We start from the raw sequence: 49,447 nt of genomic DNA, 5'->3' as shown, positions 1-49,447 counted from the left end.
TAGCCATGTCGTTCTGTGAGCCAAGGAGTTGGTAGAATGTTTTGTCTTCCTAAGACCGCTTGGCCTCCGACTTGTGTATTCGAACTGGACGACCGCGAACACCGCATTGCCCTTTACGCCGCGTACGGTCGGATTGTCGAGCTTGAGCAGCGACGTGCCATCGGGACAATTCGAGAAGAACTGACGCTCGCTGCCGGGCTTCGAGCGGTCGATGATCGGCTGGTTGTTGATGTCGTAGTAGCCGCCGGCGATGATCGTACCGCCCAGCGTATTCGCAACTATGTCGCCAGTCGTGAAAAACGATTGATACGCGAGCTTGTAGTCGATGCTGCTGCCGTCGGCAAACCGCGCGGTCAGTGTCGAGCCGACGGTCGTCTGCGCCATTGCGGCAGGATTGTCAAGCGTCGGCGCCGGCATGCTATTGAACGAGGCCGACGAGAATGCGGCGCGGGTAACGGGTGCAGCCTCGCTTGCTGTCGGCGTATCGTCGCCACCGCAGGCGGCAAGTAGCGGCGACGCGGCAAGCGCGCCGCCGAGCGGCAATATCGGGGCGCCGGCGATCAGTTTGAGTGCCTTTCGGCGCGACGAATCGAAGTGCTGGTCCATATTCTCTTGGGGGGTCCGGGTTGAAGTAGTAGCGGGTACGCCGACAGGACCGAACAAGTCCATAGCCGCCTCGGGGAAACACGAGCATGCTATGAAATGAATATGAAACTATATTGACAGCTATGAGTAATACATTAGTTTGGAAACAGAAGGCGAGCCCGCGGCGATCGGCAAGGCCGAGGCCGCTTGCGGTGCAACCCGGACCTCAGGCACCCGCCGCGATATCCGAGTGGTATCCATAACTAAAGAATGGATCGCCGGATTTCCGGTCAAGCGACTTTGCGTCGCATCTCGCTAACGGTTAGCCAAACCGCGGAGATCAGGAAGTAAATGGCGCCCACCGCCGCGTAGCCGGCTATCTTGACGATCGCTTCCGGCACTTGCGCTTGAGCCTGCGCGATAAAGAAGCCGCCCGCCAAAGCCGATTGCGCGCCGCTCAGAATCATCGCCCACTGCGCTCCGAACTCCTTCCAGCGGCGCACTGCAGTGCCGAGCTGCAGCAGCCCGGAGAGAATCGCCCAAACGCCAAACACCTGGAGCACACCGGCCATACTCCCGCGCAGCGCCACAATCACCGCCACCGTTACCGCGAGACTCACGACGACGTTGATCGCTTGCACGCGGTTTTGCACTGCTCCGCCGCTACGCGACATGTCCAGGTAGTTGGAAAGCGCATCCCATGCAGGATAGACAACGAGCAAAGCGGCCGCGATGCCGGGCTCATGCTGACCGACAACAAAGGCGAGCGCCACCCAGACGATCGAAAACGCTGCCCTTAAAAAGTAATAATGCTTTAACCAGCGCTGCCCGGCGGCGTGCGAAATATCAACGTTACGATCCATGATCCATGTTCCTGTTCGAGTCCTAAGTTACGTATTCGATACAACTGTTCGCTTACCTTATCCATTGAGGTGCGTGAGGCAGCGTGCCGTTCTGCACGACGTCATGATTGACCCATAGCGTCGCGCCCTCCGACTCCAACAGTTCATCGACCTTGTTCATCGACGCGATCGACTGAAGCGCATTCGCGTTGAACGCGGGAACGCAACGGCAACCAAAATTGCGCCGGTTGTGAGCAACATCGCCGCTCAGCAGAATGCGCCCCGCGTCCGGCAGCGTGACCAGCAGCGAGCTATGACCGGGCGTGTGCCCCGGTGTGGAGATGATGCGGACCGCGCCATCGCCGAAGACATCGTGATCACCTTCGATCCGCTCGATCTCGTTGTCGCGCAGCGACTCGTACAACTCAGGCCTGAAGCCGTAAGCGTCCGGGTTTGCACCGAACATCGCCTCGTATTCGGCCTTCTGCGCAATCCATCTCGCGCTCCTGAACAGCCGGCAATTGCCAACGTGATCGTAATGCGCATGCGAGATCGCAAGCGTACCGATTTCGTCCGGATGAACGCTTATGGCGCGCAATTGCGACGCGATCGTTCGGCTTACCGTACCGCGAATGCCGTGGGCAATGACGCGCCCTTGCGGCTCATCGATCAGATCGTCTTGCGTACCGGTATCCCACAGCATCCATTCGCCGCGATGCCTGAGCAGATAGGCGTTGCAGCTTAACGTCATCGGCTTGCCGACGTCGACGCCCGGAGAATAGATCGATGCATCGTCGACCTGCGCAACGCCGCCGTCGAGAATATAGAGTCGTTCGATTGCCGCCTGATCTTGCGTCATGATTTCCTCGCTCTCGAGCACGTCTGCCGATTGCCCGCGCACATCTTCGGTTTGAGAAGTCTGTCCACCGCTTCAGGTGCGTTCGACTGAGGACAAGTTTCGCAGGCGAATCGCTTTTGCGGTATCGGTCATTTGACCGATACCGGCGCAGGTGATCCCCACCGCTAGTCCGCTTCGTACTGCTTTGGGAAAAGGATGCCCTCCGAGACACGGCTTCCCGGTTCAACGCCTGCGCCCCAAGACACATTCCAGCCCGGCTCCGCGGCAGCGCCAAGCAAAAGTCGCAACTCGCGCATCTTGCCCGGCATCACTGGAGCCAACAGATCGGACACGCTGTATAGCGCCTCGAGCAGCGTATAGAGCACCGTACTCAACCGATCGGATGTCTCGGAATTCCTCGCGAGCAGCCATGGCGCGCTGCTCGCGACGTAGCCGTTAAGCTGGCTCACGAACTCCATGATCTGTTCCGCCGCGCGGCCCACTTTCATCTCTTCCACCAAGGCCAGAACAATGCCCGGCAACTGTCCCGCCCTCTCGATGATGGCTGTTTCGGCCCCGTCATAGGTGCGAGGTGCCGGAACCATACCGTCGCGATACTTCGTCACCATGGCCAGGGTACGCGCTGCGAGGTTGCCGAGATTGTCGGCGAGGTCGCGGTTTAGCCGCTGCTCGATCACGGCATTGCTCACTATGCCGTCAAAGCCAAAACTGACTTCGCGGACCAGCGTGTAGCGCAGTGTATCGACGCCGTACCTGTGCGCCGCTTCCAGCGGATCGACTCCGTTGCCAAGCGACTTGCTCATCTTGCGGCCATCGGCGCCAAGCAGGTGTCCGGAAACGTGCAGACGCGCGTACGGCGCGATTCCCAATGCGTGTGTCATGCCAAGCCAGAAAAGCGTATGCGTGCGCAGTATGTCTTTTCCGATCATATGCCGCACCGATGGCCAATAGTCGGCAAACGCGCGCTGGTCGGGGTAGCCCAACGGCGAAACATAGCCAAGCAAAGCGTCGAACCAGACATAGGTAATGTGCCCCGCATCCCAGGGAACGGGAATTCCCCAATCGAGGCGATCCTTGGGGCGCGAGATGCTGAGGTCACCTATCGGCTCGTCGAGAAGCTTGAGCACCTCGTTGCGATATTGCGCGGGCTGGATCAGATCCGGCCTGTCGAGAAGCAACTGGCGCATCCATTCGCGGTGCGCCTCCATGCGGAAGAAATAGTTGGGTTCGCGGCGCAATACCGGCGGTTCCTTATCTTCCGGAAGCTTGCCGTCCACCAGTTCCTTGTCTGTGACAAACCGCTCCTGCCCGACCGAGTAAAGGCCCTCATAGTCGGCAAGGTAGATTTCGCCGGCCTCGTAAAGACGCGTGAGGCACTCGGACACGACCCGGGCATGCGCAGGCGCCGTGGTACGAACGAATAGATCGGGCGCGACCGCGAGGCGCCGCCACGCTTCTTCAAACGCTCTTGCGTGGCGTTCGGCGAAAGCATGCGGAGCTTCACCGGCCTGCAGCGCCGCTTTGGCAATCTTTTCGCCATGCTCGTCGGCGCCGGTGAGCAGCAGTACCTGATGGCCGGCCGCGCGCAGGTAGCGCGCCATGATGTCCGCATGGATGCTCGCATAGGCGTGACCGAGATGAGGCCGGTCATTCACGTAGTAAATTGGCGTCGTGATGTATCGATAGCTCATTACCGCTCCAGAAAACAAAAAAGGACGCCCGTGGCGTCCTTTTTTAAAAGCAAATAGCTTTTAGCGCCCGGGAGATGACGTTCCGTGCGGCATATGCATCGACTGAGCGAAGGCTTTGAACAATTGAATTTTCATTTGACCGAATACGATGGCGAACCGGAAGATCTTCCGTATGCGATGCATCGTGCCAGCTAATCTAACGCGTGTCCAGCAGTGCCGTCGACGCGCTTGCCCATGTAGACCCGGCGCAACCGTTTTACTCCACGCGATGGTTTCGGCATAGCCTATACGCGTATACAGCGCGATATTTTCAACCCTCGCTTCGTTCGTATAAAGCTTGACAGGGTGCTCGGCGTCAAGGTCCGCCGCAACGAATGGACGGTGCGTGGCTTGAAGCGGCAGTTGGCCGAGGAGCCGCAAAACAGTTCGCTCGAACAGTGGCTCCGAAACAACCTGTCGGACGCACCGCTCGGCTCTGGTTAACTCGCCGCCCAAAGGCTACGCGCTGCCGCGAGGCGTCGTTCACCTCAGCGTCGAATCGCATCGGACCGAACGCTCGCGGCAATACTTCGCTTGCAAAAGCCTTTCATAGCTCCGTCGATTGACGCGCGCGATGCGCGCAATCCAGCAAGAATTTCGCGCGTCTGCAACAATTGCGAAGTTCGCGCCGCGCTGCTGTTTCGCATCCCGATCCAACGCCGGCTCGCCGCCCCCGCCACTTCCTGCAGAGCCCGGTTTTGTCCGCACACGACCCCGCCCCCAATCCGATCCGCGTCGCGGATCAATCGATGTCCACTGGCCTGCGCTTCGCGCTCGTCGCCATCATGCTGTCGGTCTCGCTCGCGTCGATCGACACCGCGATTGCCAACACCGCGCTACCCGCTATCGGCGCCGATCTGCACGCGAAGCCAGCCGCATCGGTGTGGATCATCAACGCGTATCAGCTCGCGATGGTCTCGACGCTGCTGCCGCTCGCCGCGCTCGGCGACATCATCGGCCATCGGCGCGTATACATCAGCGGCATTGCGCTCTTCACGGCGGCGTCGCTGGGCTGCGCGCTGTCGCCGACCCTGCCGTTCCTGGCGGTCGCGCGCGTTGCGCAGGGCGTCGGCGCCGCGGCGATCATGGGCGTCAATTCGGCATTGATTCAATCGCTCTATCCGCCGCATCGGCTCGGGCGCGGGCTCGGCCTGAACGCGCTCGTCGTCGGCGTCTCGTTTGCCGCGGGGCCGACCGTCGCTTCATTGATCCTTTCGGTGGCTAACTGGCCGTGGCTTTTCGCGGTCAACGTGCCGCTCGGCATCCTCGCCATTTCGTTTGCGCTGCCAGGCTTGCCGAACACCGCGCGTGGCAAGCACCAGTTCGATCCCGTCGCGGCGGTGCTCAATGTCGTCATGTTTGCCGCGCTGATCTTCGCGCTCGCGGAAGCCACGCAGCGCGCGTCGGCGCATGTCGTGCTGATAGCGGCCGCGATTGCGCTCGTGTTCGGGGCCTTGATGGTGAAGCGCGAAGCAGGACACCCGGCGCCGATGCTGCCTGTCGATCTGTTCAAGCGGCCTGTGTTCGCGCTTTCAGCAGTGACGGCCGTCTGTTCGTTCGCCGCGCAAGGGCTCGCGTTCGTGTCGCTGCCGTTTTATTTCGAAACGGTTCTGCAGCGCAGCCAGGTTGAAACGGGGTTTCTGATGACGCCGTGGTCGGTAGTCGTGGCGCTCGCGGCGCCGTTCGCCGGCCGGATGTCCGACCGCTATCCGCCGGGCCTGCTCGGCGCGATCGGGCTTGCGGTGTTGAGCGCAGGAATGGTGTCGCTCGCGTTGCTGCCGCCGCACCCGTCGGTGCTCGACATCACGCTACGCATGTGTGTATGCGGTGCGGGCTTCGGCTTTTTCCAGTCGCCGAATCTGAAGGCGATCATGGCGAGCGCGCCGCGCGAGCGCAGCGGCGGCGCCAGCGGCATCATCGCAACCGCGCGTCTGCTCGGACAGACCACGGGCGCCGCGCTGGTCGCGTTGAGCTTCGGTATTGCCGGCCGTCACGGACCGACGCTGGCGCTCGCGACTGGCGCCGTGTTCGCGGGCGCCGCGAGCATCGTCAGCGGCTTGCGGCTCTTCGCGCCTTCACATCGCGCAAAGCAACGCGAAGGCGTTGCCGGGCCGCAGCCGCACGCACAAACTGCGGCGCCCGTAGAACCAGGCGGTCAGCGCGCAAAATAGCTCTTTACCGCGGCGATAAACGTATCGATATCGGCACGCGAAACATCCATGTGCGTGACGAAGCGCGACGCGTACAGCATCTGCGTGAGGATGCCGCGCTCTTTCAGGAACGCTTCGAGCGGCGCGCAATGCTCGTGCGGCATCTGCGCGAACACCATGTTCGTCGCCTGCGATTGAATTTTGATCGCGCCGATCTGCGCAAGGCCGGCGGCCAGATGCGCGGCATTGTCGTGATCTTCGGCGAGACGCTCGACGTTATGTTCGAGCGCATAGAGGCAAGCGGCCGCAAGTACGCCCGCTTGCCGCATGCCGCCGCCGAGCACCTTGCGCCAGCGATGCGCGCTCTCGAGCAGCGCCTTGCTGCCGACGAGCACCGAACCGACCGGCGCACCCAGCCCCTTCGAAAAACAGATCGACACCGAGTCGAACGGCGCGCATAGGGCCTCGATCGGCTTTTGCGACGCCACCGCGGCGTTGCACACGCGCGCGCCGTCCAGATGCGTCGCGAGGCCGCGATCGCGCGCGAACTGCGTCGCCTCGGCGACATATCCCGCGAGCAACACCTTGCCGCCGATCGTGTTTTCCAGCGCCAGCAATCGCGTGCGCGCAAAGTGATCGTCGATCGGCTTGATCGCCGCCGCGATCTTGTCGAGCGGCAACGAACCATCGAGCGCGTTTTCGATAGGCTGCGGCTGGATGCTGCCGAGCACAGCCGCACCGCCGCCTTCGTATTTGTACGTGTGCGCGGCCTGGCCCACGATATATTCGTCGCCGCGCGCGCAATGCGCCATCAACGCCGCGAGGTTGCTTTGCGTGCCGCTCGGAAAGAACAGTCCGGCCTCCTTGCCGGCGCGCTCGGCGACGGTTGCCTGCAGGCGCAGGACGGTCGGGTCGTCGCCCCAGACGTCGTCGCCGACCTCGGCGGACGCCATGGCGGCGAGCATGGCCTTGCCCGGCCGGGTAACGGTATCGCTGCGCAAATCGATCATGGACTTTTCCTGTAAGGATGGCGGAAGTCGCGGCGCGCACCGGGCGCCGCGAACATGACTTGAATGCGCGAGTGTATCAACTCTTAACGACGCGAACCGGACGCGAGACGATGCGGTTCGTGAAGAAACGGGTGCCGCCTAACGCGGCAACCATGCAAGCGGATCGGCGGGGCGGCCGTCCTGGCGCACTTCGAACTGGATCGATCCGACATTGTTGCTGTCCTGGCCGGCCTCGGCCACCGGCTGCCCTTGCGTGACGGCGTCGCCTTCCTGCACGAGCAGCTTGCTGTTCTGGCCGTAAGCGGTAATCAGCGAGTCGTTGTGCTTGATGATGACGAGCGGACCGTACGCGGGAATGCCGGTGCCCGCATAGACGACGCGACCCGCGGCGGCCGCTCTGACCGTTTCGCCGACGCGCGCGCCGATCACGATGCCGTTCGTCTTGCCGGGCACGAAGCGCTTCAGTATCGGACCGCGCAGCGGCCATGCAAGGATGCCCTGCTGCGCCGCCGCCGACGAAGGCGGCTGCGGCGCGCCGACCGGCGGCACCGCGGCCGCGCCCGGCGTGAGCGAAGGCGGCGACACGCGCAGCACTTGCCCCGGCGTGACCGACGTTTCCATGTTCATGCCGTTCCAGCTCGCGAGGTCTTGCGGACGCTGGCCGAACGCGCCGGCGATGCTTTGCAACGTATCGCCGGGATTCACGCGGTAGAACCCTGCCGGGACACCGGTCGACGCCGCACCGCCGGTCGCCGAGCGCGTGCCGATCGTGGTTGGCGGCGGATTGCTTTCCCACGGCGACGTGAACGAGGAGCACGCGCAGAGCAACGTCGCCAGGGAAAAAACGGAAGCTCGCAGAATCCAGACTTGCCTATGTGCGGTATGCCACTTGCCGGTCATTTTTATAATCCTCGACACGGTCGGAAACGAACGTTGAAAAGCCATTATGCCGTCGCTTGACGGCCATCGTCACGCGCGGCGGCGCACGAACTTCGTGAACTTTGGCGGTGTCGCTGTCAGGCGTTCCTGCATGCCTGCCGCGCATTCGCCGCGCGGCTCGCGCGATGCCCGCCCTGCATTCGCACTTTCCGTTCCCGCTCCGCGCTCGCATTTCCCGGGCGCGTCAAAAACGTCGAAAACGTCGCGGACATCGCGGACGCCGCGGACGTCGAACGACGATCGATCCGCTCGGCTAGCCTCGCTCATCCGGCCTTCTGCGCGGAAACTATCGTTTGCATTGCAGATCAATTACCCATCGCATCCGACCGCGAAGCGTCACATCGCTTTGCAGGCCGTTTTGCAGCGCTATACGCTGCCTTCCGATTCGACAACGAGAATACGCGCCTCGCCCACCGGGTGCGCGACATGTTCGGTGCCGGTCGACGCATGGAACACGTCCCCAGTCTCGAGCATGGTCGTCTGCTCGACACCGTTTTCGCGGTACCGCATCTCGACGCGGCCATCGAGCACGGCGAATACCTCTTCCCCGTCGTTGATATGCCACTTGTATGGTTGATCGGTCCAGTGCAAGCGCGTCGTGATGCCGTTCATGTTCGCGATATCGAGCGCACCCCACGGGCGTTCCGCGGTAAAGCCGCGGCTGCGGATAATCTTCATGGTAGCCACGCCTGACGATGATGTTGCGGGCCCGGACATTATAGGGCCGCAAAGGTCGGCGCCCGCGGCATCCGGATTCGTGCGACCATTGCTTCCACACGCCGCTCGCCTATACTGGATCAGGCTGCCGCAATGCACAGCGGGCGAGCAAGCCGCCGCAACGTCCTGTCCATGAGGAGTTCGAGCATGAACAAAGCCATGTTTCTGGCTGTGCAGCTCAGCGTCGACGAGGTTGCGTCGTCGCCCAGTCTCGTCGAACTGTTGAACACGCATCTCGTGTTCGCAGCGGATGTCGCCGAGGCGGCCGACGCGCTCGTGCAGCTTGCCAGCGTGTCGCGTCTCTCGAGCGGCGTCGAGGCGACCGTCGAAATTTCCGCAGTTGCGATCGAACGTCTGCGCGATGCGCTCGATACCTTGAGCGGCTACGACGAATCGTGGCTCTTCGCACTCGAACCGAGCCAGGCGCTATTCGACGAAATCACGCGCCCACAGCGCACATTGCACTGACACGCCGCCTCATCCGGCCCGTTTGAACCAGAAGTCTCCTTACGTTGCAGCATCGACCAATTAGTTAGCTATCCGCACGAATATGGAGGTGATGCCTTGAAGCTGCTTCTGAACCGTCGCCGCACCGTGCCCACCGATGGCATCGCGCATCTCGTGCGCATCGATCGAAGCGCGTCGATATCGGCCGACGCGATCGCCGACGCGCCTGTGCACGATGCGCGGTCCGCTTCGTCTACTTCGTCCGGCCATACGGCCGAACGGCCCGTGCGGCCGGTGGCGACCTTGCACCCGATGCCCGCAATGCCGTCGCAAGCGAACGGGCGCATCGCGCACTTCGCCGATCCGGGAGAGATCGAGTGGCTCGCCGAGGCCGGCGCGCTGACGCCGTTTCGCGTGTTTCGCGCGTTCGATTATTCGGCGAGTCTGCTGTTTCACGCGAAGGAGTTGAAGTACTACGTTGCGCTGTATCAGGACGGCACACCGTGGCGCGCATTGAGAGCGAACGACCTCGATGCGGCACAAGGCATCTTCTACCAGTTCGAGCAGCAGGCAATGCGTCTTGCCGACGGGCAGACGCGCCGCGCGCAACTCGAAGCGCAAAACGAGCAGTTGACGAAGCTGATCGCGCAATCGGAAGCGCAGGCCGAGCAGTTGCGCAAGGCGCTGCAGCGATCGGCAACCCAGGAGCAGGCGGTAACGAGCCGCCAGCATCAGGTGCGCCGCGAGGTCGCGCAACTCGAAGCGCAGCGTGTCGCGGCGCAAGCGCAATTGAACAAGGTGCACCGGCAGATCCATCAACTCGATCTGGCCGCGCACGATGGCGTGCCGCATCTGACGAATCGCTAGCGCGGCCGGCGCGCAAGCCGACGTACAGGCTTGCATGCGCACGTGCGAAAACACTCCAGCACAACACATGCGTACATGAAAAACGCCGGCCAGATTACGCCGGCCGGCGTTCGTTCTTCATTCTGCTTCAGCGGCGCGGCGGCATTTCGGTCGCCGCGCCGATCACTTCCGCGCTCGGGTTCAATGGCCCGCTTGCGACGTGCCGATTTCTTGCACACCGTAGCCGCTCGTATCGCCGCGCGCGACGGCGTGTTGCGCACGCTGCGCTTGCAGACGCGCTTCGGCTGCCTGAATGTTGCGCGGATAATCCTGGCGGTCGCTCAGCGGGTCATAGCCGACGTTCTCCAGCGCGATCAGTTCGCCACGCACTTGCGCGCGTGTCACCGGCTGGCTCGACTGCGCGGACTGCGCGAACGATGCAACAGGTGCGGCGAGAAGCGTAGCAACGAGCACCGCGGGAATGAGCTTTTTCATGACTTATAACCTCCGAGACTTCATTTTTAGGTGTGCCGGGAACGTGAAGTTCGGGGCGTTGAATAAAGTCTACGGAAGGGTGCGACTAGGGTAAATACCTAGTCTGTCGATACAGCATTCCTATTTACGCAATAATTGCGTCGTCAAACAATGTTTTTTGTTATCTCATAATTTGGAACGCAACAATGATCGCCTCAAAGTGGCCGCCAGGAAAAACAACGGGGCCACTCGTCAGTGGCCCCGCCGTCTTCGCGCTTGCGCGTCGAAGCAAACGCGAATGATCGAACCCGTCGCCCTCTACGCCCATTCGGCGTGGAAGCTGCCCGGCTTGTCGATGCGCTCGAACGTATGCGCACCGAAGAAGTCGCGCTGCGCCTGCACGAGATTGGCCGGCAGACGCTCGGAGCGATAGCCGTCGAAGTACGCAATCGCCGACGAGAACGCCGGCACCGGCACACCCGCTGCCACTGCCGCCGTCACGACATCGCGCAAAGCGCCCTGATAGTTCGCCGCGATATCGCGGAAGTACGGGTCGAGCAGCAGGTTCGCCAACGCCTTGTCCTTCGTATAAGCATCGGTGATCTTCTGCAGGAAGCGCGCGCGGATGATGCAGCCGGCCCGGAAAATCTTCGCGATCGTGCCGTAGTCGAGATCCCAGTCGTACTCTTCGGACGCCGCGCGCAGTTGCGCGAAGCCCTGCGCGTACGAAATCACCTTGCTGAAGTACAGGGCGCGCCGCACCGATTCGATAAACGCTTCGCGGTCGCCGGCGAACGGCTTCGTCTTCGGCCCCTCGAGCACCTTGCTCGCGGCCACTCGCTGGTCCTTCAGCGACGACAGCACGCGCGCAAACACGGCTTCGGTAATCAGCGGCAGCGGCGCGCCGAGGTCGAGCGCGTTCTGGCTCGTCCACTTGCCCGTGCCCTTTTGCGCGGCGCGGTCGAGAATGATGTCGACCAGATCCTTGCCCGTCGCGTCGTCTTTCTTGCTGAAGATCTTCGACGTGATTTCGATCAGATAGCTGTCGAGCTCGCCCTTGTTCCATTCGGTATAGACGCGGCCCAGCTCCTCGTTCGAGAGGCCCAGCACCTGCTTGAGCACCGCGTAGCTCTCTGCGATCAATTGCATATCGCCGTATTCGATGCCGTTGTGCACCATTTTCACGAAGTGGCCCGCACCGTCCGGCCCCATGTAGGCGACGCACGGCTCACCGTCGTCGGGCGCCTTCGCGGCGATTTCGGTGAGGATCGGCGCGACGAGGTCGTACGCGTCGCGCTGGCCGCCCGGCATGATCGACGGGCCTTTCAATGCGCCTTCCTCGCCGCCCGAGACGCCCGTGCCGATGAAATGCAGCCCCGCTTTCGCGAGATCCTGGTTGCGGCGAATCGTGTCGGTGAAGTGTGTGTTGCCGCCGTCGATCAGAATGTCGCCTTTCTCGAGCAGCGGCTGCAGCGCGGCGATCGTCGCGTCGGTCGGCGCGCCGGCCTTGACCATGAGCAGGATGCGGCGCGGCTTTTCGAGCGACGCGACGAATTCTTCCATCGTGAAAGTCGGCACGAGTTTGCGGTCGGGAAACTCGGCGATCAGCTCGTCGGTTTTCTCGCGCGTCCGGTTGAATACGGAAACCGCGTGACCGCGGCTTTCGATGTTGAGCGCCAGATTGCGGCCCATGACCGCTAGCCCCACTACGCCGATTGCCTGTTTGCCCATGTGAGTTCTCCAGATTTCCGGGTGACGTCAAGCCGCGCGGACCTGCGTTGCGTGCAAGGCGCGCGCGGCGTCAAGGATGAAAGGATAAAAGAAATGCTCAAGCTGCGTTCAGATTGCCGCATCCGGCACGGCGCACGCGCCTCGGCCGCTGCGTGAGACTTGCGCCATGCATCAGCGTTTCCGGAACACGAGACTGAAGTTGTTCGCAGGCATCGCGATCGGCTCGTCGCACGCGAACCCGGCCGCATCGGCAAGCTGCACGACCGTCTCCATGTCGCGCACACCCCATGCCGGGTTGCGGTTCTTCAGGTGCTGATCGAATGCTTCGTTCGACGGCGACGTATGCGCGCCGCCGCGCCGGTACGGGCCATACAGGAAGAGCACCGCGCCGCGCTCGCCGAGCACACGCGACGCGCCGTCGATCAGCGCTTCGGTGGCCGCCCACGGCGAGATATGAATCATGTTGAGGCAAAGCAGCGCTTGCGCGGTATCGATGCCCCACGTTGTGCGGCAAACGTCGAGATCGAGCGGCGGCCGGATATTCGTCAGACCGCTGAGCGCCGTCCACGCCTCGATCGACGCGCGCGCACCCGGGTCCGCGTCGCTCGGCTGCCAGTCGACGCCAGGAAACGCTGCGGCAAAATGAATCGCATGCTGGCCCGTGCCGCTCGCGATTTCGAGTACGGTGCCGCGTGGCGGCAAGACCGTGCGCAGCACGGCGAGAATCGCGTCGCGATTGCGCTCGGCCGACGGCGAGTGCTCGCGCAAATCGGCGGACCGGTGAGTCGAATCGGTGGAGGTCATAGCTGTCTTGCCCCGTGAGGTGGGTTCGATATGCGTCAGTAGAGGCTCGTGCGCAGTCTTTCCACGAGGTCGCGATCGTAGGCGTCGGCATCGAATGACGGGCCGTTCAGGCGTCGATGGATCTCGCCGGCGCTCGGCAGCTGCGTACGCTCGACGTGGCGCGACGGATCCCACAGTTTCGAGCGCACGAGCGCCTTCGAGCAGTGAAAGTAGACCGCATCGATATCGACGATCAGCACGGTGCGAGGCCGTTTGCCGTTCACTGCAAAGCTGTCGAGCCATTCGCCGTCGATGCTGATGCGCGCGCGGCCGTTCACGCGCAGCGTCTCGCCGACGCCCGGCACGATAAACAGCAGGCCGACCTGCGGATTCGCGACGATATTGCGCAGACTGTCGATGCGGTTATTGCCGATGCGGTCCGGTATCGCAAGCGTGCGGTCATCGACGATCCGCACGAAGCCCGGCGCATCGCCGCGCGGCGAGCAGTCGAGCCCGTCGGGACCGCTCGTCGCAAGCATGACGAGCGGCGCGTGCTCGATAAACGCACGATAGTCTTCGTTGACGAACGTGATTTCCTTGCGCACCGAGCGTTCGTGCGGCGAACCGTAAATCGCTTCGAGTGCTTCGATCGTCGTCAGCGTCGACATCGTTCCGTCTCCATGTTTGCGTGGTGCCGTTACGGCGTTTCTGTTGCGTCGTTCCCGCAAAGATCGCTGCGTCTCAAGTGCTTGCGAGCCGCGCCGCGAGCGCGGTCAAGGTTTCGCTGCACGGCGCCGCGATTTTCAGCGTCAGCAACGGATCCGCACGCGTGAGCCCGAGGTTGATCGCGGCAATCGGCTTGCCCTTCTGCCGAGCCCAGACGCAAAAGCGATAACCCGAATACACCATCAGCGACGAACCGACGACCAGCAAGGCATCCGCTTCATCGAGCGCGCGTGCCGCCGCGTCGACGCGCTCGCGCGGCACGCTCTCGCCGAAGAACACCACCGACGGTTTGAGCAGACCGCCGCAATGCGTGCACGCCGGCACACGGAACGAATCGAGTGCGTGCCATTCGAGATGCGCATCGCCGTCCGCGGCCGGTTCGGCTTGCGCTTCGAGCAACGCCGGATTTTCCGCTTCGAGTATCTGTTGAATCGACGCGCGCGCATGCTGCGCACCGCAATCGAGACACGTCACCGCACCGATGCTGCCGTGCAGTTCGATCACCCTGCTGCTGCCGGCGCGCTGATGCAATCCGTCGACGTTTTGCGTGACGAGCGCCGTGATATGCCCCGCCGCCTCGAGCCGCGCGAGCGCGCGATGCGCCGCGTTCGGCTGCGCCTCGCCGACGACCGGCCAGCCGACCATGCTGCGCGCCCAATAGCGGCGGCGCGAGGCATCGGCGCCGAGAAACTCCTGCAGCGTGATCGGCGGCGAGCGCTTCCATTGGCCGTTTTCGTCGCGATAGCCCGGAATGCCGGAGTCGGTGCTGATGCCGGCGCCCGTCAGCACGAACAGGCGCGGATAGCGCGCGACGAAGTCGTGCAGCGCGTGGAGAGTGTCGGATTCGATAGGTGGGGCGGCAAGTTCTGTCATAAAGCGCAGCTGCAGAGCTAAACGCAAAGCAAAAGGCAAACCGAGCACGAACAGGGCACGGCGTTCAAACCGCGCGAGTCAGGCTTGCAAACGCTATCGCACATGCACTATCGCGCACCGCTGCCATGCCGCTTCTGCCACGCGGCGAGCGCGGCGCGATAGCGCTCCAGCGCCTCATTGTACAGATCGAACACACAGGGATCGCAGCCGCTGCGGCAGCAGTCGTCGGCGCAGGGACGAACGGGCGGCTCGGGCGGCGGGTCGTCTTGCGCTGCCGGCGCCGCCTTGCGTCGGGACTTGCGAACCTGATCACCGGCCCTCGCGTTCACGCCGCCCCTCACCCGCGACCGACAAACGGCATCTTGCTCGCCATGATCGTCATGAACTGCACGTTCGCCGACAGCGGCAAATCCGCCATATGCAGCACCGCATCGGCCACATGTTCGACATCCATCAGCGGTTCGACGGCCACCTGCCCGTTCGCCTGGGGTACGCCCCTGGCCATGCGCGCGGCCATCTCGGTCGCGGCGTTGCCGATATCGATCTGCCCGCAGACAATGTCGTACGGACGTCCGTCGAGCGAAACAGACTTCGTGAGCCCGGTGATCGCATGCTTCGTCGCCGTGTAGGCGATGCTGTACGGACGCGGCGCATGCGCGGAGATCGAGCCGTTGTTGATAATGCGCCCGCCGCGCGGCATTTGCGCTTTCATCATCGCGAAGGCGGCGCGCGTGCAGAGGAACACGCCAGTGAGATTCGTATCGACGACAGCCCGCCAGTCTTCGATGGCGAGCGCGTCGATCTCGACCGGCGGCGCACCGCGTCCCGCATTGTTGAACAGCACGTCGAGCCGCCCGTAGCGCACGCGGATCGCGTCGAACAGCGCGGCGACGCCGTCCGCATCGGCCACATCGCACGCCTGCGCCAACGCGTCGAAGCCGCCCGCGAGCGCCTCGGCCGCCAGTTCGTCGAGCGGCTGCTGCCGGCGGCCCGTCAGCACGACGCTATAGCCATGTTCGAACAGCTTGCGCGCCGTCGCGCGGCCGATGCCGCTGCCCGCGCCGGTGACGAGCGCCACCTTGCCGACCGCGGTTTGCCGGATTTCCGGTGCATCCTGCGCACCGAACGCCATCTGTGCTTCGCGGACATCGTCCGCGCTATGTTCAGCCACTGTGGCCTCCTTCGGTTGAGCACGCGGTGCTCGACTGATGCATCGATCATGCGCGCCGCGCACGACGGAACACAATTCGCGCACGGCCTTGCCGCGATGCATGCGTGGTTGACGCGCAAAGCGTTTTACGGGAAAAACGCCTCGCGCATGTTTGCGCCGCCCCGGTTCGCGAATTGATTGCCGCTTACCCGGGGGCGCCGACGAAGCACATGATCACCGATCCGCACGCGCTGCGCAGTCTCGCCGGCAACGCAAGAAGAAGCAACGCGCATGCGCGGCAAGTACACGGTTCATCGCCCCCCCGCCTGCGCTACATGCGTTTGCGGATCAACCCGTAAATAACGAGCAGCACGATCGCGCCGATCACCGACGCGATCCACCCCGCGCCCTGCCCCGGCTGATACCACCCGGCGGCACGCCCGATGTAGCCCGCGATCAGCGAGCCCGCGATGCCGAGGATGATCGTCATGATGAGACCCATCTTGTCGTCGCCAGGTTTGATCGCGCGCGCAATCAGTCCGACGACCAAACCGACGATCAACGTACCGATGAATGAAAGCATATGCACCTCCCTCTTTGATGAAGGCCACCTGTCGTGGCCAAATGGCACGGCGTGCCGTGAAACAATCGGTTAGCGCGTCCGCATACGGAATCTATACGCGGAAATCGGCGGCAAAGTCTTCATCGGTGCGCGCGTCGAGCGCGCCGCTGCGGCATGCTCTCACGAATGCATCGTAGTCGCGCTCGACCTGGTCCGCATAGGCAGAAGCGTACTGGGCGAGCGCCTCGGCGAACTGGTCGTTGCGTCCGATGTAGGCGGCGATCTCAATCGCCTTGCCGCTCGCTTTCGCATGCGCTCGCGCAAGCGCCCAGCCGCATACGCGTGCATAGCCGGCAAGCAGTTCGGCATCGACGAGTTCGACGTTCAGCGACAGCTTCATGTCGAGCAATTGCCGCACATAAAGCGGACGCCCGCCAGGGCCCGTGGCCCAGCCGAGAAAAATATCGCTGGCCGCCTGCAGCATCTGCTGCCCGCGCACGACGCGCTCGCCTTCGTGACGCGGCTCCTTCGACTTGAAGTAGCGCGCGACGACGGAAGGCCGCGCCTCCTTCGCCTGCAGGAAAAGCGGCCTGCCGGCCGCATCGGTCGCGAGCAGCACGAGGCAGCGCGTGCCGACGCTGCCGACGCCGACGACCTTGAACGCGAGATCCTGAATGGTGAACCGCTCGAGCAGTTCGCGCCGGTCGGGCGGCAACGTGTGCAGATAGTCGGCGTAGACAGGGTCGACGAGCTTGTTCCAGTCGCCGAGACGAAACCAGTCGTCGTCATGCGCAAACAGCGTGTTCGCGCCGTGCACATGAAACAGGCCGGGCGGCATATCGCGCATCGCGAAGCGGTCGCCGACGCGCTCCGCGATCTTGTCGAGCATGCTGTCGTGCGTGCGGGCCGCCGCCTTTTCCATGCCGCGGCGAATCCGGCGACGCCCTTCGGGCGTCAACGCGGCTTCGATCATGCGATCGAACGTAATGCGCTCGTACCAGAGTTCGAGCGTGCCGGACTGCGCATATTGCGCCATGCGGTCGCGGTACTGCAGCACCGCCGACATCGCCGTATCGTGCGCCGCGCCGCGGCTGAATCCGAGTTGACGCGCCGCGACCGTAAAGCTCGCCACGAGGCGCTTCAGATCCCATTCGAACGGGCCGTGCGCGGTTTCGTCGAAATCGTTGACGTCGAAAATCAGGTGCCGCTCAGGCGTTGCGAAGCCGCCGAAGTTCAACAGGTGGCTATCGCCGCAGATCGGCTGCACGAGCGACGTGTGCGGCAGCTGGCCCAGATCGTGCGCCTGCAGGATCGCGCTGCCGCGAAAGAAGGCGAGCGGCGACGCGGCCATGCGGCCGTAGCGCAGCGGCACGAGCCGCTCGATGCGGCCGGCGCTGCTTTGCGCAAGCAGTTCGAGCGGGTCGCGGCGGATCTCGCCGACTGTGCGATGGCTCGAGCGTTTCGAGTGCTCGCGTGCGGTCCGGCCGGCGGCTTCCCGTTCCGCGATGGTGCTGCCCTCCATGCGCCTCTCCGTTCTTGTTGATCGACGTGCCGCGGATAGCCATTGAATGAAGCCTGTGGAATTCTAGCAACAATCGCTCTGGCAACAGCGTTGGCTAACCATCTTTGACAAACCTGAGCTTGAACCGCGCACACACGCAGTGCAGTACGATGCAAGAACGATAACCGTCACCGAGGCATCAGCCACACCCATGGAGCAGTGCAACATGTCGATCGAAGTCGGTACCGCGTCATGGACGGACGCCACGCTGATCAAGTCCGGCAAGTTCTATCCGAAGGGCTGCACGAGCGCCGAGGCGCGGCTGCGCTTTTACGCCGAACATTTTCCGATGGTCGAAGTCGATGCGTCGTACTACGCGATGCCGAGCGCGGCCAATAGCGCGCTGTGGGCGCAACGCACTCCCACGGGCTTCACGTTCAACATGAAGGCGTTCCGGCTCTTTACCGGGCACCAGACCGAGCCGAAGTTCTTCCCGCCCGATATCCAGCAGGCGCTGCCGAAAACGGGCAAAAAGAACCTTTATTACCGGGACATTCCGCCCGATATCATCGACGAGCTATGGGCGCGCTTTTTTGAAGCGCTCGAGCCGTTGCGCGCGGCCGGCAAGCTCGGCGCGGTGCTGTTCCAGTTCGCGCCGTGGATCACCACCGCGTCGCGCGACAAGGCGCATGTCGCGCATTGCGCGGACCGCATGGCGCCTTATCTGACCGCGTTCGAGTTTCGCAACGCAAGCTGGTTCGACGATCGGCACCGCGCCTCGACGCTCGCATTCGAACGCGAGCGTGGGCTCGTGCATGTGATCATGGATGCGCCCGACGTGACGACGCGTGCGCATACCGTGTGGGAGGTCACGTCGCCGCGGCTCGCGATCGTGCGTTTGCATGGCCGCAACGCCGAGACATGGTCGGGCAGCACGACCGCGTCCGGGCGCTTCAATTACGACTACAGCGATGAAGAACTCGAAGAGCTGATCATCCCGATTCGCGAGATCGGGAAACGAGCGGACCGCACCGACGTCGTGTTCAACAACTGCTTCGAAGACTCGGCACAACGCAACGGGTTGACGATGATGCGGCTGCTCGGGCAGCGTTATGCGGGGTCCGGATCCGGCTTCGAGTTTGGATGAGGCGCCGCAGGCTTGCCTGCGCCGTACCCATCAGATTGCCGACGGAACGGCGCGCGCTGCTACGGCGCTACGGCGCGTTATTGCGTTCCGGCGCCCGACGCACCTGATGGCGCCGCCGCGCCGTTCGTGTGCTCGCCGTTCGTGTGTTGATTGATCCACTGGTCGAGCGACGTCGGTCCAGACGGCGTCGTGCCAGGCGCATTCGGAGCCGGCGCCGCCGAACCGGACATCGACACGCCCGCGGCCGTGCCGCTCGCAGCTGCCGCGCCCTGCGCATTCTGCGCCCCGGCCGCCGCACCAGGCGGCGACAAGAGCGGCGGCACCGACGCGCCTTGGGGCGCGACGATCTGCGGCGGCTCGACGTCGCGCGGCTCAGCCGATGCGGACGCAACAGGCGCGGGCGCTGCGGGTGCGGCCGGCGTAGCAACCGTCGCCGGCGCCCGGCGCGGCGCGCGCGGCGTCTCCTTCTGCGGCGCGGGCTTGTTGTCCGCACCGAACAGACGCCCCCACCACGTACTCAGCGTCGCACGCAGCGAATCGAACACACCCGTCTGCTTCTCCTCGACGAACTTCGCACGCGGATCGATGAGCCGCGAACGCAGCGCGCGCTGGAAGAAATCGCCGACGAGCGGCAGCGCGCTATGCGCGCCCTGCCCCCAGTAATCGCTGCGCAGCGTCACACGGCTGTCGTTGAAGCCGACCCACGCGCCCGCCACCAGTTGCGGATGCATGAGGATGAACCAGCCGTCGGCATCGTCCTGCGTCGTGCCCGTTTTGCCCGCCACGTCCCCGCGAATGCCGAAGCGCGTGCGGATCGCGCTGCCCGTCCCTTTGTCGACCACGTCGCGCATCACGTCGAGCAGCGTCTGCGCGGCGGCCGGCGGCAATGTCTGCTCGGGCCGCGCGGGGCGGAATTGCGCGAGCACGTGGCCGTCGCGATCTTCGATCTGCGTGACGAACATCGGCGGAATATAGGCGCCGCGGTCAGCGATCGTGCTGTACGCCGATACCATTTCCTTCAGCGTGACCGGGCTCGTGCCGAGCGCAAGCGACGGCACGGCGTCGAGCCGGCTGTCGCGCACGCCCATCGAATAGGCGAGCCGCGCCACCTTCGACGGCCCCACTTTTTCCATCAGCTGCGCGGTGATGCGGTTCTTCGAATAGGCGAGCGCGTCGCGCAGCGTGACTGGCCGGCCGCTTGGCGGCGTATCGTCGTTCGGTTTCCAGATTTCGCCGCCCGCCAGCGTGATTTCGACGGGCTGATCGACGAATGTGTCGTCGGGCTTCGCGCCGTTTTCGAATGCCGCGCCATACACAAACGGCTTGAACGTCGAGCCCGGCTGGCGCCGCGCCTGCTGCACGTGATCGTACTGATCGTCGCTGAAATCGCGGCTGCCCACATAGGCCTTGATCTCGCCGTCGCGCGGATCGATGGCGATGAACGCCGCCTGTACGCGCGTCTTGTCATCGCACAGCGACTGCATCAGGTGACGGTCCGATTCGACCTGTTTGAGCGCAACGTCGTCGGCGAGGCCCGACTGCCTGGCCGCGCGATACTCGGGCGTCTCGCGCACGAACGCAGTGAACACGTCCTGATGCGCCGAACACGCGTGACGCGTGCCCCACACCGAATTCGCCACCGATTGCAGCTGGTTGCCCTGCCAGACCAGCGCCTGTGTCGCCATCGTCTGCAGGCGCGAATCGAGCGTCGTGCGAACAATCAGGCCGTCCGAATAGATGTTGTAGTCGTTCGCGTCGGCCCACGCGATCAGCCACTTGCGCAACTGCTGCGCGAAATGCGGCGCCGGGCCCGGCGGCTCCGTCTGGCGCTCGAAATCGACGCCGAGAGGACGGCGCTGCAGCGTCTGAAACGCAGCCGGAGTAAGCCGTTGATACTTCACCATCTGCGCGAGCACGATATTGCGGCGCTGCAACGCGCGCTCAGGATTGATCACCGGGTTGTAGTAGCTGTTGCCCTTCAGCATGCCGATCAGCGTCGCGCTTTCGATCACCGTGAGGTCGTGCGCCGATTTGTCGAAATAGGTACGCGCGGCCATTTCGATGCCGTACGCGTTGTACAGGAACGGCACCGTATTCAGATAGGTTTCGAGAATCTCGCTCTTCGTATAGACCGCTTCGATCTTGAAGGCCGTGATCGCTTCCTTGATCTTGCGCGTGAGCGTCGGCGCGCGGCCGATTTCGTCGGGATACAGATTGCGCGCGAGTTGCTGCGTGATCGTCGAGCCGCCCTGGCGATCGCCCGAAAACGTATGCAGCGCGGCCGACGCCGTGCGCTTGAAATCGATGCCGTGGTGCTCGTAGAAGCGATGGTCTTCGGTCGAGATCAGCGCGTCGATCACGTGCGGCGACACATCCTGCAGCTTCACCCATTCGCGGTTCGACGGTTTGAATGTCGCAAGCAGCTTGCCGTCCGCCGAAAACACCTGGGCCGGCTGCTCGACTTTCGCCTTGCGGATGTCGCCGATGCCGGGCGTGAACGGAATCAGGATCAGCACGTACAGCAGCATCAGCGCCGGCACCGCGGCGACCGTCAGCGCGACGCCGCGCCGCGTCGGATGACGCACGCGCTCGAGCGCACGTATCGCGTAGGGCTTGAGGAAGTCGAGCAGCGTCGCGCAGAAACTACGGACGAACGGCGCGATGGGTCGTTTCACGCAGGCTTACCGTCGGCAGAAAAGGCTGCATCGTACCAAACCAGCGCGCATATGCCCGCGTTTTTGCGTTGAAACGACGGTCGCAACACGTGCGGCATGCGCAAAAACGAAAACAGCCGCCCCAAGGCGGCTGTGATTCGGCACGGTGCGCGCAGACGGCTAACGATCAGGCATTCGCGCTGACTACCGAGCGCTTCGGCGTCACCACCGACACGACGAACGTCACGACGATGTTCGCCGCCAGCGCGATCAGGCCGATATAAAGCGGCCAGCTCGCATCGCCGACATGCAGCGTGAACACCGGCTTCAGACCTTGCGACATCGCGAGCCCCGTGCCGAGCACGATGCCGACGAGCCAGCCGAAGAACAGGCCCGGCGTATTGAGGCGCCGCGTATACAGCGTGAAGACGATGGCCGGGAAGATCTGCAGAATCCACACGCCGCCGAGCAGTTGCAGGTCGATCGCGTATTGCGTCGGCAGGAACACGATAAACAGCAGCGCGCCGAACTTCACGACGAGCGACACGAACTTGGCTGTCGACGCTTCCTGCGCAGGCGCCATGTTCGGCGACACGAGCGGACGCCACAGGTTGCGCGTGAACAGGTTCGCCGCGCCGATCGACATGATCGCGGCCGGCACGAGCGCGCTGATCGCGATCGCGGCCGCGGCGAAGCCGACGAACCACGACGGGAACAGCGTGCCGAACAGCGTCGGCACGACGTCCGAAGGCGACTTCACGTGGATGCCGGCGGCGATCGCCATATAGCCGAGCAACGCGATCAGGCCGAGCAGCAGCGTGTACGCGGGCAGGAAGATCGCATTCTTGCGCACCGTCTGCGGCGACGACGACGACAGCACGGCCGTCATCGTGTGCGGGTACATGAATGCGGCAAGCGCCGAGCCCAACGCGAGCGATGCATACGCGGTGAACTGCGTCGGTTTCAGGATGATGCCGGTCGCGCCGCCCTTCGCCTTGAAGAACGTATCGGCCGCATCGAACACCTGACCGTAGCCGCCGAGCTTCTGCGGAATCAGCCAGACTGCCGCGATCACTACGATGTAGATCATGATGTCCTTGACGAACGCGATCATCGCCGGCGCACGCAGACCGCTCGTGTACGTGTAGAGCGCGAGAATCACGAACGCGATGACGAGCGGCAGTTCGCCCGATACGCCGAGGCCCTTGATCACGACCTGCATGCCGACGAGCTGCAGCGCGATATACGGCATCGTCGCGACGATGCCGGTCAGCGCGACCGCCGCCGGGAACCACTTGCCGCCGTACTCGCCGTGCACGTAGTCGGCTGCCGTGATGTGGTTTTTCGCATGGGCGATTTTCCATAGTTTCGGCATCACCGCGAACACGAACGGATAGACGATGATCGTGTATGGCAGCGCGAAGAAGCCGTACGCGCCGACCGAGTAGACGAGCGCGGGCACCGCGATCACCGTGTAAGCGGTATAGAAGTCGCCGCCGACGAGGAACCACGAGATGATCGTGCCGAACTGGCGGCCGCCGAGGCCCCACTCGTGCAGTTGCGTGAGATCGCCGCGCTTCCAGCGCGCGGCGAGGAAGCCGACCACGGTAACGAGCACGAAGAAGGCGATGAAGACGGTCATCGCAACCGGGTTGACGGGGTTCAGGTCGCTCATCGGATACCTCGGTAGACGACGTAGATCAGCAGCGACGTGAGCGGAACCCACAGGAACTGATACCAGTAGAAGAACGGAAAGCCGGCGAAAGATGGGCGCGTGTCGTTATAGAAAGGCAACCACAACAGCGCGATATAGGGGATCAGCAATATGAGCCACAGCCATGAACGGCCGGCCTGATCTGATGGTTCCACGATTGTCCCTCTTGATTTATATAGGAAAAACGATTTTTCCCCGCGTCGGCGGCAAGGCCTGAGCCTCGCCGTTCGGTCAGCCCCGCGCAAAGGTACGCGCATTATCCAGGAATTTGTTCGTCAATGCCTACGTTTGGTAAAGGGACGGTTTAGTGCGCTGCATCATGAAGCGACGCGGCCCGCGGGGGTAAGCCGCGGGCCGCGCATATCGCTACGCCGGCACTAGGTCTTGTCGCCGACCATCCGGCTGCCGGCCGCCTCGAGCTTCTGTTCGAGCGCTTCCATTCTTGCCGCGAGCTTTTTGCCGAGCGCGCCGAGATCGGCGTTGCTCTGGCGCAACTCCGGAAAGAGCGTCTTTTCCTCTTCCTCGACGTGATGGCGAACCATCTCGGTCAGTACCTTGAAGGTCGCATCGAAACCGCGCTGACCCGGCTTCAGCGTATCGAAGCGCGCGATCAGCGTCTTGACGAGAAAGTGCTCGACATAGGCTTCGTCGACATCGATCACGTCGCGGCCGCTCAGCGCGTCGTGAGCCGCCGGATAGAGAATTTCCTCCTCCACCATGGCGTGGACGGTCAGCTTCTCGCACGCGCGCTGCACCAGCGCGCCCTTCGCATCGAGGTCGTCATCGGCGGCGCGTTCGAATGCCTCGAACAGCTTGTCGACCGCGCGGTGGTCTTCTTTCAGCAGCGCAATCGCATCGGTGGTCGCTTTATCGGGGGTAGCGGTACTCATCGTGGCTCCTGTGGGGTCGGTGTCGGGCGCATCCGTAGGGCTTGCCCGAGGTTGGCGAGTGCGCTTGATGGCGCGTTCGTAGCGCCTTCGACGGCGCTCGCGTAAAGAATGCGCAAGGGACGTTCCACGGCTGCCCAGCGCGCGAGGCATGCGGGAATACACGCGGGAATAAAGCGTGCTGCGCCGTTCCCGCAACCATGGCGACCACCATCGCCTTACGCTCGGGAGCAATGAATCGTGACCACGCGCAGCGCAAAAATTCAGATCGGCATATCGGGCTGGCGATATGAAGGATGGCGCGGCACGTTTTACCCAAAAGGCCTTCGTCAGGCGGACGAATTGCAGTTCGCGTCGCGCGCGGTGCAGACGATCGAAATCAACGGCACGCACTACAGCCTGCAGTCGATCGACAGTTACCGGAAGTGGTACGGCGAAACGCCGGACGATTTCGTGTTCAGCGTGAAGGGCGCGCGCTACCTCACGCATATGCTGCGCTTTCGCGACGAAGCCGCACGCGCAGGCCTCGCGAATTTCTTCGCGCAGGGGCTGCTGGCGCTCAACGAGAAGTTCGGGCCGATTCTCTGGCAGTTTCCGCCTTCGTTTCGCTTCGACGCGGAGCGCCTCGAGCGTTTTCTCGCGATGCTGCCGCGCGACACGCAGGACGCGCTCGAGCTCGCCCACCGGCACGACAAGCGCGTACGCGAACCGTATCTCGCCATCGACCGGCCGCGGCGCCTGCGGCACGCGATCGAAATCCGGCATCCGAGCTTCGTCGACGCCGCGTTCGTTGCGCTGCTGCGCAAACATGGCGTGGCGCTCGTGGTTTCCGACTCGACCGAAGACTGGCCGCACGTCGACGACCTGACCGCCGATTTCGTCTATTTGCGGCTGCACGGCACGAGCGCGCGCTACTCGGGCTCGTACGACGACGCGGCGCTCGACACGTGGGCGCAACGCATCGACGCATGGGCGCACGGCGGCCAGCCGGCCGATGCGAAACTGATCGCGCCTGACAAGCCGCCGCGCAAGCGCTCGGCGCGCGACGTCTTCTGCTACTTCGACAACGACACGAAAACGGAGGCGCCGTTCGACGCGCAACGTCTGATGGAGCGGCTCGGCGTCGAGCCTGAAATACCTCATGTGCGCCGCGGCGGCGTGGCAAGCGCCGAAGACAGAGGGCGCAAGCAGGGCGTGCCGGTCAGGCGCCCGGCGCCATAGCAAACCGTTCACGCAAAAACTGCGTGAAGGCCCGGATCGTCACCGAGCTTTGCCGGTGCTGCGGATACACGGCGTATAGCGTGATCGGCGGCGACGCAAACGCTTCGAGCAGCGGCACGAGCTGCCCGCTCTTCAGCGCGCCCTCCACGATGAATTCCGGCAGCAGCGCGACGCCGGTGCCCGCAATCGCCGCATCGCGAATCACCTCGCCATTGTTCGCGCGCAACGGCCCGTGCACTTCGATATGGCGCACCGCGCCGTCGATGTCGAACCGCCATCCGGTACGCGCCTCCTCGCCGTACAGCAGGCACGGGTGCCGGGCGAGGTCGGCCGGCGTCATCGGCAGACGCCGCGTGTCGCGGTAGACGGGGCTGCAGCAGGCGATCATGCGGAATTCCGCGAGCTTCTGCGCAATCAGCGTCGAATCGGCGAGCGTGCCGATGCGCAGCGCCATGTCGTACCCCTCGCCGACCACATCGACGACACGGTCGCTCAGTTCCATATCGATGCGCACCTCGGGGTTCGAGCTCAGAAACGCGCCGACGAGCGGCGACAGGTGGACCATGCCGAACGACAACGGCGCGCTGATGCGCAACAGGCCGCGCGGATACGCGCGCTGCGACGACATCGCCAGTTCGGCGTCGGACACATCGGCAAGGATGCGCGTGGCGCGCTCGTAGAACTCGTAGCCGAGGTCGGTCACCGCGAGCTTGCGCGTGTTGCGCACGAGCAGCCGCACGCCAAGGCTCGCCTCGAGCGCCATCACGCGGCGGCTGACGAACTGCTTCGACAGTTGCAAGCGGTCTGCCGCGGCCGTGAAATTGCGCGCCTCCACGGTCGCGACAAAGATTCTCAGGTCATCGAGTTGCATCGGCTTGGCTTCCCGTTCGGTCTCGCCTTCTATTGTCAACTATATCAGGACAGTCAATCGCATTTAGTGTCGATTATAGCCTCCCTAATTGACCTAAACTTCGTTTCAACGCGTGTGGCTTTCACGCCTCGAATTGAAACCGCACCTCTTACGGAGATCGCCATGATTGAAATCAGACACGCCAGCGAACGCGGCCACGCCAATCACGGGTGGCTCGACTCGCACCATACGTTCTCGTTCGCGAACTACTACGACCCGAATCAGATCGGCTTCTCGGACCTGCTCGTGATCAACGACGACCGTGTCGCGCCGGGCCGCGGCTTCGGCAAGCATCCGCACCGCGACATGGAAATCTTTTCGTACGTGCTCGAAGGCGCACTCGAACACAAGGACTCGATGGGCACGGGCTCGGTGATCGTCCCCGGCGATATCCAGCTGATGAGCGCCGGCACGGGCGTCGCGCACAGCGAGTTCAATCATTCCGCGAGCGAACTCGTGCATTTCCTGCAGATCTGGATCGTGCCTTCGGTGAAGAACGCGACGCCGCGCTATCAGCAGCAGCATTTCGCGGCCGGGCAGAAGCGCGGCAAACTGCGGCTCGTGATTTCGCCCGACGGCGCCGACGGCTCGCTCGAAGTGCGCCAGGACGTGCGCGTCTACGCGGGCCTGTTCGACGGCGCGGAAGCGGCCGACATCGAACTCGCCGCGAACCGCTACGCGTACGTGCATGTCGCACGCGGCGCGATCACCGTGAATGGCGTGCGCCTGACCGAAGGCGACGGCGCGCGCATTCGCAATGAACGCGAGCTCGGCTTCAGCGCCGGCGACAACGCCGAAGTGCTGGTGTTCGACCTGCGCAACAACGAAGTGTCGGAGCTGTGATCGCGAACACGCATGCCGCGATCACCATTTATCAAGCGATATAACAGAGGAACAAACATGAAAAATCTGATCGACCAACGGCGCGACGCGATTCTGCTCGTCGCTCGCGTGCTGCTGATGGTGCTATTCGTCGTATTCGGCTGGAGCAAGCTAACCGGCTTTTCCGCAGCACAAGCCTATATGGCGACGACCGGCGCGCCGGCTCCGTCGCTGGCCGCGGCGATCGCCGTCATGATGGAACTGGGCGTGGGCGTGCTGCTCGCGGTCGGGCTTCTGACGCGGCCGCTTGCGTTGCTGCTTGCGCTCTATACGCTCGGCACCGCGCTGATCGGCCATCACTTCTGGACGCAAACCGGCATGGAGCAGTACGCGAACATGGTCAATTTCTACAAGAACGTCAGCATCATCGGCGGGCTGTTGTTGCTGGCCGTGACAGGGCCGGGGAAGTATTCGTTCGACAGGCGATAACGCCGGAACGCGGCGTAACGCACTGCGCCGGCTGTGGTTGAACGAAATTCCGGGCGGCCAGCGTGCCGCCCTTTTCGTTTTCGCGCCGCACGCCGAACCCTATTCGGCCAGACAGTAGAAACCGCCCAAGCGGTCGATCCAGATGATTTCCTGCGCCTCTTCGAGCCGGCGCCATTCTTCGTCCGTCACCATGATCTCGGCCTCGTCGCCGAGCTCGTAAAATTCTTCGTCTTCTTCGGTGAACTGCTGAATCTTGACCGTTCGCATCGCCGCACCTCGCGCTTGAGAGGAGTCGCACCCAGCGCGCTTCGCGTGCGGCCGGCGCGGTTCCCGACGCGGACATTCTACCGGCATTGCGCTCATGCAATATCAACTCGCGCGCGCTAAAAAAAGCGGGCGCGCTGCCCATGAAGGCAGCGCGCCCGCTTCATTTCCACGCCATTCGCGCGATCCGCGCTTGCGGCGAACACAACAGGTTCGCCGCCGCAGCGCGTCAAGCGTTGCTTAGAACTTGTGGCGCAGACCGAGGTTGACCATCGTCTGCGTCGACGTGCCTGCGTAGCCGTACGAACCGATCGACGCTTGCGCCGCCACGACTCCGCCGTTGCCGTCGCCCGTCTCGCCGCTTGCGTGCTGGTAAGCCGCCGTCATGTACACATCGGTGCGCTTCGACAGCGAGTAGTCGGCGCCGATCGATACCTGATGGTAGGTCGCCGAAGAATCGCCGTTCGACTTCGTATAGCTATAGCCGACGCCGAGCAGCATCGCCGGCGAAGCCTGCCAGTTGAAGAAGCCCTGCCCCGTGTTGTACTTCTCGTCCTCGCCGAACACCGACGAATTGTCGCGGCGGTATTGCGCGTTGCTGTAGCCGGCGCCGACCGTGAACGGCCCGAACACGTACTGGCCCGCGACGCGTGCGATCGCGAGCGAGTGAGCGGTTGCATAACCCGTGTTGATCGGACCGTCGAACGTGCCGTCGGACGTGCTCGTGAACGTGTCGCGAGCCGCAGCCGATGCCTGGCTGTTCGACGCATAGAAATAGCCGGCTGCCAACGACAGCGGACCCGTGTTATACGCCGCGGCAAACGCGTACGACTGCTCCGAGCCGGTCGAGCCGGCGATGCCGCCGAACGCGTACATTGCTTCGAACTGGAAGCCCGACCACACCGGCGACGCGTACTTGACCGCATTGTTCACGCGGAAGCTGTTGTCGTAGTTATCGACGTCGCCCGCGGTAGCGAATGCGCTGCCGAAGTAGTTGTCTGCGGTGATGCCTTGCACGAGGTCGATCAGCGGGTCGTACTGGCGGCCCAGCGTCACTGCGCCATACTGGGTGCTCGTCAGGCCGACGTAAGCCTGGCGGCCGAACAGGCGGCTGCCCTGGCCCAGTTGGCCCGTCGACGGGTTGAAGCCGTTCTCCAACTGGAAGATCGCCGCGAGACCGCCGCCGAGATCTTCGTTGCCCTTCACGCCCCAACGCGTGCCGGACAGGTTGCCGTTACTGGAGTTGCCGAGCGCCCACAGGTTCTGGCTGCCTTGAGCATGGTTCACGTACGTGATCGACGTGTCGATCGTGCCGTAGAGCGTGACGCTCGATTGCGCGTGCGCGGCCCCGGCGGCCCCTAGCATCGCCAGCGAAATGACCGAGAGGGAGGTCGTGCGTTTCATTATTTCTCCTTGCACTTTTAGTTGAGTGGACGCGAAGCGCAGACTACCCGTGCAAAGAATTAATGTAAAAAACGGCAAAAAGGCAGGTCTCGGATGCGCGACACGAGCAATTCGCGCATTATTTCTCTCTCGTCAATGGAGACTATCCAAACCCGAAACAATCGAGGTCTTTTTCGCGAACATTCGAGGCGATCTGGTCGAAAACGGACATACGCCTGACTCTCACCAAGCCTCACTGAACATCATTGCGAAAAATAGAATAAGTAATTTCACGGAACGAATAGCCGCGACAAATTGAACCGGCTAGAGTGCACTCGCTTCACAATATCCGTAGACAGCGGATATCCACGCATTTGCGCGGCTCAGGCCGCGCTTTTTTCTTTGGTGAAGCGTTTTTGTAAACGCGCGATAAAGCTTTATAAACGCCGACAATAACGTTTCAAAAAGCCTTTAAAGCGCGTTTTAAAACTGCCGCGGCGCTCAGCTCCCGCCGAGCAGCACGTTGACGTTTTTCAGCTTCGTGAATTCGAGCAGTTCGTCCTTCGACTCTTCGCGCCCCTGTCCCGACTGCTTGTGGCCGCCGAACGGCGCGCCGAGAATGTGCGTCGACGTATCGTTGATCCACACATAGCCCGATTCGATCGCCGCCGCGACACGGTGCGCGGTATCGATGTTTTGCGTCCACACCGATCCTGTCAGGCCGACCTCGAGGCCGTTGACCGTCGCGAGCATCTGCGTCTCGTCGCGCCAGCGAAAAACCGACAGCACCGGTCCGAAGATTTCATCACGGGCAATCGCCATATCGGGCTGCACATCGACGATGACGGTCGGCTCGATAAAGAAGCCATCCGCAAGCGCCGGCTCGGCCGGATGCCTGCCGCCGAGGGCAAGCGTCGCTTTCTGCGCGTGCGCCTTTTCGATGTAGTGCAGCGTGCGCTCGTACTGCGTTCGGTTGATCATCGCGCCCATCGTCGTGCGCATGTCGGTCGCGATGCCGGGGCGATACAGCGATGGCAGCTGCTTCACGAGCGCATCGACGAAGCGGTCATGAATCGAATCGTGCACGAACAGTCTGCTGGTCGAACCGCACGACTGGCCGCACCATGTGAAATTCATCCCCTTGATCGCACCGGCGACGGCTTTTTCGAAATGCGCGTCCGGATAGACGATCATCGCGTTCTTGCCGCCCAGTTCGAGCAGCGTGTGCTTCATCGTATCGGCCGCCGCGCGCAGCACGGCCTTGCCGGCTTGCACGCTGCCGATCAGCGCGATCGCATCGACGCCGGGGTGGCTCGCGAGCGCCGCGCCTGCATCGCGGCCGCCGACCACACAATTGAGGACACCCGGCGGGAACACGTCTTCGAGCAGCTCCATCAGGCGGATCGTCGACAGCGGCGCCTGCTCGGGGGGCTTCACGACGACCGTGTTGCCCGCGGCAAGCGGCGCCGCGATCTTGCCGGCGGCGAACATGAATGGATGGTTGAACGGGAAGATTCGCGCGACGACGCCGCGCGGCTCGCGCACCGTATAGTTCAACGAGCCATTCGATGTCGGTATCGTTTCGCCCTTTATCTCGAGCACGAGGCCCGCAAAGTATTCGAGCAGCTTCGCGCCGGCCTGCGCATCGAACATCATTGCGTTGACCGGATTGCCGCAATTCGCCGCATCGATCAACGCGAGTTCCTGCGCGTGACCGAGCACGCGCGACGCCGCCTCGCGCAGGCAGCGCGCCCGTTCGAGCGGCGGCGTGCGCGCCCATGTGTCGCGCGCGGCACGCGCGGCGGCCACGGCTGCGGCGACTTCTTCGATACCGCCGCTCAACACGTCGCGTAGCGGCTTGCCCGTCGACGGGTTCATGCAGGAGAGCGTCGCGGCGCCCGAAGGCGTGTGCCATTTGCCAGCCCAGTAGAGTCCGCCCGCTTTCGGCAAGCTAGACGGCACGCGCGGCGACAAATCGCCGTGCGCGGCTTGATTCGCCTCGATTCGATCGTTCATCGGTTATTCCTCGCTGATTCGCTGGTCGAGATATAACGTAGACGTTTGCGTGACTCGCCTATTCCATGGGCAATACAATCGAAAGCACATTGCGCTTCGTGAGCGGAATAGCGGATGCGCGGTGAATGTTCTTGTAGAAAGGCCACGAGCAGGAGCATTGATGAACGACATTGCGCAACGCATGCTTTCCGAAATCCGGGACCTTTCATCCGAACTCGCCGCTCGTGCCGCACAGATCGAAGCGGAACGGCGCTTACCGGCCGATCTCGTGCAGACGATGCGTTCGCTCGGCGTGTTCCGCATGTACGTGCCGCGCAGCCACGGCGGCCTTGAGCTCGACATCGAAGGCGCAATGGCGGTGGTCAGCGCGCTCAGCCGCATCGACAGTTCGATCGGATGGCTCGCCGGGATTGGCGCGACCGCGCCGCTCTTCGCCACGCGTTTGCCGCGCAAGATTTTCGATGAGATGTACAGCCGCGGCCCGGACGTGATCATCGCGGGCGCCGTGCAGCCTACGGGCACACTCGAACAAACGGCCGAAGGCTGGCGTTGCAGTGGACGCTGGGCATTTGCGAGCGGATGCCTGCATGCGGACTGGATGTTCGGTATCGGCATGGTCAGCGCAAACGGCTCGCCAGCGAACGGCACGAATGATGCGGGCGCTGCGCCGACGATGCGCGGCATGATGCTGCCGGCCGGCGCATGGCGCATCGAGGACACGTGGAGCGTCGCAGGGCTCGAAGGCACCGGCAGCCACCATATTTCGCTGATGAACGCGCCCGTCCCCGCGAGCCATCTGTTCGATCACATCAACGGCGAATCGTGCGTGGCGGGCCCGCTTTATCAGGCAGTGGCGCCGTTGCTCGCGCCGATGGGGTCGGCCGTGATGGTTGGCATTGCCGAAGGCGCAGTCGATGCGATCGTCGCGCACGCGAATACCGGTCGCCAGCAGTTTCGCGTCGCGACGGCCATGCGCGATTCGGAAATTTTCCTGCACGATCTCGGACGGATCGAAGCCGAACTGCGAGCGGCACGCGCATTTCACGAGACTCAGGTTCGCGCGCTGTGGCAGCGTGCGCTCGAAGGCACGTTGCAAGACGACGCGCTGTATTTGCAGGCCTGCCAGGCGGCGGTCTGGATTGCGCGGACATGCGTACAGATCGGCGACGCCTGCTTTGCACTAGGCGGCGGCGCGGCGATCTACGACGGCTCGCCGCTGCAGCGCCGCTTGCGCGATCTGCACGTTGCCGCGCAGCACGCGGCCGTGCATCCGCGCCACTACGTGTCGGCGGGAAAGTTGCTGTTAAGACGCGAGCATCCGATCGTATCGGGTTCCTGACTGTCCCATGCATAGCATCGACGAGTTAGCCTGAACGATTGGTCCGCGCTGCCGTGCGCCACCCTATACTCTGCGTTGCCGTCGAAACAGCCACGCCAGGGTCTCGCAGCCTGATCGAGGGAGGACACAGCATGACCAGCAACACCACGCAAACCGGGCCGCTCGAGCACGCCTCGCCGCGCGGCGTCGGACGCTTCGTCGTGAACACGCGGACTGCGTCGAGGCGCAAGCCGCGCCGGCCGAGCCGCACGTCAACAGGACGCGAAGGCACGAGCTACGCGGCAGCCGCGTTGTCCGCTTTCAATACTGTGACCAGACGGTCCATCAGTTCCGAACTCTTCTCGCCATCGTGGCGACAATTCTGCGTGCACCGCCGGCAAGCAAGGACGAGCGCGTCGGACATCAGACGCTGATGCAGCTGCTGCTGGACACCGCCGAGCATTATCGGCGCAGCGCCGAAGACGATCGCGCGCTGTTCGAGGTACTCGTGCTCGATGCCCGCAACATTCATGCAACCGATATGAGCGCCGGGGAAGCATTGAAACTGCTGGGCGAGCGGCGCACGCAGTCGGCACGCTACCAGGTGTGAGTGAGGTTTGCTCTTCCCGCATGACCGGTTCGATGCAGCGGTTCGATGCATGGGGTCAACCCAGCGGGTCAACCCAGCTGTTCAATCGCAGCGATTCCACGGCCCCGATTCACCGGTCTTCGCTCATCCCCGCGAGACGCGCCTCGCCCGCATCCTTCGCAGCGGCTGCCGTGCTGAACGATTCGTCGGAAACCAGCGACCGCCGCACATTCTTCGCGTCGAAATCGACGAGCGTGATGACCCAGACGAACCCGCCTGCCCGCTCCGCGGTCTGCACGAACGCGCGCAGATTGCCGTTGCTGCCATCAGATTTCATGATGACCTCCCGAAAAGCATTGCACTGAGAAATTGCGCCTGCCGGCGCGGTTTCGCACATCGCGTTCCCGCCCGGGCGCACGAGCCGCCACGTCAGCGCAACGAGCGCCGCGAACGCAACGTATGCGACCGTAAAAATCCACGCCGGTAATTCGTAATACAGCAGACGGCCGACCCAGCGCTGCACGAAGCCTTGCGTCGAGCCCGCATCGTGACGCAGCGCGTCTTCGAGCACGGTCAGCGGACACGCGACGCCCAGCAGCGCGAGCAACGCGACGATGCCGATCGCAGCAAGATGCACGCCACGAAATACTCGGCTGCGCACCCAGCGCCAACGGAAAGCCGCGCCGAGCCAGATCGCAGCGAGCCCGCCGACGATAAACAGCACGAGCGCCGCATGCACGACGAGTACGGCATCGGCAAGCGCGGTCATCGTGCCTGTCCGCTCGCCCGACCTTCAGCGCGCCGCCGTCACGACCTGCCCGGTTATGTTCTCTTCGACGCACTTGCGATACGCCTGCGCAACGACCGACGCGCGCACCGCATCCGATGCATCGCGGCCCATCTGCTGCAGCGTTTCGGCCACCCATCCCGGACTCACGACGTTCACTCGCAGCATGCCGCGCAATTCGAGTGCCGCTGCGCGCGCAAACCCTTCGACACCGGCGTTGACGAGACTGATGGCGGCGCCGCCCGGCATCGGATGTTGCGCGAGCGTGCCGCTCGTCAGGGTGATCGAGCCGCCCGGATCGATTTTCCGCATGCCGCAACGCACCAGATTGACCTGGCCCATTAATTTGTTGGCGAGACTAAAGGCAAAATCGCTATCCTGTAGCTCCTCGAGCGGCGCGAATTTTGCTGTGCCGCCCACACAGACAACTGCATCGAGCGGCCCCGCGTCGTTGTACATGGCGACGATCGACGCCTGATCGGACAGGTCCACTTTCAGTGCCGGGCCATTGCGGCTCGCACCGATCACTTCATGCTTCGGAGATAACAGCTCGATGATTTCCTTACCGAGGAGCCCTGTCGCTCCGACGACCAGTATGCGCATACCGCCTCCTGTACTCACGATGCATCGCGATGCATGCGGTAAGCGCGCAATGGCCGCGCGACGACCGCGCCGTGTTCCCGTGGCGATTCACGCTGTCATCCGCGCTGTCATTCTCGCTGTCATCCATTTCGCGAGCCTCGTGTTGCCCTATCTGATCGTTCTATCAGGCTTCGGCGGCCATGCGGGAGCCCGACTATTCTGTTCCGCCGGGTTCCTGCGTGCAACCACCCGACACACCTGAACCTGCAACTCGCCACGTCATGCACATGACTCAAACGATCGGTCCGAATCGCGACCTCATGCTGACCCTGTCGGATGTCGTCAAGCGCTACCCGGGCAATCCGCCGCGCACTGTGCTGAACGGCATATCGCTCGAACTGCGGGAAGGCGAGTGCGTCGCGATCGTCGGCGAGTCGGGCAGCGGCAAATCGACGCTGCTCAATCTCGCGGCGGGGCTCGACAGGCCCGACGCCGGCCGCATCGTGTTCGACGGCCACGATCTCGCCGCACTCGACGACGATCGCGCGACACGGCTGCGCCGCGCGCGCATGGGCTTTGTCTTCCAGGCGTTTCACGTGCTGCCGAACCTTACCGCCGCGCAGAACGTGGCGTTGCCGCTCCGGCTCAATGGCGTGCCGGCCGCCGATGTCGCCGCGCGCGTCGCGGCCGCACTCGCGTCGGTCGGGCTCGCCGATCGCGCGCACACCTTGCCGCGCGAGCTGTCCGGCGGCGAACTGCAGCGCATCGCGATCGCGCGCGCGCTCGTCCATCAGCCGCGCCTCGTACTCGCCGACGAACCGACCGGCAATCTCGATCACGACACCGCGGCGCGCATCCTGCGATTGCTGCTCGATATGACGCGCGAGTCGCGGGCCGCAGTGCTGCTCGTCACGCATTCGACAGCGGCCGCGGCGAGCGCCGATCGGGTGCTGCGCTTGACGCGCGACGGGCTGGCACCGAACGCGCCGCTGCATCTGCCACCTGAAGAGCGCGCACGATGAGCCGCAGCCGATGACCATGGCAGACATCCCGCAACGCTTGTCGCGCGCGTCCAAAGTGCGGTCCACTTCCGCGCGCGCGATGCTGTCGACCGCGGCGGCGCTGATCGCCGGGGAAAGCCGCAGCCATCCGCTGCGCGCGCTTGTCGCGATGCTCGCCATCGCGGCCGGCGTCGCGATGGGCTATGCCGTGCAATTGATCAACGGCGCGGCATTGACCGAGCTTGCGTCGACGGTGAACTCGCTGACGGGCGACGCGGACCTCACGATCCGCGGCCCGCGCAACGGTTTCGACGAGTCGCTGTATCCGCGTATCGCGCAACTGCCCGACGTCGCGGCCGCGAGCCCGGTCGTGGAAGTCGATGCGCGCGTCGTCGGACACGACGACGCGTTGAAGCTGCTCGGCGTCGATGTGTTTCATGCGGCGCGCGTGACGCCCGACCTGGTCGGACGCATCGAGCCGGCGAACCTGAACCCGAACTCGAACGAAAATCCAGACAACGGCCCGAACGCAAACGCGAGTGCAAACCGGCTCGATCTGCTATCGCCGGATACGGTGTTTCTGTCGCCCGCCGCGCTCGCGTGGAGCGGTCGCAAGGTCGGCGACACACTGACGGTGCAGGTCGGCCTGCGGCAGGTCGCGTTGCGCATCGCGGGCACGCTGCCCGCGTCGGGCACGAGCGCGCGCGTCGGCGTGATGGACATCGGCGCAGCGCAATGGCGGCTCGAACGGCTCGGCACGCTGCAACGCATCGATCTCAAGCTCAAGGCCGGCGTCGATGCCGCGCGATTTGCGCAGCGCATCGCGGCGCAGATGCCGGCCGGCGTCGCTGCCGTCTCGCCGCACGAGAACGCGCATCGCACCTCGCAACTGTCGCGCGCCTATCGCGCGAATCTGAACGTGCTCGCGCTCGTCGCCCTGTTCACCGGGGCATTCCTCGTGTTCACGATCCAGGCGCTCGGCTCGCTGCGACGGCGCACGCAATTCGCGTTGCTGCGCGCGCTCGGCGTGACGCGCCGCGGCGTGGTCGCGCTGATCGTCGCCGAAGGCACGGTGCAAGGCGTGATCGGCGCGCTGATCGGCGTCGCGCTCGGTTATGCGGTCGCGGCTGCCGTGCTGCATTTCGCCGGCGGCGATCTCGGCGGCGGTTATTTCGAAGGCGTGCACCCGCAGGTGCATTTCGACACGGCGGCCGCATGTCTGTTCGTCGCGCTCGGCCTCGGCGCCGCGGTGCTCGGCAGCGTCGCGCCGGCGCTCGACGCGGCGCGCGCGCAGCCGGCACAGGCACTCAAAGCCGGTGACGAAGAAACGAGTCTAAAAAAGCTGCATCGATCGCGCGCGCTGATCAGCGCGCTCGGCGCAATCGGTATCGGCATCGCGCTCGCGCGGTTGCCGGCCGTCGACGGTCTGCCGCTGTTCGGTTACGCGTCCGTCGCATTGCTGCTGATCGGCGGCGTGCTCACGATGCCGACCATCGCGCGCATCGTATTCGATGCCTTGCCGCGCACGCAGCATGCGTTGCCGCAGCTCGCGCTCGCGCAGCTGGCGCACGCGCCGGGGCGCGCGGCAATCGGGCTCGCGGGCATCGTCGCGAGCTTCAGCCTGATGGTGGCGATGGCAATCATGGTGTCGAGCTTCCGCATCGCCGTCGACGACTGGCTGCAACTGCTGTTGCCCGCCCCGCTCTATCTGCGCGCGGCGCCTGCCGGCGACAGCGGGTATCTATCCGCCGCGGACCAGGCCGCGATCGCGTCTACGCCCGGCATCGAACGCACCGAATTTCTGCGCGCGACGCAGATCACGCTCGACACGCATCTGCCGCCGGTCGCTTTGATCGCGCGTCCGATCGATCCGCGTCACCCGGCCGCGCGCCTGCCGCTGACGGGCACGCCGCTGGTTCCGCACGACGACGCCGTGAGGCCCGCATGGGTCAGCGAGGCGATGGCCGATCTGTATCGCCTGCATGTCGGCGATCGCATGGTGTTGCCGGTCGGCGGCCGTTCCGCGACGTTCACGGTCGCCGGTATCTGGCGCGATTACGCGCGGCAGTTCGGCGCGGTCGTGATCGATGAAGCGGACTACCGCAAGCTCGCGAACGATACGCGCGCGACCGACGCCGCCGTGTGGCTCGCGTCCGGCGTATCGACCGGACAGGCCGTCGAGCGCATACGTGCGCGCGTTGCGGGCGGCGATCGGCTCACGTTCTCCGAACCGGGCGAAATTCGCGCGGCGAGCCTCAGGATTTTCGACCGCAGCTTCGCGGTCACCTATCTGCTCGAAGCGGTCGCGGTGCTGATCGGCCTGTTCGGCATCGGCGCGAGCTTCGGCGCGCAGGCGCTGTCGCGCACACGCGAGTTCGGCGTGCTGCGTCATATCGGCGTGACGCGCGCACAGATCGCCGCGCTGCTCGTGATCGAAGGCGCACTCGTCGCGCTCGTCGGCGTCGCATCGGGGCTCGTGCTCGGAACGGGCATCGCGGCGGTGCTCGTCTATGTCGTGAACCCGCAGTCGTTTCATTGGACAATGACTCTGCATATGCCGTGGGCGCTCGTGATGACGCTCGCCTTTGCGGTCATACTGGCCGCCGCGCTCACTGCATTGTGGAGCGCGCGCTCCGCGCTGTCGGTCGATGCCGTGCGCGCGGTGCGCGACGATTGGTGAACCGACCACGATGAAACGCCGCACCTTCCTCGCATTGCCTCGCGCGCTCGCTTCGCTGCTGCCGGTCGTGGCGCTCAGGCCGCTTTTGAGGCCGCTTTTGAGGCCGCTTTTGCCCCCGGTTCCGCTTGCGTCCTTGCTGCCGCTGATGCGAGCGCAGCGCACGTTAGCGAAAGAGCCCGACTATCCGCCCGTCACCGCGGGCCGCACGCTCGTGTTTCCGCGCGACTTCGGCGCGCATCCGCAGTACCGCACCGAATGGTGGTACGCGACCGGCTGGCTGTTCGCCGCCGATCGCACCGCGCTCGGCTTTCAGGTCACGTTCTTCCGCTCGCGGCCCGCGCTCGACGATGCGAATCCGAGCCGGTTCGCGCCGCTTCAGTTGCTGTTCGCGAACGTCGCGCTCAGCGATCCGCAAGCGGGCAGACTGCAGCACGACCAGCGCTCGGCGCGTAGCGGCTTCGGTCTCGCGCAGGCGAGCGAAGCGGACACGAGCGTGCAGATCGGCGCATGGTCGTTCGTGCGCGACACACGTAACGGCGCATACAAGGTCGACATCGATGCCGCCGATTTCGTAATGGAGTTCGCGATGCAGCCGACGCAGCGCGTGCTGCTCAACGGCGCGCAAGGCTATAGCCGGAAAGGGCCGCTTGCGAGCGAGGCAAGCTATTACTACAGCGAACCGGCGCTGCGCGTGACCGGCATGCTCACGCGCAATCGCACCTCGGGCGGCAAGGCCGAGCCCGTGCAAGGTATCGCGTGGCTCGATCATGAATGGTCGTCGGCGTATCTCGCCGAGGAGGCGATCGGCTGGGACTGGATCGGCCTCAATTTCGACGATGGCGCCGCGCTGATGGCCTTCCAGATGCGCGACAAGGCGGCCCGCAAGTTCTGGGCAGGCGGCACGCTAAGGCGCGCGGACGGATCGTCGCATGAGCTCGCGCCGGCCGACGTCGTGTTCACGCCGTTGCGCTGGTGGCGCTCGCCGCATACCGATGCGCGCTATCCGGTGGCGATGCGCGTCGATGCGGGCGATCTGCATCTGACGCTGACGCCCCTTTTCGACGACCAGGAAGTGGATAGCCGCGCGAGTACGGGCGCGGTGTATTGGGAAGGCGCGGTAACGGTGACGGCGGCCGCACCGGCAACGCAGAGCGGCCCAGCGTCAGCAGCGGCCACGGCAACGGCCTCAAACGAAGCGGCGAAGCCGCTCGCGCGCGGCTATCTGGAACTGACCGGATATGTTGCGCGGCTGCAGTTGTGAGCGCAACTCAGCTTTCCGACGTCACGGGGTTGGGTCGCTCGACTCGCTCCACCGCCACCGGCGCGGCCGCGACGAGCCGCCCTTGCCGCTCTTCTTCCACGCGGCGCAGCATCTCCGCGGCTTGCCACGAGATCAGCGCGAGACAGCCGAAAATCACCTCGCGTATCCGTTTGACGAACGCGAGCGACAGCGCCGCATCGTGACTGACACCGAACATCTGCGCAAGCAGCACGACCGATGCTTCCTGCACGCCGAGCCCCGATGGCACGAAGAATGCCGCGTGGCGCACCGCTTGCGTAATCGCCTCGATCGCGACCGCGCCGCCGACCGACACCGGATGGCCGAGCAGCGCGAGCGCGACATACGCTTCGAGCGCGCCGAGCACATAGCCTGCGAGCTGCCACAGGAACGCGCGCAGCAGCAGGCCCGAGCGCACCATCAGCGCGTCGATGTCGGCATCGAGACGCTTGCCGTCGATACGCTGCAACAACGGATGCGACTCGCCGAAGAGCCGCCCGGCCCAGCGCTCGATCGCATGGAAAATGCCGCCGCGCCGCAAGAAGACGACCGCCGCGGCCGGCAGCGGCAACGACAGCAGCAGACCGAGCGTGATCGCATGCCAGGCGCCCGAGCGTTGCGCGGACGCAACGATCAGCACGATGCCGATCGCGGAGAACGCATACTGCACCGCGAGCGTTACGATCACTTCGACGATCACGCTCGCGCTCACGAAACTCCCGTCCGCGACCCGCCATTGCGCAAGCCGGATGCCGATCACTTCGCCGCCGATACCGACGACGGGCAGCAAGCGGTTCACCGCTTCGCGCACGGTCGCGACCCACAGCAGAAAACCGAGCGGCGCACGCCGGTCGAGCAATAACCGCCACGCCTGTGCGTCGAGCAGCAGCGGCAGCAGATGCAGCGGCACGAGCAGCAGCAACGGCCAACCGGCGTGCCGGATCATCTCGACCGCTTCGCCGACGCGCACATGCAGCGTCAGCGCGATCAGGATCGCGATCCCGACCGGCCAGCCGACGAAACGCAGCCACTTCATGACAGTACCGCCGCTTCGGGCAGCGCATCGCCGAACACATCGCCGAAGCCGCCGCACGTTGCGCCCGCCGCGCGCAGCGCCGACGCGACACGCGGCGACAGCAGCGCATTCAGCTCGTCGGCATGGCGATAGCTGCGCATGCCGTCGGACAGCGCGGCGTCGCCCGCCGTGGCCGGATGGCAATAGATTTCGCCGACGCCGTGCGGCAGATTCGCAATGGTTTCGAGCAGCACGGCTTCGTCCATGCCGCCCGTGTGCGCAATGCCGACGACGTAATCGTTGTGCGCGATGCGCGCGCGCCTGAGGCGCGTGCGCACGCTCGCCATCCACGGCCGGATCCATGCGGGCGAATGCGCTTCGTACGGCAGCCGCATCGCGCGCATGCCGTAGTCGCGGCCGATGGCGAGGATCATCGAGAGCACCGTCGGGTGCAGATGGAAATGCTTGTGCGTGTTCACGTGATCGAGCGGCAAGCCGGTCGCTCTGAATGCTTCGAACTGCGCGCGAATTTCCCGCGCAAGCTGCGTGCGCACGTGAGGCAGAAAGAAAAAACGGCAACCGTCGCGCACCATGTTGTCGCCGAAACGGCCCTGCGCATCGACGAGCGCGGGAATTTCGCCGCGCGGCAAGGTTGCCGCGCCGTCGGCCAGCACCAGATGCAGACCGACGCGCAAGCGCGGCAAACGCCGTGCGCGCTCGATCGCATCGCGTGCGGCCGGTGCGCCGACCATCAGGCTCGCCGCGGTCAGCACGCCGTGCAGATGCGCGCGCTCGACTGCATCGTTGACGCGCTCATGCAGACCGAAATCGTCGGCAGTCAGAATCAGCGCGCGGCCGGGCGGTGGCATAGCGAAGCTCACGCCTCGTGCGCCCTCAGGAAGCGGAAGAATTCGACGCCTTCGCGCAGACGCCGTTTCATCATCTCCCAGCTCATCAGCATCTCGCGCACGATCTCCCAGATCTTCGACGGGCGGAAGTAGAACTCGCGGTAGAACTGCTCGAGGTGGTGATAGATCTCGTCGCGCGACAGGTGCGGATAACCGATCGCCGCCAGTTGCACGCCTTCCTTGCTAACGAGGTTGATGACCTTGTTCTCCTCCATCCAGCCGTTCTCGACGGCCTGCTTGTAGAGCGTCGTGCCAGGATACGGCGCCGCGAGCGACACCTGAATGGTGTGCGGATTGATCTCCTTCGCGTACTCGATGGTCTTGCGGATCGTCTCCTGCGTTTCGCCCGGCAGGCCGAGGATAAACGTGCCATGGATCTTGATGCCGAGCTTCTTGCAGTCCGCGCTGAAGCGGCGCGCGAAATCCGTGCGCACCCCCTTCTTGATGTTGACGAGGATCTGATCGTCGCCCGATTCGAAGCCCACCAGCAACAGGCGCAGGCCATTCTCCTTCATGATCTTGAGCGTCTTGTACGGCACGTTGGCCTTCGCGTTGCACGACCATGTCACGCCGAGCTTGCCGAGGCCGAGCGCGATCGCTTCGGCACGCGGCGCGTCGTCGGTGAAGGTGTCGTCGTCGAACATCACCTCTTTCACTTCAGGCATGTTGTCGCGAATCCACTTTACTTCCTCGAGCACGTTCTCGACCGAACGCACGCGATAGCGGTGGCCGCTCACCGTCTGCGGCCACAGGCAGAACGTACAGCGCGACTTGCAGCCGCGGCCCGTGTAGAGCGACACATACGGGTAGTTCAGATAGCCGATGAAGTAGTTGTCGATCTTCAGATCGCGCTTGTAAATGGGCGCCACAAACGGCAGCGAGTCCATGTCCTCGAGGATCGGACGCGCTTCGTTGTGTTCGATCGAGCCGTCCCTGGCGCGCCAGGACAGGCCTTTGATTTCGGCAAACGGTTTGCCTTCGGCGATTTCCTTGCAGGTGAAGTCGAATTCCTCACGGCAGACGAAATCGATCGCCTCGGTCGCGGTGATCGAGTTGTGCGGGTCGACCTGCACTTTCGCACCGACCATGCCGACGACGATCGACGGCTTGTGCTTTTTCAGGTCTTCGGCGAAGAGCGCATCGGTCGGGAACGACGGGGTGCTCGTGTGAATGATGACGAGGTCGTACTGTTGCGCGATCTTCAGCGTTTGCGCGACGGAGAGTCCGTCGGCCGGCGCATCGAGCACGCGGCTGCCGGGCACGAGCGCGGCCGGCTGCGCAAGCCACGTCGGATACCAGAAGGAACGGATTTCTCGCTTGGCCTGATAGCGCGACCCTGCGCCGCCATCGAAGCCGTCATACGACGGCGCCTGCAGGAACAATGTCTTCATGACCGTCTCGCTACTCGTGTTCGCGCTCATGTTCATACTCATGTTCGTACTCACTCCGCCCTGCAATGTGTCAGCGTTGCGTTCATTCATGGAATTATCAGATATTTGTGCGCTCGGGTTTATCGGCCATCGGAGACTTCGAACACCTCGACCGTATCGAGCTTGGCCGTTCCGCTTTCTGCGGTCTGCGTCGTAACGGGAACCCGCGCGCCGCGCCAGATCACATAGGACCCGAACGCACCGGCGAGCCACTGTAACATCAGCAATGCGTCGCGCAGCGGGACAAGCGGCAGGTCGCGCCAGAACGTCCACCAGTTGCGCGTCGCATGAATATGCATGGAGAGCCGCGCGAGGCAGCCGGCGAACGTGATCGCCGTCATCGCCGCTGCGGCGAACGGTTGCATTCCGTCCGCTTCGAACGCGCCGGCGAGCCGCGCGCCGAGCAGCAGCCACGGCGACGTGAACGTGATGAACAGGAACGCGAAGCCCGCCGGATTGACCGAACGGATCGTGCGCAGCCAGCGCGTCTCGCGATACCACAGTGCGACAAGGCCCGGCTCGATCACGTCGGTCGCGACGATCACTTCGGACAATACCGTGCGCAAGCCTAGCGTGCGCACGTGGCTTGCCAGCCAGTAGTCGTCGGCGAGGCAATCCTTCAACGGCTCGAAGCCGCCGATTCTCTCGAACGTCTCGCGGCGCAGCGCGATCGTTGCGCCGAAGCCGAATTCGCGCGAGCCCGTTGCATGCGCAACGAGTACCGAAGGCAGAAACCATTCGTTGACGAACAGCGCGCCGACACGGGACCAGAAACCCTTGATGCCGGTCGCGCGATACAGACAGGTGACGACGCCGTTGCGCGGATCGGCGAGCGGCGCGCAAACGCGCTGCAGATAATCGGGCGCGACGGCAATGTCGCTGTCCGCCACGACGAGCAGCTCGTAACGTGCGTGCTCGGCAAGATTCATCAGATTACTGACTTTCAGGTTGCTGCCGTGCACGCGCGCATCGACCACGAGCGCGATGTCGCAATGCGGATACGCGGCCTGCAGCCGGCGCACGACGGCGATCGCCGGATCGTGTGCGGACGACACGCCGAACAGCAACTGGAAACACGGATGTGTCTGCTCGCAAAACGACGCGAGGTTTTCGTAGAGCCGCGGCTCCGCGCCGCACAGCGGCTTCAGTATGGTGACGGCGCCGAGCGCCGCGGGTACCGGTTGCGGCTGCCCTTTGTGCGGACGCGAGCGTGCCGTGCGCCGCAACAGGCCGGCCGCAAATCCTGCATAGACCGTCGCGCCGCAGCAGATGGCCGCAAGCAGCCACTGCGCATAAGACGTCCAGTTCGCGGTCATCGGGCACGAGCCTCCTTCGAGAAGCGCTGGAGGGCCGATCCGGTCGACAGACGAGACGTGCTCAGGCTGATTGGTCTGATTAACATCGAAGGCACTCCGCTCATGTCGTCGAATGCGAGCGTAAGGTTTGTATGTGAAGCGTAGATGTTCCAGCAGAATTTGCAGGCGTCGGAATAAAGGTTAGCCAAATAAGGACGCGCGTGCATCGACCGCACGCAAACCAAGCGTAGAAGAGCCTTATAGTGGAATGGCATGCTCCGCCCTCCGACGCGCGCAACCGCACTGGCGATCGCGTGGCTGACAATGGAGCGCTGCACCGTCGGCGGAATCGCCGGTGCAGGGTGTCTCTGGCAATGTTCGTTTCATCGATTGACTACGGCGCGCGCAAAAGAACACTTGCAATTCCGTCAGGATCGGCAAAGCCGCCCTTACGAAAATATAATTATTTCTTTCAATGAAAATATGCTGCGGAAAGCAAAGCCGCAGCACGAATACTAGCAGTCGTTTCTTAGCAAAACATTAAGCTGCATCAGCCGGCCGGCGTGCGTCACCCTGGCGCAGCAGTCTACCGCGTGCCACGAGAGACCCCTGTTTTGCAGTATTTTTAGATTAAAAACGACAGGTTTTGCGACAACGCTATGCGCCGACAACCCGGGACGCAATAGACTTTTTCGGTATCGAAAAAATAGAATTCCGAGGCTGCTTCAAATGCAACGCAATCACGTCATTCAAATCCTCGACATACAGTCCGATAATCGGGTGTTTACCGATATGACGAACGACGATGCAAATCCGTGCCTCGCGTGCGGCGCATGCTGCCAGCACTTTCGCGTATCGATGTATATGGGCGAAATGGCGGGTGCCGGCGGCACCGTTCCCGACGAACTGGTGAGCCGCGTGAACCCCTACATCGTATGCATGAAGGGTACCGAAGCAGGCTACGGACGATGCATTGCCTTACGCGGTGAAGTCGGGCAGCCGGGCATTCATTGCGCGATCTATGCGCGGCGGCCTTCGCCGTGCCGCGAATTTCGCGTCTGGGCCGACGACGGCTCGCCCAACCCCGATTGCCAGCGACTACGCGATGCAGTTGGCTTGCCGCCGCTATCCGCGATGCCGGTTTAGTCGCGAAGCATCGCTTTGCGCCGATGCCGGATTGCGTCGATCCGTCACGGCTATTTCACGTCGAACGTGTATTCGCCGTGCGTGCGGTGTCCATCGGATGCGACCGCCACCCAATGCACGGTGTACTGTCCGGCCGCCAGTCCGGACAAGGGCACACTGATCACCTTGGGCGTTTTCGCGTCGATGCGCGCCTTGCCGGTCGTCACCGGCTTGCCCGCCGCGTCGGTGACTGTCAGCGTCGAGAACGCGGGTTCGAGCGGACCGTTGAAGGTGATGCTGACCTGAGCGGGTGCGGATACCGTCGCGCCCGCGGCGGGCTCCTGCTTCGACGGGAATACGTGCGCGAATGCGGTCTGCGCGACAAGCAGCGCCGCGGCACCAAGTGCGCACAGGGTCGTGCGCTTGCGCGCGAGGGTCGATTCTTTCGGTTTCCGGAACATGAGGCGTCGCTGCGGTTATGGATGGATGCGCGACCGCATCGATCAGTCGTCGATGCGCAGGCGACGGCTTCGACACGGCGTGGCCGCTTGATGTTCCATAAGCGGTTCCAGAAGCGGTTCCAGACGCGGTTCCAGAAGCGGTCTCAATAGCGTTTCAGGCCCGTTTCAGCCGCTCGATCAGCGCGATACCGGCAGCCGGGTTGTGCTCCTTGAAACCGCTGATCACATACAGGAATACATCGCGCGGGCTTTTGCCGGCAGCCACCGGCTTCGCGACGGTTTCGAGGCCGGGTGGATGACCGCCCGACGCCCACGTTCGCATCCGCGCGGTCCATAGATCGAGTGCGGCGTCATCGTAGCCGCGCTCGGACGCGTCGGACGTGCCCATGATCCGCGCGTAGACGAACGGCGCGGTGAGATCGGCGATCTGCAAATATCTGGAATCCCCGGCCACGACGATCGCCACGCCGTGCTTGCGAGCAAGCGCAACAAAGGCCTCGTTGCGAAAGCTCTCGTGCCGCACTTCGACCGCATGGCGCAGCGCACGGCCCTCGGCCTCTTTCGGCAGCAACGACAGAAAGGCATCGAAGTCCTGCTCGTCGAACTGCTTGGTCGGCGCGAATTGCCAGTTGATCGGCCCAAGCTTGTCCTTCAGTTCGAGCACGCCGCTTGCGATAAAGCGCTCGATCGACTCGCCCGCTTCCGCAAGGATTCGCCGATGTGTCGCGAAGCGCGGCGCCTTCAGCGAGAAAACGAAATCGTCGGGCGTCTCGTCGTGCCACTTCGCGAACGATTCGGGCTTCTGCGATCCGTAGAACGTACCGTTGATTTCGATGGTCGTGAGCTGGCGGCTCGCGTATTCCAGCTCGCGTTTCTGCGCAAGGCCTTCGGGATAGAACAGGCCGCGCCACGGCGCGAAAGTCCAGCCGCCGATGCCCACGCGGATGGCGGAGCTCGTTGAACCGGCACCGCCGGCCGATTTTGCGGCGGCGGGCTGGGTGTTTGCCGTGGGCGCGGGTTTGCGGGAGGCAACCTTCGTGGCCGGCGCTCTTGTGGCCGGCGCTTTTGTGGCCGGCGCTTTTGTGGCCGGCGCTTTTGTAGCAGACGGCTTCGCAGCCGGCGCTTTCGAAGTCGCTGCCTGCTTAGCGACCTTCGTCGCTACCGCCTTCTGACCCGCCGCTCGAGCCGCCGTCTTGCCCGCCGCGCCCGATGCGCGTTTCGCCGGTGCCTTCGCGGCCGCCTTCGTGGATTTCGCCGCCTCTGCGGCCGGTTTGCGCGCTGCCATCGATGACGTCTCCCCTCATGCGTTCGACCCGCTCCAGTGTAGCGAATCGCGCGAGGCTGCGCGTCGTCCTTCGCACGCTATGACCGGTACGCCTCGGGCCGGCGATCGCGCAGCACATGGTTGAATGCATTGAGCTGGCGATGCCGGCGCGCATCGGCCAGATTCACCTGCGCGACAAGAATCTCCTCATCGGTCGCACTCGCGGGGCCGGCCACCGGCCAGCCGTGCGCATCGACGATCACGCTGCAGCCGAGGAACGGCTGGCCGCGCTCGTTGCCCACGCGATCCGCGGCCGCGACGAAAAGGCCATTCGAATGCGCGCCGCTCATCGCGAGCAGATTCGCCATGACCGGCAATCCGGCCGGCTGCGCGGGCATCGGTACCCAGTTGGTCGGCACGCACAGCATATCGGCGCCGCCGTTTGCAGCAAGCCGGAAGACTTCGGGAAACCAGATGTCGTAACAGATCGCGCATGCAATGCGCCCGAACGGCGTATGAAACACCGGCACGCCGAGATTGCCTGGCTCGAAGAACAGATTCTCGTCGCCCCACAGATGCAGCTTGCGGTAGTTGCCGAGCACGCGTTGCGGGCCGATGATCGCCGCCGAGTTATAGAGCACATCGCCGTCGCGCTCCGCATAGCCGGCGACCAGCGTCACGTCGAGACGCGCCGCCACGGCCGCCCATGCGCGAATGGTCTCGCCGTCGGCAAACGTCTCGGATAGCGCGAACGCTTCCTCGCGCGTCTCGAACACATAGCCCGAATTGCACAGCTCCGGCAGTACGATCAGACGCGCGCCGCGCGCATGCGCTTCTTCGATCAACGCGGTTGCGCGTGCAACGTTGTGCGCCTTCGCGCCGACTTCCGGCTGCATCTGGATGCAGGCGACGCCTACCTTGCTTTCACTGCCCGCAGTCATATAACCACACTCCTCGCAATCGGAGAGCGCATCGCATGCCAGCAATGCACGTTTTCATAAGCATGCGCAACCCGCAGCACGGTCGCTTCGTCAAATGGCTTGCCGACGATCTGCAGGCCAACCGGCAATTCGCGCGCATCGAAACCGCACGGCAGCGACAGCGCCGGAAGACCGGTCAGATTGAACGGATAGGTGAGCCGCCATGACGCGGCAAGCGGGCTTTCCTCGAGTCCGCCGGTGATCACCGACGCCTGGCCGCGATGCCATGCGGTCACCGGCGAGGTGGGCGTCACGATCGCATCGACGCGTTCGAACACCGCATTGAAGTCTTCGATCAGCACGGTGCGCAGCTGCTCGGCCTTCAGGTAATCGGCAGCCGTCACCATGCGGCCGATCTCGACGAGCGTGCGCACGTCGTCGTTCATCGCCGCTGTCGCACCTCGCTGCAGGCCGCGGTCGTGATAAGCGCTCGACGACGCGAGCTCGATGGCATAGATCGCGCCGAGCCCGTATTGCAGATCCGGCACTTCGAAATCGACGATTTGCGCGCCGAGCGCGGCCAGATCGGCAATCGCCTGTTCGACGCGCGCTTCGACGTCGACTTCGTTCGCGCCGAAAAAGTGATTGCGGCACACGCCGATGCGCAAGCCCGCCACGCCTCTCTCGAGCTGCGCGGTGAAGTCGGGCACGGGCACGTCGGCACTGCCGGGGTCGCGCGCGTCGAAACCGGCCAGCACGTTGAGCATCAACGCGGCGTCGCGCACGGTGAGCGCAAGCGGGCCCGCATGATCGAGCGACCAGCTATGCGGCACGATGCCGGCGCGGCTCACCCGGCCAAAGGTCGGCTTGAGGCCGACCACGCCGCACAGGCTCGCCGGAATACGGATCGAGCCGCCGGTGTCCGAACCGAGCGCGCCGAATGCGAGGCCTGCCGCGAGCGCCGCGCCGGAGCCGCCGCTCGAGCCGCCGGGAATGCGCGACAGGTCCCACGGATTGCGCGTCGGCGGCGTCTCCGTGCCCCAAGCGAACTCGTGCGTGCGAGTCTTGCCGATCAGCACCGCGCCCGCCGCGCGCAGGCGCGCGACGGCGGCCGAGTCCTCGTCGGGAAACACGTAGCCTGGTGCGCGGCTGCCCGCGGTGGTCGGCATGCCGGCCGTCAGGTAATTGTCCTTGATCGCGATCGGCACGCCATGCAGCGGTCCGCGCCGCTCGCCGCGCGCGATTTCCGAGGCGCAGCGCCCGGCGTCTGCCCGTGCATGCGCATTAAGTCGGAGGCCAAGCGGTCTTAGGAAGACAAAACATTCTACCAACTCCTTGGCTCACAGAACGACATGGCTACG

General features: G+C 64.0%; 46 protein-coding genes and 2 pseudogenes. 13 read left to right on the top strand and 35 right to left on the bottom strand.

Features of this window, described 5'->3' with window-relative positions; genetic code table 11:
- The 4 genes and pseudogenes from QYH69_RS31880 to metG form a co-directional block, all read right to left on the bottom strand.
- Window positions 1-606 (bottom strand): annotated as a pseudogene (locus tag QYH69_RS31880) (hypothetical protein); the annotation flags it as partial.
- 269 nt (window positions 607-875) lie between these two features.
- A complete protein-coding gene (locus QYH69_RS31875; protein WP_374992542.1) occupies window positions 876-1,451 on the bottom strand; it encodes a DUF308 domain-containing protein in 576 nt (191 codons plus the stop codon).
- 49 nt (window positions 1,452-1,500) lie between these two features.
- Window positions 1,501-2,286 (bottom strand): N-acyl homoserine lactonase family protein, encoded by a 786-nt coding sequence (locus tag QYH69_RS31870; RefSeq protein ID WP_308835647.1) that lies wholly within the window; start codon window positions 2,284-2,286, stop codon window positions 1,501-1,503.
- A gap of 164 nt (window positions 2,287-2,450) precedes the next feature.
- Window positions 2,451-3,977, bottom strand: coding sequence for a methionine--tRNA ligase (gene metG, locus QYH69_RS31865; RefSeq protein WP_308835646.1), 1,527 nt, complete (start codon window positions 3,975-3,977; stop codon window positions 2,451-2,453).
- Between the two features lie 788 nt (window positions 3,978-4,765).
- Here metG and QYH69_RS31860 point away from each other — a divergent pair.
- Window positions 4,766-6,187 carry an MFS transporter gene (locus QYH69_RS31860; protein WP_308835645.1) on the top strand — a complete coding sequence of 474 codons (1,422 nt, stop codon included), beginning with the start codon at window positions 4,766-4,768 and terminating at the stop codon, window positions 6,185-6,187.
- On the opposite strand, the gene ltaE is transcribed toward QYH69_RS31860, so the two are convergent.
- The 3 genes from ltaE to QYH69_RS31845 all read right to left on the bottom strand — a co-directional run bounded on the left by ltaE (window position 6,172) and on the right by QYH69_RS31845 (window position 8,793).
- Window positions 6,172-7,176 carry a low-specificity L-threonine aldolase gene (ltaE, locus tag QYH69_RS31855; protein WP_308835644.1) on the bottom strand — a complete coding sequence of 335 codons (1,005 nt, stop codon included), beginning with the start codon at window positions 7,174-7,176 and terminating at the stop codon, window positions 6,172-6,174. The genes QYH69_RS31860 and ltaE overlap by 16 nt on opposite strands.
- A gap of 138 nt (window positions 7,177-7,314) precedes the next feature.
- Complete coding sequence (locus QYH69_RS31850; RefSeq protein ID WP_308835643.1) at window positions 7,315-8,076, bottom strand: peptidoglycan DD-metalloendopeptidase family protein; 762 nt, start codon at window positions 8,074-8,076, stop codon at window positions 7,315-7,317.
- Between the two features lie 405 nt (window positions 8,077-8,481).
- The gene (locus tag QYH69_RS31845) at window positions 8,482-8,793 is read right to left on the bottom strand and encodes a cupin domain-containing protein (protein WP_308835642.1); all 312 of its coding nucleotides are present in this window, start codon (window positions 8,791-8,793) and stop codon (window positions 8,482-8,484) included.
- A 186-nt stretch (window positions 8,794-8,979) separates the two neighbouring features.
- Between QYH69_RS31845 and QYH69_RS31840 the strand changes: the two genes are divergently transcribed.
- Together QYH69_RS31840 and QYH69_RS31835 are read left to right on the top strand one after the other, a co-directional pair.
- Window positions 8,980-9,300, top strand: coding sequence for a hypothetical protein (locus QYH69_RS31840; RefSeq protein WP_308835641.1), 321 nt, complete (start codon window positions 8,980-8,982; stop codon window positions 9,298-9,300).
- Between the two features lie 96 nt (window positions 9,301-9,396).
- Window positions 9,397-10,146 (top strand): DUF2968 domain-containing protein, encoded by a 750-nt coding sequence (locus QYH69_RS31835; protein WP_308835640.1) that lies wholly within the window; start codon window positions 9,397-9,399, stop codon window positions 10,144-10,146.
- Window positions 10,147-10,326: 180 nt separating this feature from the next.
- Here QYH69_RS31835 and QYH69_RS31830 read toward each other — a convergent pair whose 3' ends face one another.
- The 9 genes from QYH69_RS31830 to QYH69_RS31790 form a co-directional block, all read right to left on the bottom strand.
- Window positions 10,327-10,620: a DUF4148 domain-containing protein gene (locus QYH69_RS31830; protein WP_308835639.1), complete on the bottom strand. Its 294-nt coding sequence runs from the start codon at window positions 10,618-10,620 to the stop codon at window positions 10,327-10,329.
- Between the two features lie 297 nt (window positions 10,621-10,917).
- Window positions 10,918-12,330 (bottom strand): NADP-dependent phosphogluconate dehydrogenase, encoded by a 1,413-nt coding sequence (gndA, locus tag QYH69_RS31825; RefSeq protein ID WP_308835638.1) that lies wholly within the window; start codon window positions 12,328-12,330, stop codon window positions 10,918-10,920.
- 171 nt (window positions 12,331-12,501) lie between these two features.
- A complete protein-coding gene (locus QYH69_RS31820) occupies window positions 12,502-13,134 on the bottom strand; it encodes a DUF938 domain-containing protein (protein ID WP_308835637.1) in 633 nt (210 codons plus the stop codon).
- Window positions 13,135-13,169: 35 nt separating this feature from the next.
- Window positions 13,170-13,781 (bottom strand): pyridoxamine 5'-phosphate oxidase family protein, encoded by a 612-nt coding sequence (locus tag QYH69_RS31815; protein ID WP_308835636.1) that lies wholly within the window; start codon window positions 13,779-13,781, stop codon window positions 13,170-13,172.
- Between the two features lie 73 nt (window positions 13,782-13,854).
- A complete protein-coding gene (locus QYH69_RS31810; protein ID WP_308835635.1) occupies window positions 13,855-14,712 on the bottom strand; it encodes an NAD-dependent protein deacetylase in 858 nt (285 codons plus the stop codon).
- A gap of 107 nt (window positions 14,713-14,819) precedes the next feature.
- Entirely contained in the window at window positions 14,820-15,041 is a 222-nt protein-coding gene (locus QYH69_RS31805) for an oxidoreductase-like domain-containing protein (protein ID WP_308835634.1), read from the bottom strand.
- 8 nt (window positions 15,042-15,049) lie between these two features.
- On the bottom strand, window positions 15,050-15,844 hold the full coding sequence (locus QYH69_RS31800) for an SDR family oxidoreductase (RefSeq protein WP_374992541.1): 795 nt from the start codon (window positions 15,842-15,844) through the stop codon (window positions 15,050-15,052).
- Window positions 15,845-16,193: 349 nt separating this feature from the next.
- Entirely contained in the window at window positions 16,194-16,445 is a 252-nt protein-coding gene (locus QYH69_RS31795; RefSeq protein WP_308835633.1) for a GlsB/YeaQ/YmgE family stress response membrane protein, read from the bottom strand.
- Between the two features lie 91 nt (window positions 16,446-16,536).
- Window positions 16,537-17,946, bottom strand: coding sequence for a DUF2252 domain-containing protein (locus tag QYH69_RS31790; RefSeq protein ID WP_308835632.1), 1,410 nt, complete (start codon window positions 17,944-17,946; stop codon window positions 16,537-16,539).
- Between the two features lie 205 nt (window positions 17,947-18,151).
- Between QYH69_RS31790 and QYH69_RS31785 the strand changes: the two genes are divergently transcribed.
- Window positions 18,152-19,072, top strand: a complete 921-nt coding sequence (locus QYH69_RS31785) for a DUF72 domain-containing protein (RefSeq protein WP_308835631.1) — start codon at window positions 18,152-18,154, stop codon at window positions 19,070-19,072.
- A 77-nt stretch (window positions 19,073-19,149) separates the two neighbouring features.
- Here the strand turns inward: QYH69_RS31785 and QYH69_RS31780 are convergent, their stop codons facing one another.
- The 4 genes from QYH69_RS31780 to QYH69_RS31765 form a co-directional block, all read right to left on the bottom strand.
- Window positions 19,150-21,747 carry a penicillin-binding protein 1A gene (locus tag QYH69_RS31780; RefSeq protein WP_374992539.1) on the bottom strand — a complete coding sequence of 866 codons (2,598 nt, stop codon included), beginning with the start codon at window positions 21,745-21,747 and terminating at the stop codon, window positions 19,150-19,152.
- 166 nt (window positions 21,748-21,913) lie between these two features.
- Window positions 21,914-23,401, bottom strand: a complete 1,488-nt coding sequence (gene mctP, locus QYH69_RS31775; protein ID WP_308835630.1) for a monocarboxylate uptake permease MctP — start codon at window positions 23,399-23,401, stop codon at window positions 21,914-21,916.
- Entirely contained in the window at window positions 23,398-23,595 is a 198-nt protein-coding gene (locus QYH69_RS31770) for a DUF3311 domain-containing protein (RefSeq protein WP_075161110.1), read from the bottom strand. Before QYH69_RS31770 ends, mctP begins: the two co-directional genes overlap by 4 nt.
- A 222-nt stretch (window positions 23,596-23,817) precedes the next feature.
- On the bottom strand, window positions 23,818-24,330 hold the full coding sequence (locus tag QYH69_RS31765; protein ID WP_308835629.1) for a hemerythrin domain-containing protein: 513 nt from the start codon (window positions 24,328-24,330) through the stop codon (window positions 23,818-23,820).
- Window positions 24,331-24,567: 237 nt separating this feature from the next.
- On the opposite strand from QYH69_RS31765, the gene QYH69_RS31760 reads away from it, so the two are divergent.
- Window positions 24,568-25,548, top strand: a complete 981-nt coding sequence (locus QYH69_RS31760; protein ID WP_308835628.1) for a DUF72 domain-containing protein — start codon at window positions 24,568-24,570, stop codon at window positions 25,546-25,548.
- On the opposite strand, the gene QYH69_RS31755 is transcribed toward QYH69_RS31760, so the two are convergent.
- The gene (locus QYH69_RS31755) at window positions 25,529-26,419 is read right to left on the bottom strand and encodes a LysR family transcriptional regulator (RefSeq protein WP_308835627.1); all 891 of its coding nucleotides are present in this window, start codon (window positions 26,417-26,419) and stop codon (window positions 25,529-25,531) included. The genes QYH69_RS31760 and QYH69_RS31755 overlap by 20 nt on opposite strands.
- A 162-nt stretch (window positions 26,420-26,581) precedes the next feature.
- Between QYH69_RS31755 and QYH69_RS31750 the strand changes: the two genes are divergently transcribed.
- Entirely contained in the window at window positions 26,582-27,301 is a 720-nt protein-coding gene (locus QYH69_RS31750) for a pirin family protein (protein WP_308835626.1), read from the top strand.
- Between the two features lie 57 nt (window positions 27,302-27,358).
- Window positions 27,359-27,769 (top strand): DoxX family protein, encoded by a 411-nt coding sequence (locus QYH69_RS31745; RefSeq protein ID WP_308835625.1) that lies wholly within the window; start codon window positions 27,359-27,361, stop codon window positions 27,767-27,769.
- Window positions 27,770-27,868: 99 nt separating this feature from the next.
- On the opposite strand, the gene QYH69_RS31740 is transcribed toward QYH69_RS31745, so the two are convergent.
- From QYH69_RS31740 to QYH69_RS31730, 3 genes are all read right to left on the bottom strand, one after another.
- Window positions 27,869-28,036: a hypothetical protein gene (locus QYH69_RS31740; protein ID WP_308835624.1), complete on the bottom strand. Its 168-nt coding sequence runs from the start codon at window positions 28,034-28,036 to the stop codon at window positions 27,869-27,871.
- Between the two features lie 237 nt (window positions 28,037-28,273).
- Window positions 28,274-29,437 carry a porin gene (locus QYH69_RS31735; protein ID WP_308835623.1) on the bottom strand — a complete coding sequence of 388 codons (1,164 nt, stop codon included), beginning with the start codon at window positions 29,435-29,437 and terminating at the stop codon, window positions 28,274-28,276.
- A 480-nt stretch (window positions 29,438-29,917) separates the two neighbouring features.
- Window positions 29,918-31,432 carry an aldehyde dehydrogenase family protein gene (locus tag QYH69_RS31730; RefSeq protein ID WP_308835622.1) on the bottom strand — a complete coding sequence of 505 codons (1,515 nt, stop codon included), beginning with the start codon at window positions 31,430-31,432 and terminating at the stop codon, window positions 29,918-29,920.
- Window positions 31,433-31,592: 160 nt separating this feature from the next.
- Between QYH69_RS31730 and QYH69_RS31725 the strand changes: the two genes are divergently transcribed.
- A complete protein-coding gene (locus QYH69_RS31725) occupies window positions 31,593-32,771 on the top strand; it encodes an acyl-CoA dehydrogenase family protein (protein ID WP_308835621.1) in 1,179 nt (392 codons plus the stop codon).
- Window positions 32,772-33,120: 349 nt separating this feature from the next.
- On the top strand, window positions 33,121-33,360 hold the full coding sequence (locus tag QYH69_RS31720) for a hypothetical protein (protein ID WP_308835620.1): 240 nt from the start codon (window positions 33,121-33,123) through the stop codon (window positions 33,358-33,360).
- A 109-nt stretch (window positions 33,361-33,469) separates the two neighbouring features.
- On the opposite strand, the gene QYH69_RS31715 is transcribed toward QYH69_RS31720, so the two are convergent.
- The 3 genes and pseudogenes from QYH69_RS31715 to QYH69_RS31705 all read right to left on the bottom strand — a co-directional run bounded on the left by QYH69_RS31715 (window position 33,470) and on the right by QYH69_RS31705 (window position 34,729).
- Window positions 33,470-33,676 carry a hypothetical protein gene (locus tag QYH69_RS31715; protein WP_308835653.1) on the bottom strand — a complete coding sequence of 69 codons (207 nt, stop codon included), beginning with the start codon at window positions 33,674-33,676 and terminating at the stop codon, window positions 33,470-33,472.
- A gap of 138 nt (window positions 33,677-33,814) precedes the next feature.
- Window positions 33,815-34,108, bottom strand: a pseudogene (locus QYH69_RS31710) (DUF2784 domain-containing protein); the annotation flags it as partial.
- A gap of 24 nt (window positions 34,109-34,132) precedes the next feature.
- Entirely contained in the window at window positions 34,133-34,729 is a 597-nt protein-coding gene (locus QYH69_RS31705) for a short chain dehydrogenase (RefSeq protein ID WP_308835619.1), read from the bottom strand.
- A gap of 299 nt (window positions 34,730-35,028) precedes the next feature.
- Between QYH69_RS31705 and QYH69_RS31700 the strand changes: the two genes are divergently transcribed.
- From QYH69_RS31700 to QYH69_RS31690, 3 genes are all read left to right on the top strand, one after another.
- Window positions 35,029-35,730 (top strand): ABC transporter ATP-binding protein, encoded by a 702-nt coding sequence (locus QYH69_RS31700; RefSeq protein WP_308835652.1) that lies wholly within the window; start codon window positions 35,029-35,031, stop codon window positions 35,728-35,730.
- Between the two features lie 16 nt (window positions 35,731-35,746).
- Entirely contained in the window at window positions 35,747-38,389 is a 2,643-nt protein-coding gene (locus tag QYH69_RS31695) for an FtsX-like permease family protein (protein ID WP_308835618.1), read from the top strand.
- Between the two features lie 145 nt (window positions 38,390-38,534).
- Complete coding sequence (locus tag QYH69_RS31690; RefSeq protein WP_374992540.1) at window positions 38,535-39,650, top strand: lipocalin-like domain-containing protein; 1,116 nt, start codon at window positions 38,535-38,537, stop codon at window positions 39,648-39,650.
- A gap of 7 nt (window positions 39,651-39,657) precedes the next feature.
- Here QYH69_RS31690 and QYH69_RS31685 read toward each other — a convergent pair whose 3' ends face one another.
- The 4 genes from QYH69_RS31685 to hpnI form a co-directional block, all read right to left on the bottom strand.
- Entirely contained in the window at window positions 39,658-40,704 is a 1,047-nt protein-coding gene (locus tag QYH69_RS31685) for a lysylphosphatidylglycerol synthase domain-containing protein (protein ID WP_308835616.1), read from the bottom strand.
- Window positions 40,701-41,552, bottom strand: a complete 852-nt coding sequence (hpnK, locus tag QYH69_RS31680) for a hopanoid biosynthesis-associated protein HpnK (RefSeq protein ID WP_308835651.1) — start codon at window positions 41,550-41,552, stop codon at window positions 40,701-40,703. The genes QYH69_RS31685 and hpnK overlap by 4 nt, the downstream gene beginning before the upstream one ends.
- 8 nt (window positions 41,553-41,560) lie before the next feature.
- Window positions 41,561-42,982: a hopanoid biosynthesis associated radical SAM protein HpnJ gene (gene hpnJ, locus QYH69_RS31675; RefSeq protein WP_308835615.1), complete on the bottom strand. Its 1,422-nt coding sequence runs from the start codon at window positions 42,980-42,982 to the stop codon at window positions 41,561-41,563.
- A gap of 119 nt (window positions 42,983-43,101) precedes the next feature.
- Window positions 43,102-44,337 carry a bacteriohopanetetrol glucosamine biosynthesis glycosyltransferase HpnI gene (hpnI, locus tag QYH69_RS31670; RefSeq protein ID WP_308835614.1) on the bottom strand — a complete coding sequence of 412 codons (1,236 nt, stop codon included), beginning with the start codon at window positions 44,335-44,337 and terminating at the stop codon, window positions 43,102-43,104.
- A 771-nt stretch (window positions 44,338-45,108) separates the two neighbouring features.
- Between hpnI and QYH69_RS31665 the strand changes: the two genes are divergently transcribed.
- Complete coding sequence (locus QYH69_RS31665; RefSeq protein ID WP_308835650.1) at window positions 45,109-45,462, top strand: YkgJ family cysteine cluster protein; 354 nt, start codon at window positions 45,109-45,111, stop codon at window positions 45,460-45,462.
- 50 nt (window positions 45,463-45,512) lie between these two features.
- On the opposite strand, the gene QYH69_RS31660 is transcribed toward QYH69_RS31665, so the two are convergent.
- The 4 genes from QYH69_RS31660 to QYH69_RS31645 form a co-directional block, all read right to left on the bottom strand.
- Window positions 45,513-45,902: a copper resistance protein CopC gene (locus QYH69_RS31660; RefSeq protein ID WP_308835613.1), complete on the bottom strand. Its 390-nt coding sequence runs from the start codon at window positions 45,900-45,902 to the stop codon at window positions 45,513-45,515.
- Between the two features lie 154 nt (window positions 45,903-46,056).
- Window positions 46,057-46,848, bottom strand: coding sequence for a DUF72 domain-containing protein (locus QYH69_RS31655; protein ID WP_308835649.1), 792 nt, complete (start codon window positions 46,846-46,848; stop codon window positions 46,057-46,059).
- Between the two features lie 416 nt (window positions 46,849-47,264).
- The gene (locus QYH69_RS31650) at window positions 47,265-48,107 is read right to left on the bottom strand and encodes a nitrilase family protein (RefSeq protein WP_308835612.1); all 843 of its coding nucleotides are present in this window, start codon (window positions 48,105-48,107) and stop codon (window positions 47,265-47,267) included.
- Entirely contained in the window at window positions 48,104-49,417 is a 1,314-nt protein-coding gene (locus tag QYH69_RS31645) for an amidase (protein ID WP_308835611.1), read from the bottom strand. Before QYH69_RS31645 ends, QYH69_RS31650 begins: the two co-directional genes overlap by 4 nt.
- Between the last annotated feature and the right edge of the window lie 30 nt (window positions 49,418-49,447).

Source organism: Paraburkholderia sp. SARCC-3016 (assembly GCF_031119615.1).
Taxonomy (GTDB): Bacteria; Pseudomonadota; Gammaproteobacteria; order Burkholderiales; family Burkholderiaceae; genus Paraburkholderia.
The sequence above is the reverse complement of the archived record's forward strand: the minus strand, read 5'-3'. Positions and strand labels throughout refer to the sequence as shown.

Excerpts from the sequence above, each read along its gene's own strand:
- QYH69_RS31870 (WP_308835647.1), bottom strand. The coding sequence starts at position 2,286 with ATGACGCAAGATCAGGCGGCAATCGAACGACTCTATATTCTCGACGGC.
- metG (WP_308835646.1), bottom strand. The coding sequence starts at position 3,977 with ATGAGCTATCGATACATCACGACGCCAATTTACTACGTGAATGACCGG.
- QYH69_RS31860 (WP_308835645.1), top strand. The coding sequence starts at position 4,766 with ATGTCCACTGGCCTGCGCTTCGCGCTCGTCGCCATCATGCTGTCGGTC.
- ltaE (WP_308835644.1), bottom strand. The coding sequence starts at position 7,176 with ATGATCGATTTGCGCAGCGATACCGTTACCCGGCCGGGCAAGGCCATG.
- QYH69_RS31850 (WP_308835643.1), bottom strand. The coding sequence starts at position 8,076 with ATGACCGGCAAGTGGCATACCGCACATAGGCAAGTCTGGATTCTGCGA.
- QYH69_RS31845 (WP_308835642.1), bottom strand. The coding sequence starts at position 8,793 with ATGAAGATTATCCGCAGCCGCGGCTTTACCGCGGAACGCCCGTGGGGT.
- QYH69_RS31840 (WP_308835641.1), top strand. The coding sequence starts at position 8,980 with ATGAACAAAGCCATGTTTCTGGCTGTGCAGCTCAGCGTCGACGAGGTT.
- QYH69_RS31830 (WP_308835639.1), bottom strand. The coding sequence starts at position 10,620 with ATGAAAAAGCTCATTCCCGCGGTGCTCGTTGCTACGCTTCTCGCCGCA.
- gndA (WP_308835638.1), bottom strand. The coding sequence starts at position 12,330 with ATGGGCAAACAGGCAATCGGCGTAGTGGGGCTAGCGGTCATGGGCCGC.
- QYH69_RS31820 (WP_308835637.1), bottom strand. The coding sequence starts at position 13,134 with ATGACCTCCACCGATTCGACTCACCGGTCCGCCGATTTGCGCGAGCAC.
- QYH69_RS31815 (WP_308835636.1), bottom strand. The coding sequence starts at position 13,781 with ATGTCGACGCTGACGACGATCGAAGCACTCGAAGCGATTTACGGTTCG.
- QYH69_RS31810 (WP_308835635.1), bottom strand. The coding sequence starts at position 14,712 with ATGACAGAACTTGCCGCCCCACCTATCGAATCCGACACTCTCCACGCG.
- QYH69_RS31800 (WP_374992541.1), bottom strand. The coding sequence starts at position 15,844 with ATGGCGTTCGGTGCGCAGGATGCACCGGAAATCCGGCAAACCGCGGTC.
- QYH69_RS31795 (WP_308835633.1), bottom strand. The coding sequence starts at position 16,445 with ATGCTTTCATTCATCGGTACGTTGATCGTCGGTTTGGTCGTCGGACTG.
- QYH69_RS31790 (WP_308835632.1), bottom strand. The coding sequence starts at position 17,946 with ATGGAGGGCAGCACCATCGCGGAACGGGAAGCCGCCGGCCGGACCGCA.
- QYH69_RS31785 (WP_308835631.1), top strand. The coding sequence starts at position 18,152 with ATGTCGATCGAAGTCGGTACCGCGTCATGGACGGACGCCACGCTGATC.
- mctP (WP_308835630.1), bottom strand. The coding sequence starts at position 23,401 with ATGAGCGACCTGAACCCCGTCAACCCGGTTGCGATGACCGTCTTCATC.
- QYH69_RS31765 (WP_308835629.1), bottom strand. The coding sequence starts at position 24,330 with ATGAGTACCGCTACCCCCGATAAAGCGACCACCGATGCGATTGCGCTG.
- QYH69_RS31755 (WP_308835627.1), bottom strand. The coding sequence starts at position 26,419 with ATGCAACTCGATGACCTGAGAATCTTTGTCGCGACCGTGGAGGCGCGC.
- QYH69_RS31750 (WP_308835626.1), top strand. The coding sequence starts at position 26,582 with ATGATTGAAATCAGACACGCCAGCGAACGCGGCCACGCCAATCACGGG.
- QYH69_RS31745 (WP_308835625.1), top strand. The coding sequence starts at position 27,359 with ATGAAAAATCTGATCGACCAACGGCGCGACGCGATTCTGCTCGTCGCT.
- QYH69_RS31740 (WP_308835624.1), bottom strand. The coding sequence starts at position 28,036 with ATGCGAACGGTCAAGATTCAGCAGTTCACCGAAGAAGACGAAGAATTT.
- QYH69_RS31735 (WP_308835623.1), bottom strand. The coding sequence starts at position 29,437 with ATGAAACGCACGACCTCCCTCTCGGTCATTTCGCTGGCGATGCTAGGG.
- QYH69_RS31730 (WP_308835622.1), bottom strand. The coding sequence starts at position 31,432 with ATGAACGATCGAATCGAGGCGAATCAAGCCGCGCACGGCGATTTGTCG.
- QYH69_RS31725 (WP_308835621.1), top strand. The coding sequence starts at position 31,593 with ATGAACGACATTGCGCAACGCATGCTTTCCGAAATCCGGGACCTTTCA.
- QYH69_RS31715 (WP_308835653.1), bottom strand. The coding sequence starts at position 33,676 with ATGAAATCTGATGGCAGCAACGGCAATCTGCGCGCGTTCGTGCAGACC.
- QYH69_RS31705 (WP_308835619.1), bottom strand. The coding sequence starts at position 34,729 with ATGCGCATACTGGTCGTCGGAGCGACAGGGCTCCTCGGTAAGGAAATC.
- QYH69_RS31700 (WP_308835652.1), top strand. The coding sequence starts at position 35,029 with ATGCTGACCCTGTCGGATGTCGTCAAGCGCTACCCGGGCAATCCGCCG.
- QYH69_RS31695 (WP_308835618.1), top strand. The coding sequence starts at position 35,747 with ATGGCAGACATCCCGCAACGCTTGTCGCGCGCGTCCAAAGTGCGGTCC.
- QYH69_RS31690 (WP_374992540.1), top strand. The coding sequence starts at position 38,535 with ATGCGAGCGCAGCGCACGTTAGCGAAAGAGCCCGACTATCCGCCCGTC.
- QYH69_RS31685 (WP_308835616.1), bottom strand. The coding sequence starts at position 40,704 with ATGAAGTGGCTGCGTTTCGTCGGCTGGCCGGTCGGGATCGCGATCCTG.
- hpnK (WP_308835651.1), bottom strand. The coding sequence starts at position 41,552 with ATGCCACCGCCCGGCCGCGCGCTGATTCTGACTGCCGACGATTTCGGT.
- hpnJ (WP_308835615.1), bottom strand. The coding sequence starts at position 42,982 with ATGAAGACATTGTTCCTGCAGGCGCCGTCGTATGACGGCTTCGATGGC.
- hpnI (WP_308835614.1), bottom strand. The coding sequence starts at position 44,337 with ATGACCGCGAACTGGACGTCTTATGCGCAGTGGCTGCTTGCGGCCATC.
- QYH69_RS31665 (WP_308835650.1), top strand. The coding sequence starts at position 45,109 with ATGACGAACGACGATGCAAATCCGTGCCTCGCGTGCGGCGCATGCTGC.
- QYH69_RS31660 (WP_308835613.1), bottom strand. The coding sequence starts at position 45,902 with ATGTTCCGGAAACCGAAAGAATCGACCCTCGCGCGCAAGCGCACGACC.
- QYH69_RS31650 (WP_308835612.1), bottom strand. The coding sequence starts at position 48,107 with ATGACTGCGGGCAGTGAAAGCAAGGTAGGCGTCGCCTGCATCCAGATG.